Here is a 53,552-nt window from a genome sequence, read left to right on the forward strand (position 1 = left end):
GCTCGACGAGGGCGACCGCCAACACGCCGCCGACCACGTGGCCCGTGCGCTCGTCTGCGCCCCGACGCTGCCCGAGGCGCACGAGTTGCTCGCCACGCTCGGCGACCTGGACCTGTTTTCGACCGAGCAGCCGGCGTACCTCGGAACAGTGGTCGCCCGGGCGCATATGCTCGCCGCCCACGGCCAGGCCACCGAGGCGCTGAACCTGCTGGTTTCCGCGCAATGCCACGACCCGGATGGCCACTGGGCAGCCGTGCCGTGGGTTCTCGACCCGGCGCTGGCGGCTCACCTGGACCCGGACGACCTCAGCGGCTGGGTCGGCCGGCTGCTCGGCGTGATGGCCGACCCGGTCGGCGCCGACCGGCGGGCGCCCTTCCAGCCATACCTGCAGCTCATCACCGCCGCGCTCGGCGCCCATCCGAGCGCCGCAGCGCTGTTCGTCAGCGCGTCGATGTTCGTACGACGGATGGGCGATCCGGTACGTGCCGCTGACCTCGCGTTGCGCTCCGAGCAGCTGCGACCGTCGTTCCACGCGGCGCTGGCACTGGGCTACGCGTACCGGGCGCAGCAACGCATCGCGGACGCGGAACAGGCATGGCTGCGCGCGCTGTCGTACGACCCGGGCAACCTGGCGCTGTTCACCGACATCGGCGAGCTACTGGAAGGCGACGGCCGGGCCGAGGAGGGCCTCGCATGGGTGGAGCGCGCGCTTGAGCAGGATCCGGACGACGAGAGCGCGTTCCCGACCGCCTGCGGCATGCGCTTTCGGCGGGACGACGACCCAGCCCACCTGGTGGCGCTCGCCGACTACGTGGCCGCCCATCCGGACAACGGGCACGCGGACAACGTGCTTCAACAGGGCGCTCGTACGCGCTACTGGCTCGGCCCGATCCCAGCGGCCAGTGAGGCCGTGGTCGATGTTCTGGCTCAGGTGATCGAAAAGGAGGGCGCTGGCGACGACGGCGGATCGCTGACGTTGACGCTGTCGGCCCCTGAGCCGCCGAGCGCACTGCTTGCCTGCGAGCGCGCGCTTCCACACTTCACGATCACCATCACTGACCGCCCTGAGCCGGACGCGTGGTTGCCGGTGCCGCAGTTCCACCCGCAGGTGCCGCAGGCCGCGATGGACTATCTCGTGTGGCGTCCGGACGGGAAACCCGCGGTGCGGCCGCCGTCCGAGAACGCGCTGGAGGCGCTGGAATCGCTTGCCGGGTGGCGATGGCGGCATCTTCCGGCCGCGTTCGACGACGCCGTACGCCTCGCCAGCCTGCCGTTGACCGACCTCCTCGGCGTCCTCGTCCATCCGCCGACGGCACCGGATCCGACCCAGTGGCCGGAGTGGATTCGCGCCGTCCAGGCCTGGGCCTGCCTTGGCATCGCCCACCACGACGCCGACCAGCCTTGGCGTGAGTCGACCCGTCGCGCGGTCCTTATAGACCTCGCCTTCGGTCCTGAGGACTGGGTCACCGAGGCCGCTTTGTTCGCGCTGATCGCGACCGCGTGGGTCGACGCGGACGTACGCGAGGATGTCGCCAACCTGGTCGCCTGGCGGTTCATCGCGGCTCTGGACGCGTCGAAGACGCGCCCGGTGACCATTTCCGGGTCACTCGCTCAGCTCGTACTGATCACTCCGCTGGCCGAGCCGTCCATCGTCGATCTCGCCCGTACGCACCTCTCGGCCGACTAGGATGCCCACTACCCTCACTGTATGAGCGATTTGTCAATCAAAATCGTGCGTCGGCTGCGACGGGCCGCGGCTGCATCAGGAGATGGCGACGCGGCCGGACGCCGGATCAGCTGGTGATGGCGTTGAAAATCTTCGAATACGCGTAGCCGGTCTTTTTGTCGAAACTGTACATCTCCCAGAACGACAGCTCGGCAACACCATTGCTGGCAGCGAATGTTTCCAGTGTTTTCGCGTTGGCCTGGGTGAAATTCTCGTCGTCGTCATTCTTGCCGGCAATCGGAGTCAGACCAATCATCGCGTACGCGGCCGAAACCGAGATCCCGTAAAGGTTCGCCAACTGGCTCGCGGTTGCCTTGGCCGCCGAAATAGCGTTGTTGAGGGCGCTTTCCCCGTCGCCGAAGTCCATTGTCATCAAGTTGACTACGGAGACTTTCACCCCTTTGCTTTTGGCGTCCCGGAGCAGTCCCATTTCCTCGGACGGCAGGCCATTCGGGGCCACCGGGAGCGTGTATTCGACCTGTACGGCCGGATTTTGCGTCTGCAGCGCGGCCAACGCGGCATTGCGTCGAGAATTGGACGTGCTGTCGTCCAGGATCGGTCCTTCGATGTCGAAGTCCAGCCGTGGCACCGAATAGGTGTTGATGACGTTCGCGTACGCCGCGGTCAGGCTCGTGGTGTTCGTGCAAGTCTGCGCGACCTCGTGCCCCCCGCCGCCACCAAAGGACGGCATCACCTCGCCGCCGGCGGCCTGCAACGCGTTAATCTGCGACTTGAACCCCTCCGACGCCCTCGCTGTCGTCGGCCTCCCAGTAGGAACTGCAGCCGGAGTTCGCGCTCAGAAAGGCGAGTTTGAAGAACTTCGTACCGGTGGCCTTCATATTCCCCGCCATGTCGTCGGCGTTGTAGCTGCCGATCTCCAGGTATGGCGCCGCATAGTGGGCTGGGAAGGCCGGGCTCGCTGCTGCGGCACCACCGGCTGCCGGGACGGCACCGACCATCGCGGCACTGACAACTATGGGTAGCGCTGCGCGCAAAAGCGCCTTGGCGGGGGACGTACGCATGCTGGCTCTCCCTGAGACGACGGTCCTCACGACCGAAGACGGCTACCCGTCGCTCCCGCCCGAACGACAGTTAGTGCTAAATAGCGAAAGTTATACCCGTACGCGCCATCTGAGGGCAATGGTGAGGCCGTTGTCGGTCAGTCGTCAGGCCCTCGTACGCGTCGGCGCATCGAGCGGCTGATGTCTCGCCGCGACGATCAGTCGGCTCTTGCCCGGGTCCAGACCTGAGCTCGCTCCGCCACCAAGCTCTGCGGCGAACACCGCGACCAGAAAACTGTTGCGGAACCAGTATCGGACCAGCTGCCAAAAGCCGGCCCGCTCGCCGTACTCCGTCACGACCCGCAAGCCAACAATCAGCTTTCCGATGCTGGCGCGGAATATCCACTGCACCAGAATCCGATTGAAGACCGAGAACCCGACCACCGCTACCGGGACTTGCCAGGTGACGTGCACGCCGCCCTCGATCCGATGCCCGCCACCAACCAGATAAGCGGCCACCCCGACCACGACCGTCAGCACAAGGTCAATCCCCCCACCCCACTCGCCCGATGCCAGAACCCCGCCGGCTGAAGCACCTCGTTTCCCCCATTCCCAGACCTTTCACCCAGCATATCCAACCCCCATGCGCCAAAAAGTTAGGGTCTCGCACGCCCCCGTTCGGCCCCACCCCGTGCGGGACTGTCACCTCTAAACCAAAGTGGTCAACTTTGTACGGGACCCAGTCACCCACCCCCCCACGTACCCCCCCCCCCGCGCGAGACCGTCACCATTTCCATCAAGTTGGTCAACTTCGACGGGACCCAGCCCCGTCCGGCGCCATCGGCCGCCAGGCCGATGTTGTCGCCCCTCCGGCAGGGGCGTCGCTTTTCTAGGGCCCACCGCTTTTTTGGTAGGCCCTAGAAAAGCGACTCTCGTAGCCGTAGTCGACGGCGCCCGCGCCGAAGGCGCCAGAAACACAGGGCGGATCGGCAGTAACCATCGGAAAATCCCGCCCCCCGCCACCGGTCTTTGGTGGGCGGGGCGGGATTTTCCGATGGCTGGTAGACGAGACGCCGCACCCTCACAGACACCGCTCTTAACCAGGGCGCCCATCTCCCCAGCACACACCGCTTTCAACCGGGCCGTCATCTCCGCAGCACACACCGCTTTCAACCAAGGCGCTCATCTCCGCAGCACACACCGCTCTCAACCAAGGCCGCACCTCCCCAGCACACACCGCTCTCAACCGAGGAGGGCCCCTCGCCCCCGCAGTAGACATCGCTTTTAACCAAGGCCCTCGCCGCTAGACGTCCCGATGGGTTCGGCGGGGGGGGTAGGGATAGTGAAGGCGAGTACGGCGAGGGCACCCTGCGCCAGCGCGAAAAGGCCGGCGGTGGTGCCGAAGGAGAGTTGCGAGAGCAGGATGCCGGCGGCCAGCGGGCCGCACGGTTGCAGGATTTGGGCGAGGAAACTGCTCGACGCGGTGACTCGGCCGTAGATGTCTTCCGGCACCACTTTGGCCATGATGGTCGCGAGCACCGCCCCGATGACCGGAGTGAGCAGGCACAGTGCGGAAAACGCTGCGACGAACGGGATGACCCCGCCACCGGCCCAGGCGATCGCCAGCAGGACGGCACTCATGGTGGGGCCGGCGGCGAGCACCACCGAAAGCGGCAAACGGCGTTTCGCGTACGGGGCGATCAAAGAGCCGGTCAGGCCGGCTATTCCGGCGAAGCTGACCGCCCGCCACGGCGCGGCGGCACCGCCGGCCTGGCGGGCGGTGCCCAGAATCAGCGCATAGCCGAAGGCCGAGAAAATTACGTTGGCTAGCGCGAAATACCCCGAAGACCAGCGCAGGAACCGGTCTTTGACCAGATATCGCCAGCCGGCCGCGATTTGCGGTAAAAAAAAACCGCTCGCGGCGGACCTCGGCCGTACGCGCGACCAGCCGATTTCGGGCCAACATTGCCACGCACAGCGCGGAAACCCCGAAGGTGAACGCGTCGACGGTGAAAGGTGCCCAGGGCCAGAGAGCCATCAGCGGTCCGGCCACCGCCGGTGCGGCGATGCTCGCGCCGTACGCACGCGCCTGGTTGAGCGAAACCGCCGTCCCCAACTGCTCCCCCGGCACCGCTCGCCGGACGATTTTGCTCTGGCTTGGCTGGAAAATCTCCTGCGCGGTGATCGACACGACCACCAGCCCCAACGCCACCAGCAGCGGCAGTCCCCAAACGAAGACGCAGAACGCGACCGCCGCGCCGCGACCGCGACCAGCCGGGCAAGGTCACAGCCGAGCATCAGCCGGCGCTGATCCCAGCGATCGGCCAGATAGCCGGCTGGCACTCGGACCGCGAGGCCTACTATGAGCATGGCGGTGCCGATAATTCCAGCGGCGGAAGGAGAATAGCCAGCCGCCAACAATGCCAACGGTACGGCCAAAGATGTCATCGACGAGCCGAAATCCGACAGCGCCTGACCGATCCACAGCAACCGAAACTGCCGGTTGTTGCGCCGCAGCGGGACGGTGGTGGCCACCCGCCCCGCCGCCAGCGTCATGCGTCACGCTCCAGCAGGTCGTCCAGCACGAAGTTCGGGTTGGTCCGGGCACCCGGCCGGGCCCGCCGCAGACGATCGAGGAACAACGCGACGCCGGCGGATCCGGAAGCGAGGTCGCAGCTTTCCCGCATGACCTGTTCTCCCGGGAAGACAATGCCTTCCGGCCGCTCGGTGGCATTGCACAGGACGACCGCGGCGGACCGCTGCGCGTCACCGAGCAACTCCGGATCGCCGAGGAACTCGTACGCGTCCAGCAGCGCGTTGCCGATGCCGCTGGCACCGTGGAAAAGCTGCGGGAAGGCGACAAACTTGTGCCGTACGTCCGGCAAAATGTCCTCGATCCACTGCCGCAACGCCGGATCTCCTGTGACGTGGTGATAACGAAGGAGCGTGGTGAGGACGCCGGCGGTGCCCTTGTCCCAATACTGGCGCAGACTTTCCGACGGCTTGCCGTCGGTCGCGACCGCGGCCGGGAAAGACAAAAAGCCGCTAGGCGTCGGTTCAGCGCACGAGAGATCGAAGTCCAGCGCCGCCCGGCCGAGCGCTAGCACGTCCCGGTCACCGGTGGCCGCATGCAGGCCGAGCAGAAACATCGCGACACCTGAGGCACCTTGACCGTAACCGATGATAGTGGTGTCCTCGTCAACCGGCCAATGTGCGCGATCGTCCTCGCGGACCGCGGTTTTGGCAAGCTGCTGCTGTGCACCGATTTCTCGGGCGCGGTCGAGGAACTCGGTCAACCCGGTGTCTCGCCAGAGCCGCAGGCAGGCCATTGCGTGACCGGCCGATCCGGCCAGAATTCCTGGCTCGTCCAGTAAAAGCGGATGCTCACCAGCGGTACGCAGGGTCTGGACGGCCAGCTCCTGGTGGCCCATCGCGGACAGCGCCCAAGCGACTCCGGCGCTCCCGTAGTAGAGACCGGGTGGCATCGCATCGTGTCCGGTTGAGTGTCGTAGAGCCCACGACAGGAACGGATCCGAGACCTCCGCGCCCAGTACGTGCAAGGCATAGAGAGTCCCGTACGCGCCGTACGCCAACGAAAGCGGGTTGGTTTCGAAGACCAGCAGGTCGGAGGGGAACAAGCGGTCCTCGCGGCTGAGATCAGCCGTCGTACACATGTATTCCACCACGCCCTCGAGCGTCGCGTCGATCCGTTTGTGCAGGCTGTCACTGGAGATTGGATCCGGCACCAGCGGCTTCGCGCGAGTGGTGGAGCGGTTTGCCAGGCGGTGCCGAACGGAATGTCCGCGATGCGCTTGCGAATGACATCCGGGTCCGGCAGCGGCGCGTCCTCGTCCCGCAAGTCCTCGATCAACGAAGTCAGCTCGACCGGCAGGTTCAGGTCGGCGGCCACTTCTTTGAGCAACTGACGGGGAATATCCCGGTTGACGGCATCGACCTGGGCGCAGACCAACACACAGCTGAGCAGTACGCCACCGAGGGCGTAGTAGTCGGACCTGCGGTCGCCCGTCTGGCTGGTGGCGGCTTTCTTAGTCACCATCCCCCATGTGCACATCCGGGCGCCCTCGTCGACGCCCTCGTGGAAGGCGCATTCCAGGTCGATCACCTGAACTTTGTCGTCCGGTGTGACCATCACGTTGGTCGTGGAAAGGTCGCCCAGCACGATGCCCCGCTCGTGGGCGACCGCGACGGCCTCGGCGACCTGCAACCACAAACCACGGAATCGCTGGTAATACTCGGTGAGGCTTTCCGGACTCAGATCGAGGCTGTAGACAGGATTCTGGGTGATGCTGAGATACCCGATGTGGGATCCCTCAATGTATTCCTGGGCGACGAAGGCGTGCTCCCACTGGGTGAAGAAGGAAATCGGTCGTACGAACAGGCCGGTGTCAGCAAGGTCGCTCAGCAGGTCGTACTCGTGGCGCAGCAGATCAACGGCGTCACGTCCTTTCGGCCCCACCTGCACACCCGGCCGTGCCTCCCGCAACACCACCTCGGCACCTGCCTCGGTGTCGATGCCCTTGTAGATGCCACCGCGATTGCTGAAGCTGATCGCGCTCTCGACGGTGAACCGACCGCCCGCCAAGGCGGTGGTCTCGCTGTCGATCTCCCTACTGGGCGCGAATTTCCGGGCCACCGGGTCGTCGGCCCAGTCGGGCATCGACCAGTAGGGAGTGCGCAGGTCACGGACCAGGGTGCCGTCCGGCTCGGCGATCATCAGCTCACGCAGTCCGGTCGGGCGCAGCTTGGGCAGGCTTTTGAAGCCGCCATAACGATAGAAGACCACGCGTGACCCGGGATAGCGCCGGTCGGAGAGAATGTACGGCCCCTCAAAGCCCGCCAAGGCCTTGGTCAGATCTTCGGCAACAGCGTGGAACTGCTGCTCATCGGCTGGGTAGACGGCGATGAATTTCCCGCTCGAACCTCGGCCGTAGGACTTGCCGTTGGCCTCCATAAGCGCAGCCGGGTCCATCAGGAATTTGAAGCGTACGCCCGCATCGCGCAGCACCGGCAGGGCCAGCCGCAAGGTGTCGGCACCAGTGCCGGAGGTCGCGCTGACGTGCAGTTTCCAACCCTGGTCCGGCATCGGGGTGTCTGGCGGCTCCGCGATCATCCAGTAGCCGTGCCGACGCAGCGGCCAGCCGCCGGGCATGATTTCCCGATAGTGCCGAAGAAAGTCGCTGCTGGGAGATCGCCGGGTGAAGTTCTCGAACCATCGCGGATGGTGCGTCATATAGGACAACATCTGTTCCCAGTCGACCAGCATCGCGGCTCGCCCCATTCCTCGAGGTTCGGTTTTCAGATCGTCAGGTGGTCTTGCAGAGGCTCATGCCCATAGACGCGATGTGGGGAGCCGTGTCGAAAGACAGGCTCCCCACCCCGCGTGTCCTGTTTCGGTGCGTTAGCTGGCGGTGCAGACGGTCCCGGCCACACACGAGCTGCAGCTCATGGCCGGTTCGTTGAAGCCGGGCGCGCCACCCTTGTCGGTGTCGAGCTTCTGCAGGCCCAGCACGCCGTGCGCCTCGACCTCGTCGGCCTCGGTGGTCTCTTCGGGCTCCGGGGCGGTGTTCTTTTCGGACATGGCGAGTCCTCCTTGTTCTGGCGGGGCACCGGCCTGCTCTCACCGGTACTGGCCGCCAACCTAGGAACGTCCGGTGGAGATTCGGTATGCGCTCGGTGAAAACCCAGCTAGCCGCCTATCTCGATGCGTCGCAGGACTCGCGCTGGCCCGCCAAGTGGGCCGCTGATCTGCGGATATACCGAGCTTTAAGCGGCTGACAGCCGGCCACACGAGACTAGGACGTGTCTCCTCATCCACCTGGAATGAGGAGACACACCCTAGGCGCGGTGAGGGAGGTGGGCGATGCGGCTGGCTGAAATGATGGCCCTGCGTCAGGTGATCGGCGCCGGCGCGCTGGTGACGGTGACCGAGCGGTGTCCACTCAGCTGCGCCCACTGCGCATCGGCGGCGACTCTCGCCGGCCGACAGCTCGACGCGACCGCGCTCCTTCGCTTCTTGTCCACCTTCACCGCGAAATGCCGTCCCGAGGTGCTGATGTTGACCGGCGGCGAGCCGCTGACCCGGCCACGGCTGGTGGTCGAAGCCGCCCGGCTCGTACGGTCCGCCGGCACTCGTACGGCAGTGCTCTCCGGTGCGTTTTTCGCCCAGGGCAAAGGCATCCCGCCATCCATCCGGGAGGTCGCCCGCGCTGTCGACCATTTCTCGCTGAGCCTGGACGTTTTCCACGAACGCGAGGTAGCCCGCGAGAACGTCTTCGGTGCTTTGCATGACCTCCTTCGGTCGGGCGTAGCGACCAGTCTGCACGTGGTCGGGACTGGGCCCGACGACCCGTATCTGGCCGAGGTAAGCGAGGAAGTCGTCGCCCGTTTTTGGCGCGGCCGTACCGATGTTGGTCAGCGAGCTGCGCCCCATCGGCCGCGCGGCCGCCTGGGCGCGCCGGCCCGCGCTGCCGGATCCCACGCTGGTGGCGCCCTGCGCGATGGCGGCCTGGCCGGTGATCACGACAGACGGACGGGTGACCGCCTGTTGCAACCAGGCGGTGGTGGATGGTCGTACCCGCCCAGATCATCTGAGCCTGGGCCGAATCGACACCGCGACCTGGCCGGCTGTCCTGGAGAGAGCCAAAAACCTGCCGATGCTGCGGATGGTCCGGACGGTTGGGCCACTGCACATCGCCAGCCGTACGGCCGAACCTCCCGACGACTACTGCACAACCCCACCGGCTCAGCGACTCGCCGGCCGCGACGCAATGGGTGGCCAAGGCCGACGGCCCAGCCGGCGAACTGCTGGAGGCGGCCGCGATCCGCCGTGGACTGGCCGGTGGACCGGCGGCTTTGCTGCGCAGGCACGGAAGCGGACGATATTCCCACCTGGTCGGCAGCGCGGAGGCAGCGGATGAATGACCTGCGAGCGGTGCTGGAGTTGGTGACGCCGGCGATCCAGCGAAGTTCGGCGGCCCTCTGGCAACCAATGGGGTTACGGGAACGGTATTCGCGCTACCTGGCCGAAATGCACGCGGTCCTACGAGCATCGGTGCCGTTGATGGTGATGGCCGGCGCGCAGACCACCAACCCCGTGCTGCGCGACTATTTCGCCGAACATGTCGAAGAGGAACTCGGCCACGACGACTGGCTGCTCGACGATGTGGCCGCCGTCGGGCTCGACCCCGACGCGGTACGGGCCAGCCCACCGTCGGCGCTCGCGGCGCGGCTGGTCGGACCGCGCAGTATTACTGGATCCAGCACTACGACCCTGTCGCGTTGCTCGGCTATCTGGCCGTACTAGAGGCAAACGCCCCTTCCGCACTGCTGCCCGCCCTGCTTTTCGAGCGAACGGGTCTGCCGGCGCGAGCTTTTCGTACGCTGCGCCATCACGCCGAGGTCGACGGCGGACACAGTGACGCCGTCTTCGCGATCCTCGAACAGCTCGATCCGCCACCATCGCATCGATTCGCCATCCGCACCAGCGCCCTGCATACCGCGAGCGCGCTGATCGCCCTTTTCGACAGTTTGAGCCGTCCGACCGGAAAGGATCAGCACGATGACCGATCATGAGGCCAACCTACGTACGCTCGCGGATGCCGGTTTCCCGATGGACACGTTCACCGATGAGCAGCTGGCGGTTTTCGCTGAGCTCACGCCCGGAGAACTCGACCTCATCGTCGACATCAAGGCCCGGTTGGACGCCGTCGAGCCGGAGGTCCAGGCCCATGCCGCGGTGGCCGGCGCGGCGCTTTTCTAGGCAGGCAAAGAAATGCATTGCGTCGCCTGTGCCGCCGCGCTGCCGGCAGCTGCCCGGTTCTGCCCGTCCTGCGGCTCGCCGTGTCCACCTACGCCGGTTCCTCAGGTAGAGCGCCGAAAACTCGTCACCGCGTTGTTCTGCGATCTGGTCGGCTCCACCGAGCTTTCCGGCATCCTGGAGCCGGAAACCCTGAGATCGGTCGTGCTGCGCTATTTCGACGTGATGCGAGACCAGATCGAAGCACACGGTGGGCTGGTGGAGAAATTCATTGGGGACGCGGTGATGGCCGTTTTCGGGATCCCGACAGTGCATGAGAACGACGCGCACCGAGCTGCCGCGGCCGCGTTGGACATGGTGGCGGCCCTCGCCGAACTGAACGAGGATCTCAGCCGAACCCTGGGCTGCCAGCTGGCCGTACGAATCGGTATCAACACTGGAGAAGTCGTTGCCACCGCACAGGAGGGCACGAACGAGAACTGGTGTCCGGCGAGGTCGTCAATGTGGCCGCGCGACTGGAGCAGAACGCCGGCGTCGGCGAAGTGCTCATCGGTCCTATTACCCGCGAACTGCTCGGCACCGCCGCGACAGTCGACAAGCTCGGTCCGGTGACGTTGAAAGGAAAGCGGGACGCTGTCGCGGCTTTTCGTTTGACCAGCCTGCAACCGTACGCTGTCGATGGTCACCGAGCGGCTTTTGTTGGACGCGAAAGCGAACTCGGGCGACTGCGGGCGGCATGGGCGGGCGTACGCGACGGCCACGGCGGCCGGCTGGTGACGGTTTCCGGCGAGGCCGGCATCGGCAAGACCCGGTTGCTCCAGGAATGGCTGGCCGGTCTACCGGACGGCGAGGCGCTGGTCGGGGCCGGCCGCTGCCACCCGTACCGCGACGAAGCCAGCCTCACCCCACTCGGGCAGGCGTTGCGACAGATCTTGGAAAAGGCTGAGGACCGCAGCCCGCTGGAGCATTCGGATCACGTATGCTGCGGACCGGCCTGTTGCACGACGGCACTCCTGGACGGTCACCGGAAAGCACGTACGCGGCGACGGCCGCGATGCTGCGCGGGCTGGACCGGCCGGTCGCATTGCTGTTCGACGATCTTCAGTGGGCGGACCAGATGTTGCTCGACGGCATCGCACATGTGGCCACCGCGCTGGAAAAGGATCGCGTGCTATTGCTTTGTTCAGGGCGCGTCGAGACCACCGTTGATCTCGCTCTCGCTCCACTGTCCACAGTGGAGGCGCACGAGCTGGCCGCTGGGCTGCTCGAACTGCAGTTGCACGGGCCGGACCTGCTGACCCGGGTGATCGAACGGGCCGAGGGAAATCCGCTCTATCTTGAACAACTGCTGGCAATGCTGGAAGAGGGGGCCGATGCCGACGAACTGCCGGCCACGGTGAACGCCGTGCTGGCCGCGCGCATCGATGCCCTGCGGCCGGCAGAGCGTACGACATTGTGCGCGGCCGCGGTCATCGGCAGGCAGTTTGTCCCGGCCAGGGTCGAGGCGCTCAGCGACACGGTGGCGCCGCTGGCCGAACTGGTACGACGCGGCCTCATCGAGCCGGTACGCGGGCAGGACGGGTGCTATCGATTCAGCAGCGGGCTGCTTCGGGAGGTGACCTATCGCGGCATCAGCAAGAGGCGCCGGGCCGACTGGCACGAGCGGCTGGCGGACACCCCGGGGACCGGCATCGCCACCGAAGGCCACCATTTCGAGCAGGCCTATCTGCACCGCCACGAGCTGGGGTTACGTGACGAGCGGACGGAAATCCTGCGGAGCCGGGCCGCGCTGGCCCTCACCGAGGCAGCCCGCACCGCACTCGCCCGCGCCGACCTCTCCTGGTCGGCGGACCTCGGCCAACGTGCGCTGCGACTGTCCACAAAGGACGACTTGTGGTGGAAGGCGGCCGCACAAAGCCTGGGCGAGACGTGGCTCGCGACCGGCCGGACCGTCGACGGCGACCAACTGCTGAGGGAAGTCATGGCCGCGGCCGGCGACGATCAACGAGCGTACGCACATGCCAAATTGCAACTGGCGGCGCTGCACCCGGAGTCGGGCGTCGGTTCGGCCGCTGAGATCGCGACCGAGGCACTTCCGGTTTTCCAGGCAGCACAGGACAATCTCGGACTGGCGCGAGCGTATGTCCGACTGGGCCAGGAACAGCAGACTCTGGGCTCGTACCGAAAGGCCGATGATCTACTGGAGGCTGCCTTGCAACATTCGGTCGTCGCGAAGGCTGCCCCAGAGCGGGCGACCGCGCTCGGCGCCATCGGAATTTCGCTGTGGCAAGGCCCCACTCCGGCCACCGAGGCGGTCCGACAGTGCCAGGACCTTCTCGTACGTTACGGCAGCGACCACGATATCGTCGTATTGACGCTCAACTATCCACTGGCCAACCTCTTCGCATTGCAGGGCCTCGACACCGAAGCACAAGAGTGCCTGAACACGGCAAATCGGTTCGCCCGCGACCTTGGTTACGCCGAAGCGGCGGCCTTTGTGCCGTTGTTCACCGCGGGAGTCGAGGCATTGGCCGGGCGGTGGGAAAAGGCCGAGATGCTTTTGCGAGAGGCGATCGCACAGTGCCAGGCCACCGGGAATGCGGGGCTGCTGATCAATGCCTCCCGCGACCTCGCGAGAGTGCTGGTACGCAACGGAAAGCGGCCCGACCCAACCCTGTTGGACGGCGGCGATGATTTCCCGCCCGCCGAGGCCGCCGATCATCTCGGCGCCCGGGCGATCACCGAGACCGACGCCCGGCTAGCCGTCCAGTTGGCCCGTGCCGCGGTTGCGGCAGCCGAAACGACCGACTCGCCCATCACCCGCGCCACCGCCTATCTCGACCTCGCTCAGGCCTGTCGCTCGGCCGGTGTGCCCAGCACCGCGGCGAAAAGGGCGGCCGAATGGTTTGGTCGCAAAGGCCATGTCGTTGGTTGCCAAGCTGCCGCAGCGATCGGAGCAGTATGACCCGCCAACTCAGCTGGGGCCTGCGCGGCAAAGGTCCGGCGGACATTCAACTCCCCGCGGTCGAGATTGACCGGGTCACGCCCGACTGGGCGTGGGGTGGTTCTCGCGGCGCGGGCATCCGAGTCTGCGTTATCGACAGCGGGATCGAAGGCGACCACCCGCTCGTCGGTCCGATCACTGCGTCGTACGAGGTTTTCAACAGCACTGACGGACCGCAAGTGCGTCCCACCGATCATGTCGACACCTGCGGGCACGGGACCGCCTGCGCGGGCCTCATCCGCGCCTTCGCGCCGGACTGCGAGCTTTACAGCGTACGAGTGCTGGGCGAGCGGTTCAGCGGCACCGGCAGTTTCATGCTGGCCGGGCTGCGCTGGGCCGTGGAGCAGGGCTATGACGTCATAAACATGAGCCTTTCTACTACGCGAACACAGTTCGCGCATGAGCTGCACGAGCTGGCAGACGAAGCGTATTTCCGTCGCACGGCGATCGTCGCGTCGGCTCACAACACGCCAGTCGTCAGCTTTCCGTGGCGGTTCTGCTCGGTGCTGTCGGTCGGCAGTCATCAGGAGCAAGATCCGAATCTGTATCTTTACAACCCGTCACCGCCGGTCGAGTTTTTCGCCCAGGGCCAGGATGTGCGAGTGGCGTGGCCCGGCGGCGGCACCACCCGTACCACCGGCAACAGTTTCGCCACCCCCCGAATCGCCGGACTTTGCGCACTCACCTTGGCAAAAAACACCCACAGCTGACGATTTTCCAGCTCAAGACCGTGCTCTACCTCGCCGCGGCGAACGTGCACGCCACCGAAGAAGGAGACCAGCCGTGACCCACAATCTCGCGCCAACGGCCGACGCCGGTACGCGCGCTCTCTTGCAGTCGGTGGTCGAGGTCGCGAAGGCCATCTTCGGCGCCGCCGCGAGCTCGGTCTTCCTACTCGACGAGCCGGCCGGCGAGCTGGTTTTCCAGGCTGTCGCGGGCGAAGGCGAGGACTTCCTGGTCGGCACCCGAATGCCGGCGAACCGTGGCATCGCCGGCTGGGTGGTCAGCTCCGGGCAGGCGATGATCGCCGACGACCTGGCCGCCAACCGATCTTTCGCCCGAGACCTCGCCGAGTCCACAAAATACGTTCCACAGGCACTGATGGCCGCACCCCTGCTCTCCGACGACGACGTGCTCGGGGTCCTGCAGGTGCTCGACCCGGCACAGCAGTGCCGTTCCGACCTCGGCGACCTGGATTTGCTGTCCCTGTTCGCAAATCAGGCCGCGACGGCGATCCGCGTCGCGCAGCCGTGCCCCCGCTGCACCGAACCGTCGGCCAGCTACGGCCCGCAACTGGTCGACGAGTTCCTCCAATTCCTCAGACAGAAATCGGCATAGCAGTGTGCTGTCGGTGTGGTCTCGGACGTTGAGTGCGGCACAATGTCCCACACTCGATGAGCTAAGCGAGTTTTCGGCAGAACCAGTAGGCGAAGGCGGGCATGTCGTAGCGGGCGTAGCCGAGGCCGACTTCACGGTCCGGCGCGGACAGCAGATGGCACTCGAAAAGCGACTCCAGTGCCCGTACGCCCGGAGCTGGCAGCGCGGCGATCACTTGGTCATGCTCGAAAGGCGGTGGTGGGAGCCAGGCGACAGCGTGGTACGCGGCTTTCTGCAGTTCGGTCAGATTGCGGTAGAAAGCCTCGTACCGGGGCCGCAGTTCCAACTCGCCCGCCGCCATCTCGTCGAGGACGCAAGGTGAATCCCGGAACCGAGCGGAGTAGTCCAACAGTCGCAGGTGCCGCAGGGCGGTCAGTTTCGCGCCGACGATGCGTACGGCCAAAGGCAAACCTTCGCAGCAGTCGAGGATTTCCGTCGCTGAGCGGCGATCCGCGAGCACTCGGCCGCGGCCGGCGATCCGGCCGAGGAGTTCGACCCCCTCGGTATCGGTGAGGGGCGGAAGGGTAACCCGCAGCACGGATTCGACACCGCTGAGCCGATGTCGGCTGGTCACGATGACCCCGCTGGTACGGCTGCCGGGGAGCACCGCCCGAACCACGTCTTCGCGTACGGCGTTGTCCAGCACCAAAAGCAGCCGCCGGCGAGCGATCCACGACCGCCATCGGGCCAGCGCCGACGACGGCGGGCAGACCTGCCCGCCGATTCCGATCAGGTCCAGCAGTTCGGCGGCTACCGCGGTCACACTTTTCGGACTACCGTCGGCCTCCGCGAGGTCGAGCATGACCTGACCGTCCGGAAAATTGTCTCGTACGAGGTGTCCTATGTGGACCGCGAACGCCGACTTGCCGGATCCGATGGGGCCGGATACGACGAGGACGTTCACCGCACCGAATCGCTCGGCTACCTGGTCGATTTCGGCTGCCCTGCCGACAAAGTCCGGCAGGTCGCGGGGCAGTTGGTTGCCCAGCGCCAACGGCCGAGTCGCCGGCGTACGACCGCTCCCGCTGATCACCTGGCTGTAGGTGAGCGCCAACTCCGGGCTGGGATCGATGCCCAGCTCGTCCGCCAACGCCCGCTCACCAGCCCGTAGTGCGCAAGCGCCTCATTCGCGCGACCGGCGCTGGCCAGCGCCCGCATCCACAGCCCACCCAGCCGTTCTCGCAACAACTGCGAGCGTACGTGCCCCGACAACACGTCCAGCACGGCCGCGCAGTCGCGATCCAGCTCCAGCTCGGCCCATTCCTCCAGGGTGGAAAGGAAAAGCTCGTACCGCTGGGTCACTTCGGCGGCAAGGCAGGGCTCGTCGCCGAAGCCGCCGAAGTCGCCGAACGGCTCGCGCCACAGCGCAATAGCCTGACCAAAAGTCTCGAGTGCCACCTCCACATCACCCTCCCGCAACGATTGCCGACCATGCTGCGCGAGCCGCTCGAAACGCAAAAGGTCACATTCGTCCGGCCCTATCTGGAGACGGTAGCCGCGGCCGACATATCCTAGTCTGTCGCCAAAAACCCGGCGCAGTTTGCAGATGTACACCTGCAGGTTCTTCCGGGCCGTACGAGGTGGGGTATCCGCCAGAGCGCGTCGATCAGCTCTCCCACCCCGACCACCGAGCCCGCCCGGCAGAGCAGCAAGGCCAGCAGCAGGCGCTGTTTCGGGCCACCGGTGTCGGCGGAGATTCCGCCGGAGATAACGGAAAAAGCACCAAACGTGCGGCATTCGATAACGGGCGGCACGGCTGGCGATCGCGAGTTTGGAGTACAGATGGTGGCAAGGGAGGTCCGCATGGTCGAAATCCCTCCGTATCCGCAGGCGGCACGAGCGTGGCCGGCCGGGATTGGAAAGGGATAGGACACCGATTGGATCAGTACGCGGCGAGTTCGGCGAGTTTGGCCTGCGAACGCTCCTGCCAGAGCAGGCAACCCATCTCGCCGTTATGTCGAACGGCCTTCTGCAGCAACGAAATCGCGAGTGTCATATCGCCCGCAGCGGCAGCGGACGCACCGAGAAAATGGTCGATGGAGCCCCAACACAGGATCGCCGAACCAGTGGTAACCGTGCGGCCGGAATAGGGCAGCAGCCGCTCCAACGCGTGCCGGCTCGACTCGGCATCACCGCATAACGCCCACGTGTACGCGCGTACGGCCATCTGCATCAGCCACAGCCAGTCCGGCGGCGGCTCCGGCAGCCGGCCGGCCGGCGGGCACTGCTCGCGGGCCTGCGCGAGCTTGCCCTGCAGCGCGGACACCAGACCGAGATGCTCAGCCGAAACCGGGCTGGCCAGGTCCTGATGGCCCCGCAGCGCGGCCTCTGCTTCCTGGTATCTGCCCTGGTCAAGCTGCCAGGACACGAGTTGCGCAGTGAGCGCCGGCTGGTCGCCCCAGACGGTTTGGTGATGCAGGTCGTACGCCTTGCGGGAGAGCCGGACGGCCGTCTGCGTACGCCCCGCGAGCCCTTCACGCATGGCCGTCCACCAGCTCAGATGCACCTCGACCTCGACCAGCTGGGTGCGCTCGTTCGCCACCGCGCAAGCGTCGATGTCGGCCTGCGCCGCGGCCATGTCACCGGCCTCCAGCCAAGTCAACGCCCGGCGCAGCAAAACTCGCGGCGCCCAGTCCGACGTGACGCCGGCGGTGGCCGCCAGCTCGACCTGCTCTCGTACGATCTCGTGCCGTTCGGTCAGCGTGTCGGGATGCCGAATCGCCTGGTGACGCAGGTGCAGCGCGCGCAGCAGCAGGTCGGGATCGGCGATCCGGCGAGCCATCGCGACCGCTGCCGCGGACGGCCGATCCGGCTCCCGGCCGTCCGGTCCGACCTCGAAGTACTGCTCGGCCGCGACCGCCGCGAGGCACAGGCAGCGCAGTGCCGAGTCGTCCGGCGGCAACTGACGCAGGGCCTCCCGCAACGCGTCGACGACCGCGCGGTCGGTGGCCCGGTATTCCCGCATCGACCAGAACGACTCGGCGCTGTAGGTGGTGGCCGCGACCGCGAGAGTTTGTACGTCGTCCAGCTCGCGGGCCAGCCGGATCGCCCGCCCGAGCGCGGCGGTGGCCTGCTCGTGCAATCCGGCCCGGCAGCTCGTGCGCCCCAGTCGTACGAGCAAGTCCAGCAGCCGGGCGGTGTCGGCGGCGGACCGCGGCACGGCGTACCGGTCGATGGTGTCGATCACGGCGGCGAGCAGGGTGGCCGCGTGCGCGTGGGCGTGCATCCGGACGGCCCGGTCGGCCGCCAGCCGGCCCGCGTCGATCGCCTCCTCGGCGTGCCCGACCCGCGGCCGCGGCCAGCCAGTGGAACGCCACCGCCGACAGCACGTCGTCCGCGCCATCGGGGGCGTGTGCGGCACGTATTTCGCCAGCGCGGCGGCGATTCTGGCGTGCCACCGGGCCAGCCGGAGCTGCGAGACCGCGGCCCGGAGGGTGTCGCGTACGAGCGCGTGGCTGAAGCGATAGCGCCCGACCGCGCGTCCCTCCGTCACCAGCCCCCACTGCAGCGCCGCCTCCATCGCCTCCCACAGCGCATCCTCGGACAGGCCACAGACATCCGCCAACACGGCGGCCTCGAACTCCTCCCCGATCACCGCCGCGGCCAGCAGGATGTGCTCGACCTTGCCCGGCAGCCGGCCCAGCCGGTGCTGGATCAGGTCGCGGGTGCCGTGTGGCAGCGCCTCGGCCAGCGACACCGGCCCGACCTTGGGCAGCAACCGGGCCAGCTCCACCACATGGAACGGATTTCCGCCCGAACGCCGGTGAATCACTCGGGCCGCGTCCGGGTGCTCGGCAGCGCCCGGCTGGCCGGCCAACACCAGCTCGACCTCGTGCTCGGTGAGCCGGCGCAGCGGCCAGCGGGTCGCCCACCAGCCGGTCAGCTGCGCGACCAGGCCGGCGACCGGGCCGGCAAGATCGGCGCCGTCGCGGCTGGCGGCGACCACCAGCAGCGGCAGCTCCGGCAACATCGTGGTCAGCACGCGCAGCACTCGTACGGTGTCCAGGTCTGCCCAGTGCAGGTCGTCCAGGACCACCAGCAGCGGCCGGAGTCGAGCGGCTGCCGCTACGACCTCAGCGATGGCGGTGTGCAACTGCTGCGCGCGGTCCGCCACCCGACCCACGTCCAGCAGCGCGCCAAGGCCGGATTTCGCGGCCAGCTCACGTAAAGTCGGGCCGCCCTTGTCCAGCAGCGTACGCAACACGGACACCCACGGCCATAACGCGGAGGTGCCTTCGCCGTCCGGGCAGCGGCCTAGTACGACGGTGAAGCCGCGCTCCGCGGCCGTGCTGGCCGCCGCCTCGGTCACCCCGGTCTTGCCGATGCCGGGCTCGCCGGTGACCAGGAACAGCCGGCCACGACCTGCGCTGGCCGACGACAGCGACTGCTGCAGCGCGCGCAGCACGTCCTCGCGGCCGGCGAGGCTGACCGCCGGACCCGGATCGGCCGACTCCGGCCCGGTTCGGGCCAGGTCCAGGTCCACGTCCTGGTTGAGGATCGCCTGCTCCAGCCGGCGCAGCGTGGGCCGCGGCTCGATGCCCAGGTCGGCGACCAGAATCCGACGCGCCTCCCGCAGCGCGGCCAGCGCCTCGGCCTGCCGACCGCTCCGGTAAAGCGCCAGCGCCAGCATTTCCCACCGGCGCTCGCGCAGCGGCTCGGCCGCGACCAGCAACCGAAGGCCGGCGGCGGCTCTGGCCGTACGCCCCGCGGCCAGCTCGGCCTCGGCCCGTTCTTCCTGCGCGGCGAGCCGCAACTCCTCCAGCTCGGCCGCCGCGGTGGCCGCGAACGACGCATCCGCGAACTCCCCGAAAGCCGGCCCGGTCCACAGCTCAAGCGCCCGGTCGAGATCGTTGAGCGCGTCCAGATGACGGCCGTGCGCCCGCGCCGACGCGGCCGACGCCACCAGTTGGCGGAATCGCAGCGCGTCCAGCTGGCCGCTCTCCACCCGCAGCCGGTATCCCAGCGGCGAGCTGGTGAGAACGGTTTCGGCTCGGGGCGTACGCCCCGGCTCCAGCGCTCTTCGGAGATTTGCCACGTACGCACGCAAAGTCCCAATCGCACTGGCCGGCGCGTCAGCGCCCCACACGGCCTCCACCAACGCGCGGCACCGGCACCGCCGCGCCTGGTTCGACAAGCAGCGCGGCCAGCACCCGCCGCTGCTTGGCGCCGCCAAGATCGACAGCGTGGCCCTCGGACCGCGCTCCCACCGAACCGAGCACGGTCAGCCACACGCTGGCAATCCTAAAGCGCGGGGCCCGACAAAGTGGTCAGCTCTCTGGCCAAACTGGGCCGCCAACCGGCCGTCGGAGCGAGATCCCCGGCCAGCGCCTGCTCGAGCTTGGCCCCTTCACGCGGTCTTGGACGAATTCATAGCGTGCGGTGGTCGAAGGCGGCTGGCACGACGTCGATCTCGCACATTTTCGTGACGTACGCCCGATAGCGCTGGCGGGCTTGACCGTGCCGGCCGGCGGCGCTGAGAGCACGTACCAGGGTGAGGTGTGCCTGCTCGTCGAAGGCGTCGCGTTCAAGCGCCCGCAATGCGTACGTTTCAGCGGAGTCATAGTCGCCGGTGTGAACAGCGGCGCGGGCCAGGACCCGGACCAGCGAGAGGTATTTCGCCTTCAGCTGCTCGCGAACCGCCACCGCCCAGTCCTCGTAGCGGTCCTCCGCCAAGAAATCGCCGGTGTAAAGAGTCTCGGCCAGCACCAGCATGCGGACGGCGTCCGGGTCGTTGCGGTGGTACGCGGCCTGCGCGTCCCGTGCGGCGGCGAGGAAAACCTCAAAGTCGAGGGTGATATTTCTCAGCACGAAAGAGAACTTGTCGGCAGCCACGAAATGGCCGGGCGGAAAGTGCCGCTCCGGGTCGAAAACCGCGCGTACGGTGGAAAGTGCCACGGACAGCCGGTTCGCACATTTCGCTGGTGGTTCGTCCGGCCAGAGCTGGTCGATCAGCGTCTCCCTTGCGGCCGGCGCCCCGCGCCGGGCGAGCAGGATTTTCACCAGGTCGCGGGCCTTCCTGGACTGCCAGGCGTCAGCCGGCACAGGCTCGCCGGCGCGCAGCACCTGGAAGCCACCGAGCGTACGAATATGCAAACGGCCCGGCCGGCGGTGCCGGCACGAATGCCAACAGGCCACCGGCGTCTGCCGTCTCTTTCACGCCATAGCCACGTAAAGCGGCGGTCGCCGCGGCCAGCACCGGCGGCGCGGCGCCGGTCGCCCTGGCCAGCGCCAGCGCTACCCGGGCGGCACCGATGCGGTGACCGGCGGCGGCCCAACAGTTCGCCGCCTGGCCGAGCAGGCGTACGCGCTCGTCCGCGTCGACGGCCGCGGCGGCCCGAAGCTCCAACACCTCAGCCAGTCCGCCACGGTCGACACCCATTCCGACCGCCGCCGCGGCGGCGGTCACCGCGACGGCCAGCCGGTGGGCGTCCCTTCCCACCAACGCGACCCAACCGGCGGCCAGCTGGGCACGCAGCCGGATCGGCCCCTCGGATTCGGCGAGGGCCTGGGTGACCAGGTCAGCGGCGATATCTGGTTCGGCCGTGGCCCGTACCCTCGCGAGCCCGCACAGCGCCAGCGCGGAGGTCTCGCGGTCACCGGAGTCGGCGGCGATCTGGGCCGTCTCTCGGTACGCGGCCGCGGCGAGCTCGAGGTCGCCGCGCTCGCGGTGCACCTCGGCGATGCCCAGCAGCGGTCGGGCCGTCGCCCGGCTGCCGCTGCGCTGATAGCTGTGCAGCGAGGCGCGGAAATCCTCGGCCGCGCCATCGAGCTGACCGAGACCGAGTTTGGCGAACCCCCGGTGATAAAGCGACGCGGTCAGCGCGCCATTCACCGTCCCGGCCCGGGACGTGAGACTGACCAGGTCGTCCAGTCGGGCGAGGCCAGCCGCGTACTGACCTCGCACGATGAGACTGCGGGCGTGATTCGCCTGTACGAACACGACATGCACGAGGTCACCCCAGCAGTGGGCGGCCTCCACCGCGGCTTCATGATGCTGATCGCAGTCGACGTCGTTGAGCATCCCGATCGCACTGTGCGCGGACGCGAGCGCGCCCGGGTCGCCGCACTCCCGGGCCAGCTCCAGCGCCCGGGTCGCTGCCTCTCTCGCCTCGACCGGCTCTTCCCGTACGACGTGCGCGAGCGCGGTCCAGGCCCACACCGCCGCCGCGTCCACGGTTTCCGCGTCGGAGAGGTCCGTGCGCTGGCACACCTCCAGCGCTTTGTTGTGCTCGCCGAGAAAAAACGGTGGATAGCGGCGATCCGCCAGGCCATCCGGGGATGCAGGCGGCCCTCCCGCTCGACGGCCCGGTACATGTATCGCAGCGCGCCTGGCCAGTCCCCCTGCGCGAACCGCGTTCGCCCCTCGATGCGTTCAATCTCGGGCGTACGTACGCGCGGAGGCAAACCGTCCAAAGCGGCCGCGATCGCGTCCGCGACCGGGCCGCTGATCACCGGCTTCGGCGGATGTTCGGTGAAGAAAGCGGCGGTCGCATCCGGATCGTCGAGCGCCGCGACGCACTCGATCGCCGACTTGTAGTCGTGGTGGTCGAAAAAGTAGTCGGCGGCGCGCCGGTGCAGTGCCGGGTGCGGCCGCGGCGACAGTGCCCCGCACCACCAGACGGTGTACGAAGAGGCCGTCCGGACCTCGACGCAGGACGCCCAGGTCGGCCAGCGGGCGCAGTCGGCTGGCCAGCTCCGGCAGCCCGATCGCCGCACAGAGGGTCGGCGTGAGCCGCGGCAACCGCGCCACCTCGGCGAGCATCCGCCGGTCTGGACCGTCCAGAGCATCCACGACCTCGGCCTTGACCTGGTCCACCAGCGATTGTTGCGCTTCCATCGGATCGGCCTCGCGGTGCGCGAGCACCCATTCTCCGGCGGCGGCTGTCATCGCCGGCCAGCCCGCGGTGAGAAGGTGGAGGTCGGCGATCAGCGACTTCCCGGCAGCACCGAGTATCCACTCCAGCACCGCGGCGGTTTCGGCCTCGGTAAAGGCAAGGTCCACGGCTGTGACGCGGTGACAGCTGCCCAGCTGAAGGTCCCGGCGGGACGCGACCACCAGGCGCCAGTCAGGCGGCAGGTGCTCCCCGATCGCGCGCAGAAACGCCGTCGCGTCGGGTGACAGGTGATGGGCGTCGTCGACCACCAGCAACGCCGGCCCGCTCGCGCCGCACAAGGCACCGGCGACTTCCGACGCGCTCGTACGCTCCCAGTCCGCCGGCAGCAGCCGGCCGACGGCGTCGAACAGGCCGCGAACCAACGCCGGACGAACGGTCTCGGCCACCGGCCGGTATTCGTACGACGCAAACCAGAAAGGGACGCTGAGCATCGTCGCGAGCAGGCCCGACTTGCCGAACCCGGCGGCAGCTGTCACCGCCACCACCTGCTGGCCCGGGTCGTCCAACAGCCGCGCCACCAGCTCCGACCGGTCACAGGCCAACCGCGACCTCGATAACTCGGCGGTCACCGCCAGCGTCCCAGCGAACACATCGCGTCGATCTCCTGCCTGGGATCTTATGCACTTTTGTACTCAGATGACCTATTAGCATAGCGAACGAGTGGCCGACTCGGGCCCACTTCGGCGACCACCCAGGATCAGCAGCGCCGACAGCGGACAAGTTGTCTTGGACGGTGACCGTAGCGCGGTGAACTTGGCTCAGCTGGCGGCCGCTGCCGGACAAAGGTGATGAGGAATGTCACTTCCGACTGGCCCGAGCCAAATCTACGCTGAATCTCCCCCTGTGGCCGGATCCTGTTTCCAGTTACCGAAAGGGCCCTCTATCGCATTTCGATCGAAAGGATTTCCCTTGTTTCGTACGATAACAAGCCGGCTCGCGCTGGCTGGCGCGATCGCGGTCGGCACCCTGGCCATCGCCGCGGCGCCGGCGTCCGCCGCGACCGGCGCCGTCATTTTCATCAACAACAGCGGCGGATTCTCTGACGTCAACCCGACCGTGGGCTGCCATCAGGTGACCGGCAGCGGCGCCGACAGTGTGGTACGAGTTCTCAACAAAACCGGGTCGGAGATCGACCTGTTCTCCGACTCGGCCTGCTCGCCGGCGGCGGCCGGACCGGTGCTAGCCAAGACCGGCGACCAAGCCCGAATACACGCCACATAGCTACTACGTGAAATCCTGACCAACCAGCACGTCAGCTGGCCGCCGGAATCGATGTGCGATTTCGGCGGCCAGTCAGGAAAAGTCCAACCCGTGCGCGGCGCCAAGCCGGGCCATCGAAGCCCGTACGGCCGCCTGCGCGCGATCGTCCAATCCGGACAGTAGGCCGCGATCGGCCTTCGCCGCGGCTCGTACGGCATGCCGGTGCAGGGACCGACCCTTGGTGGTCAGCTCCACCACCCGCCGCCGCCGGTCCCCCGGGTCGGCCACTCGGCGTACCGCGCCAAGGTCTTCCAACTCGTCGAGCATGTCCACCACGACGCTCGGCGTCACCCCCACCCGGTGGGCGATGTCCAGCTGCGACAGCGCCTGCCCGCGGGCCAGCTCCAGCACCGCGCAATGCCGCGGTTTGATGCCGACGGCGGCGAGTTCCGCGGCGAAGCCCGCGGTGGCGATCACGCCCAGCTTGCCGAACAGGAAGTCAGGCTGGCGCCGACCGAGTCTGGTGTGGTCACGTACGCTATGCTAGCCTCACCATATGATTCGGCGACCGAATGATATGGCTCCCTCTTTAATGGTCCGGTTGTTCGTCTCGGTGGTCACCGTCGCCACCGTTGTGACCACCATGTTCCTGGTCATCGGCGGATTGCTGACAGCGGCTCGTACGACACTGGGCGACTACGACACGGTCCGGAACGTGGCGCTGTGCCTCGCGATGACCTGGCCGCTGCTGCGTCGCGCCTGGTATCCGCTCAGTCTCGTGCTGTGGATCGGCTTCGCGATCCAGCTCGGTGACACCGTGGTCGGTGCGCTGCACCACGAGGTCCCGGAGACTGTCGGCCCGCTCTGTTTCGCGGTCGCGCTGTTCCTGGCCGCGTACGGACTTTCGCGCTCAACCGCCGACGGCTCCGCTTCGATCTGAAACCTGCGCCATCGGTTGTTCTGCCGGCGAAATGACGCGGGCCAACGAAATTCTGGTCATCACCGTTGTCAGATAGCCCGGCTGGCCGTTGGCACTCGTTCGCGGACACTGAGATCGAGCCATTGAACTGACCGGAAACCTGAACGTACACACACTGGCCGGAACCGGCCAGTTTCACGCGGAGAACTGGTTTTGGGGAACCCCCCGCGTGGCTGGGGTAGCGCTGGGATCGCAGAATGTCTCCCATGTCGGGAACCAGCACACCATCGAGTAAGGAACCCACGGCCCAATGACGCAGCGCGCAGAAACCACGGGGGAAGAAGAATTCCAGTCCAGGACGGACCTCGCGGTCTTCGAGGATGAGGGATACAAGAAAGGCCTCGGCAACCGCCAGGTCCAGATGATCGCCATCGGCGGCGCGATCGGCAGCGGGCTCTTTCTCGGCGCCGGCGGTCGACTGCACAGCGCCGGCCCCGCCCTGATGATCGTGTACGCGGTTGCCGGTGCGATCGCGTTCCTGGTCGTCCGGGCCATGGGCGAGATGGTGATGCACCGGCCCACGTCGGGCTCCTTCGTCTCGTACTCCCGGGAATTCATCGGCGAGAAATCGGCCTACTTCGCCGGCTGGATGTATTTCCTGAACTGGGCCTGTAGCGGCATGGGCGACGTGACGGCGGCAGCCGTCTACGTGAGGTTCTTCGCGCCCGACGTTCCACAGTGGATTCCGGCGCTGATCGCGCTGGGCGTGGTGCTCGCGGTCAACCTGGTCTCGGTCAAGGTCTTCGGCGAGTTGGAGTTCTGGTTCGCCGCGATCAAGGTCGCGGCGCTGGTGATCTTCATGATCATCGCCATCGTGACGCTGGTCAGCCGTACGCACGTGGACGGCTACACCACCGGCCCGCAGCTGATTTTCCAGAACGGCGGCTTCTTCCCGGCCGGATTCCTCGCCGTCCTGATGATTCTGCAGGGCGTGGTCTTCGCGTACGCCGGCGTGGAAATGGTCGGCGTCGCGGCCGGCGAGACCGACAACCCGCGCAAGGTCATCCCGAAGGCCGTCAACTCGGTCGGTTGGCGGATCGCGGTCTTCTACGTCGGTTCGGTGCTGCTGCTGGTGATGCTGCTGCCGTCCTTCGTGTACCAGTCCGGGCAGAGCCCGTTCGTCACGCTGCTGTCCAAGATCGGCGTGCCCGGCGCCGCGGCGGTGATGAACCTGGTGGTGCTCACCGCCGCGCTGTCCAGCGTGAACTCCGGCCTCTACACCACCGGCCGGGTGCTGCGTTCGCTCGCGTTCAACGGCTCCGCGCCGCGCATGCTGTCCCGGATGAGCAAGTCCGGCGTGCCGTACGCGGGCATCCTGCTGACCGCTTCGATCTACCTGATCGGCGTCGCCCTCAACGCGTTTTTTTCTTCCGCACGACGCCTTCGAAATCGTCACCGAGCTCTCCGCGGTGGGCACCATCGGCATGTGGTCGATGATCATGATCTCGCACTTGGCGATGCAGCGGGCGGTGGCCGATGGCCGGATCGTACGACAGGAATTCCGGCTGCCCGGCGCGCCCTACACGAACTACATCACCCTCGCGTTCCTCGCGCTCGTCCTCGCGATGACGTGGTTCAACGGGTCCACCGGCAAGATCGTCATCTACTGCATCCCACTGATCGTGGTGGCGCTGATCGTCGGCTGGTACGCGGCGCGCGGCAACGTGGCGCGCATCAAGGAACACGGGTTCGGCAAGCTCCCGCACTAAAACCACCCGGTCGGGGCCACGTTTTGGTGGCCTCGACCGGTTTTTCTTTCTCGACCCGGTCGGTGATCTGCGGGGTGGCGATCGTACGCAGGGTGACTTCGGTGAAGTGTGGGTGTCGACAGCCGGCAGTCCACAGTGGACAGACACGGACGGCCACAATTCCGCTGGTGAAACTGCTCAAGATTCACAACAGCAACACCCGCGTCCCATCTGGTGGGATCGCAGGCCCATCAATCGGGAAGCTGCCGCCGGGTACGGGCCACTCCAGCCCCTAAAGTCCCAGAAACCTCAGGAGTCACAAAGTTTTCGTCTACGCGCGTCCTCAAACCCACCCCCCACCCGATCTGGGGGGGGGCTAATTTAGACAGGGGGGTACGACAGTTTCGCGCCGTAGCAGGTATTCGGTGGGGTCCAGGTTCAGGCGTACGAGACTCGGCCGCCGACGGCTACCCAGCCGTCCGGCTGGGCCTGGGTCAGGATCTGCGATCCGACACCTTGCCACACGTCCAACGCGCGCCCAAGGTGATGGGTGAGGACCACCGCGGCCGCTCCGGTGGCCTCGTCCTCGACGATGCCGTCGCCGCGGCGCGGGAACGCCCGGGTCCGGACCGTACCGGCCGCCTCATCCCGCCAAGCCCACGCGTACAACCATCCGGTGCACTCCGGCGGCGCCGGCAGCGCCTCGACAGCGGCCCCCGAGTCGTACTGCTCCGGATGCCGTCCAGCGGCCCAGTCAACGTGCCCGCGAATCCAGGTGAAGTCACCTTCCACCCAAGTCGGCACCGGACCGGCCGGCGGATACAGCGCCGCCGGGGCGACTCCTGCGCGGGCGAGCAACCACGCCGCACCCACCAGTGGGTGCCCGGCGAATGGCAGCCGGACGCTCGGCGTGTAGATGTCTACCGCACCTTTTTCGGCATCATCCACGAAAACTGTCTCGCTGTAGCCGAGTTCCTTAGCCATCGCCTGCCGATCGTGCTGCCCAGGAACCGATGCGCCGTCCTGGACAACGCCCAACTTGTTGCCACCACCGCCGTCTGGACCGCAAAACACTTTTAAGCACCACGACCTGCGTCATGATCCCATCGTACGATTGGACAGTTCCATAAGCAGTCCTCACAAGGTGGTTACAGTGAGGCGGTGACGATCAGCCGCGGCGAGCCAGGTGAGCGCCGCTTGGTGGGGCGCCACGCGGAGCGGGCGGCACTGTTGGAATCTCTCGACGCGGCCCAGGCCAGTAGCGGGCGGACCGTGCTGCTGCGCGGCGAAGCGGGCATCGGCAAGTCCCGGCTGGCCGCCGACGCGCTCGCGGTCGCCGCGAAGCGCGGGTTCGCGGTGCTCCAGGCCCGGGCGCATCCGCTGCGGGCAGGGCTCGCGTACGCACCGATCGTCGAGGCGGTACGCCCGCGGCTCGGCGCGATGGCGCGCGCCGAGGCCGCGCAGTTGCTGGCCGGACTCGATGACCTCGGGCGGCTGCTCGTCCATCCCGCGCTCACCGTCCCGGAGCCGGCCACCGACCCGGAGATGGCCAGGGCGCGGATGTTCGAAGCGGTTGCCCAGCTGGTCGAGCGGATCGCCGATCGGCGGCCAACCGTGCTTTTCGTTGACGACCTGCACTGGGCCGACCGCGGCTCGGTGGAGTTGCTGCACTACCTCGGGCGCAAGACGGCCGGCCTGCGGCTGCTGGTGCTGGGCAGCTATCGCGGCGACGAGATGAGCGACGGGCTTCGGGAGCTGGCCACCGGCGTACGCGACAACGGCCACGAGCTCGCGTTGGCGCCATTGGCCGACGCCGCGGTCGCCGCCGAACTGACCACCGACCTGCTCGGCGCCACTCCGCCCGCCGAGCTGCTCCAAGCGGTCACCGAACGCGCCAAGGGAGTGCCGCTTTTCGTTGCCGCACTGGTGAAAACCGGCGGTGACGCGGCGCTGGAATCCGGTCAGCTGCCTGTCATCGTACGAGACGTGGTGCTCGATCGGTTGCGTCGATTGCGGGCACCTGAGCGTCGACTGCTGGAGGTCATCGCGGTCGCCGGTGACGACGGCACCGCTGGGGTGATCGAGAAGGCCTGGGCATCGACCGGAAATTTCCAGGCAACACTGGGAAACCTACTGACCGATGGCTTGGTGGTGCAGGACGCGCAGTCCTATCGGGCGGCTCATCCGCTCTACGCCGAGGTGGCCTACGCGGAACTGACCGTACGGGAGCGGCGCGCCATGCACGCGGCTCTGGCCGCGGCCCTGGACGCCGTACGGCCCGACGATGTGCTCGCGCTGGCGCCGCATTACCTGGGCGCGGGTGACCTGACCTGATCGCGTCCGACCGGGCCACCGAGGTGCTCGCCGCGGCCGGCTGGCGAGCCATTCACGTGCAGGCCTTCGAAGAGGCGATCCGCTATCTGACGATCGCCGTCGCCGAGGCGCGTGAGCTCGGCCGCGACGACCTGGCGGCCGAGCAGTTGTACGGGCTGTGCTGGGCGAACCTCGGGCTGGGCCGGGTCGACGACACCATCGCGGCCAGCCTGGAAAGCATCGCGTTGATCGAGCGAGGCGCCCCGGACCACCGGTTGACGTGGCTGCGGGTGGTACGGGTGGTTTTGGAGTCGGAGCGCGGAAACCTTGCGGCGGCGGGCCAGTTTCTGCCCGCCGTCACGCAGCCTGGCGGGTCGATCGCCGACCTGTTGGCCCACCTGACCTTCACCATGCGGCTCGGCGACACCGCCGGCATGCGAAGGCTTTCCGGCCAGCTGATCGCCGCCGCCGAACGCGACCCGACCGCACCGACCGCACGCCACCTGGCCACGAGATCGCCTTGCTGCTCAAGGGCGATTTCGCCGCCGCGAGGGAGCAGGCGCAGCGTGCGGTGGACGCCCATCAACCCGGTGGGCCAGGCGCGGACATCATGCACAACCGGGCCCTGCGTGAACTCATCGGACTCTGCGCACTCGCTGGCGACACCGAGACCGCCATGAGTACGGCCCTCCTGCATCGCCGATACGTCTCCGAATACGGGATGTTGTTGGGGCGTCTGCGGTTCCGACCATTCGATCGGCATCGTGCGCTACCTGACCGGCGACCTGGCGGCCGCGCTGGCCGCGGTCGAGACCGGGCTCGGCATCGCCCGGCCGGCCGGTGCGCCCCGGTCACTGGCCCGTTTGTTGCTATGTAAGGCTTTCCTGCTGGCCGAGCGGAGCAGGCTGCGGGAAGCCACCAGGTGCACGGCCGAGGCGGCCGGCGCGACTTCCGGGGATTTCACGGACGATGTCGGACTGCGGGCGCTCACCGAATTGGCGAACCTCGCGATCGCGGTGAACGGCGCGAGCGTACGGCGGACGACTTCCCCAGTCGCGGCGGTCGTGGCGTACGAACCCATCGCATCCTGCTTGATGTTGCTGTTCCAGGGAAGAGCCGCGATCCTTGCCGGCAATCGCGAGCAGGCCAGCGAAGTGATCTCGCAGCTACGGGATATCGGCCGTACGGCACCATTTTCGATCGCCCTCGCCGACCGGGTCGAAGGACTGACACTCGGCTCCGGACGACTGCTCGAGTCGGCCGCCACCCAGCTGGAAAGCATGGGCATGGCCGTACTGGCAGCCCAGACTCGGCTGGAGTTCCTCGAGCAGGACGGCGACGCCGAGCCTGACCACGTGTCCACCTGCCTGGCCATCTTCGAAAAAGCCGAGATGACCGGCTGGGCGGACCGAGCCCGGCGACTGGCTCGGTCGTCCGGCGTCGCGCTGTCGGCGGGCCGCAAATCTGGGCCGCTCACCAAACGCGAACACCAGGTGGTCGAGCTGGTGAGCGAGGGACTGTCCAATGCGGACATCGCGGCCCGGCTTTTTCTCAGCGAACGCACTGTCGAAGCGCACCTCCGCAGCTGCTATGCACGCCTCGGCCTGTCTTCGCGGGTCGCGCTGGCAAAATGGGCGGACGATCAGACCATGCGAGCGTAGCCAGGCTTGTCCGTGTGGTCCTGCGCGTCCTGATCGCTGGTGCTGTAAAGCCGGATCTCGGTGCCGTCCGGGTCCCGGAAAATCACCCGCCAACCTCTCGTCCCGTCGATCACCCCGGAGTGCTCGACGCCAAGCTCAGTCAACCTGGCCGCCCACTCGTCAGCCGCGGCCCGATCGGCGATCGAGAAGCACACCGGGTCGAAGCCGGCCGCCGCCCCCCCGCCGCCGCGGCCGGGTTCTCCTGCAGGGAAATCGGCACCGCGAGCCCTTCAACGAACCCACCGACGCCTTTGACCACCCCGTGCTCATCCGGAAAGTCGAACGCCACCCGGTAGCCGAGCACCCGCTCGTACCATTCACGACTGATGGCCAGGTCGCTGACCGGATATTTGACGTGGTGGATCCCGGTAAGCACGGGCATGGTTCGGACCTCCTGGAGTTTCCCGCCACCGTACGAGAACCTCGGCCGGCTTGCCAGCGGAGCTGCGCGATGGTGAATCCACCGCGCCCCTTTCAGGCGCCAGCCGAGCAGGCGGCGGCGATCGCGGCCGTGTCCCAGTAGAACGGCCGAACTCCGGCGATGCGCTCATCCCGGACCGTGATCGTCTGCAAGATCGGAAATTCCAACTCCCGCCCGGTGGCACGCGCCCGGGCCTGGACCTGGGTCAGCACCACAAGGGGATCCGCGGTGGCCAGATACGCCTGCTCCACCATCTCGAACGCCTCCCACGCCTGGCTCATCGCGACGAAGAACCGCTCCATTCCATCGTGACCACGCCACGTGCCGCCGTACGGAAGCGCCGCCGCTTGGTGCAACACCACATCGGGCGCGAAGTACGGCGCGAGCGGGGCAAAACTCGCCTTGCCCGGACCGCCAGCCGCCAAGTACTCCCCTTCCGCCGCGTACATGCTTTCCAGTACGGACAGATCAGTTTTCGTTCTCATGACCCCAGCATCGCCGTCCACAGTGGACAAAGCTGGCGGGAATCCGACTTGCAGTTCGCTCGTACAGCCGACGGGTGACTCAGTCCACAGCCAGCTGAGCGCTCGCGCCATTGACCCGCCTGACCCGCGGGCACAGAATCGGCCGTACAGATGGTTGCGCGACCAGCCCGCTGGAGGACAGCTCGTGAGCACGCTGAGCCCGGAAGAGCAACAGATTGTCGACGTCGTCCGCGATTTCGTCGACCGGGAGGTGCGCCCGGTCGCCCGCGAGCTCGAGCACGCCAACGAATACCCGGAAAAACTCATCGAACAAATGAAGTCGTTGGGCATTTTCGGGCTCGCGATCCCGGGTCCGTACGGCGAGGCCGCTGTCTCCACGCCGTGTTACGTACGAGTCACCGAACAACTCGCTCGCGGCTGGATGAGCCTCGCCGGTGCCATGGGCGGGCACACCGTGGTCGCCAAGTTGATTCTCACTTTCGGTACGGAGGAACAGAAGCAACGATGGCTGCCGCGGATGGCGACCGGGCAGGTACGAGCCACCATGGCACTGACCGAGCCGGGCGGCGGCTCCGACCTGCAGGCACTGACCACGGTGGCCCGCAAGGAGACCGGCAGTTATGTCATCAATGGCGCCAAAACGTGGATCACCAACGCCCGGCGCTCCGGTCTTGTCGCGCTGCTGGTGAAAACAGACCCGGCGGCGGAACCAGCACACCGCGGGATCAGCATCCTGCTGGTCGAACACGGCCCGGGGCTCACTGTTTCCCGCGATCTTCCCAAGCTGGGCTACAAAGGCGTGGAGAGCTGTGAACTCGCCTTCACCGACTTCCGGACGCCGCTGGACAGCCTGCTGGGCGAGGGCGAGGGCGAGGGTTTCGCGCAAATGATGAAAGGCCTGGAAATCGGCCGCATCCAGGTGGCTTCCCGCGCCCTGGGCGTCGGGCACGCGGCGCTCGACGACGCGCTGCGGTACGCGCAGGAAAGGGAGACTTTCGGCAAACCGATCTGGCGCCACCAGTCCATCGGCAACTACCTCGCCGACATGGCCACCAGCCTCACCGCCGCCCGCCAGCTCGTCCTGATGGCCGCCGAACGGTACGACTCCGGGCAACGCTGCGACCTGGAGGCCGGCATGGCCAAACTGTTCGCGTCCGAAACCGCCATGTCGATCGCGCTCAACGCCGTACGCATCCATGGCGGCTACGGCTATTCCACCGAGTTCGACGTCGAGCGCTACCTGCTGCGCGACGCGCCGCTGATGATCGTCGGCGAAGGCACCAACGAAATCCAGCGCAACGTCATCGCCGCGCAGCTCATCGCCCGCGGTGGCCCACCAGAGTGATCGGACAGGCGATGTGACGCTGCTCGGCCGCCGAGCAACTCATTTCCCCATAATTGATCAGCGACTCAGCGCGGCAAGGTCAGCAATGCGAAGACACCGCCAATCACTGGCCGGGCCTGGAATCCTTGCTGGCGACCGGAAAGCGTGTCGTACCAGTCGGTGAAGGGCACTCTGTTCGGGGTGGTGTTGGCGAAGTTGTAAACGTCCGTGATCAGCGCGTCCCGGATAGCGGCGTTGCGGTGCTGCCAGGCGGCGGTCCACAACTCCCAGTCGGTTTTGGTGTACGAATGCCGTAGATCCAGCGGCACGCCGTATTGGTTGCGGTGCGCCAAATACCAGGCGGCCTCGTGATCGGCGACCGTGGAGGAGATCAACCCGAGGCCCAGCAGTTGGTCTGGATAGCCGTTGTATTTCTGGCTCCAGGTGTTCGGCTGGTCGTACGCGAGCCGCAAATGCGCGCCGTCCTGCCCCATCGTCGCCCATTGTCCGATGTAGTCACGGGCGGTGCTGAGATAGTGCGTCGCATCGGCCGCGTTCTGAGCTGCGGTGCTGATGATCCGGCTCATCGCACCAACGCCGACAATGCCCTTCAGTGCCAGGTTCACGCTGTGCGCGATCCAGCCGGTGAAGTCGTCGGTTTGGTTCTGTAGGCCGGGATCCAGCGCGTTGCCGACCAGGTAATCGGCCCAGCGCTTGAGAATGGGATAGTGCGCGGCAGCGAACGTCTTCGCGTCCGCGGCAGTGAGTCGGGCGAGGTAGCCGGCGGTCATGATCAACATGTTCGCCGACTCCTCGACCGGCATGTCCTCCTCCTGCCCGTCGTTGTGGCCGGCCGCGTCGGGATAGTGCGAGCCGAGATCGTGCTCGGCGTAGTCCTTCGGCCAGCCGCCGTTCTCCGCGTAGTCCAGCAGCGGCGCGAGCAGCAGGCCGAGGCGTTGCGGGTCCAGATAAAGGAAAATCGGCATGCCGGGGTACGTGACGTCCACAGTGGACACGTTGCCGTCGCTGGAGATCTCCTTCAGGAAGGCCCACGGCTTCCCATCGCGTACGACCCAACTCGGTGCCGCCGTACGCCTGCCGAACCGCCAACGCGCACAGCGCCGCGTACTTGTCCCCGCCCACCGCCCGCGCGTCCGCGGTCACCTTGTTGTCCAATGTGGACGCTCGGCCGCTGGCGGCGACGAAGTCGGTGTGGAACGCGGCCACCATGTCCTGCCAGGAAGGCCAGTACGAGGTCCACAGCGGCTGCAGCGGCGCGCCGAGATAGCGCATCGCCGGCTGGCGTACGTGCCCGATGGACACCACGAACGGGTCGGTGGCGGCGCTTACCCGGCCGAAGTCGAGGTTGAGCCCGAGCACCGGCCAGTGGTCGCCAATCGCGCGCGGCTGGTTCGGGTCGGTAGTGCCGGCCAGCTTCCCGGCCTGCACCGCGGCCGCCCGCACCACTTGGTCCTCACCAATTTGCCAGGTCAGGCCGCTGCGCTCGGGCGTACTCCAGACGACGGTCCCCCAGGACGCCATGTCACCGTTCTCGGCCAGCACTGACGGAGCCCGAGGGCGTGACGGTCAACGACCGTACGCCGGAGGTGCTCGCCGACGCCCAGCCGACCTTGGTCCCGCTGTCGCCGTGCGCCCACTCCGCCGAGACATCGATGTAAACGCTCACCGCGTGCGCCTTGCCGTCCGCGCTGGACGCCCGCATCGACAGGTACGACAGCGGGGCGGACTGTCGCCGCAGGTCGCCCGGCTCGATCGGCGACAGGAACGTGACGACCAGCTCGACTCCGCCACCGGTCAGAGTGAAGGTGGACCGGGTCGCGGTGGTGACGAGTGAGATCTGTGACATGCCTTGCGACACCGGCGCGGCGTCCACCGCGGGCGCGCCCATAAAGACGTAGGGCACGCCGTCGATCCGGACGATGCCGGTCATCGCGGTGGTCCGGCCGGTCCAGAAGGACGGCCAGGTGCCGGGCAGCGAGTCCGAAGCGAGCCAGGTGCTCAGGTACGGCGACCGAACGGCCAGCGGGGTAGCCGGCGGGCGAATCGGCTCGACGTCGACAGCCGATTCTGTCCGCGACCAGGTTGCGCGAACGCCGTTCCGCCGAGCACCGGCACAGCCGCGGCGGACAGCCCCGCGATCGAACCGGCCCGCAGGATATTGCGCCTCGACATCCCACCAGAGGTCTTCCGATGCCGCCCCAACTCGCCCATGAGCGCCTCCCGTCCAGGTGCCACAACACGGCCGATTGCAGCCTATTGGCGCCCAAGGCGGGATTTGCCATCACAACTGTGACCAGGACCGGTCACCTTCGGTCACTCGCCAGCCCACCGGGCGGCCGCCTGGTCCAGGGCGCGTTCTAGGGCCTCGCGTACGGCGTCACCGGCCAGCGCCCGGAAGCGGGTCACCGCGGCGGTCAGCTCGGCTGGCCGATCTCCGGCCACATACCGCGCGAACAGGGCGACATACCGATCGGCGATCCGGGACACGTCGGCCGTGAGCGCTTCGAATTCGTCCAGCGCCACCGCTGGCGGGACGCCGTGTTCGGCGAGCGTGAGTCCGACCTCCTCGAGGAAGGTCGGGCTCGGGGCTCGTACGCTTGAACCGTCCGGCGCTACCTCCATAAGACCGAGGTCCACGGCCCGGGTAATCACCGCCGGGTCAATTTCTCCGTCCGGGAACAGCGCCAGGAACCGAGCTGGATCGAGCTCGGCCGCCGGCCGCCCCTGGGCGATGCCGAGGAGCTCGTCCAGATGGGCACCGCGCCGGTGGCCGTCGAAGAGCTCCTTGATCGCGGCCAGCGAGTATCCCCGCCGCTGCAACGATCCAATGGCCTGCAACCGCTCGACATGAGCGCTTGAGTAGTAGCCGACCCGGCCCCGCACCTCGGGCGGATCGAGCAGGCCTTTCGACTGGTAGAGCCGCAGGGTCGACGTTTTCGTACCGGTCTGGTGCGCCAGTTCGTCGATGGTCAGGTCAGGCACCCGGCTCACTCTATGCCGCCCGCCACTATTACACCAGTCAGAACCTCTCTAGTGTTTACTAGCTAGGTGACTACTACTAGTGCCGTACGCCTGATCGTCATCATCTTGACGCTGTACGTGGCCTGCAAGATTGCGGTCCTGTGGCGCGGTCCGCGCCCCACCGGCGGCTCGCTGTGCGTGTATCTGCTGTGGCCGGGCATGGACACCCGCCCGTTCCTGCGCCGATCGCCGCACCGCGGCTGGCCGTGGCTGGGGCGCGGACTGATCGGGCTGGGCCTCGGCGTCGCCGGCACGGTCGCCCTTCGCTGGGCGGCCCCGCACCTGGGCCGGTACGCCGTCGGCTGGCTGGGTGTCGCGCGGTCTTCCTCACCGCCGTCCATCTGGGGTTCGCCGACCTGCTGAGCGGCGGCCTGCGACGAGCCGGTTATCCGGTCCGGCGACTGTTCCGCGACCCGCTACGGAGCCGGTCACTGGCTGAGTTCTGGTCCCGCCGCTGGAATCTGGCGTACGTCGAACTCACCAGGATGCTGTGTTTCTCCCACCGCTGCGCCGCTGGCTGGGCCGCGTCGCCGTACCCAGCCGCGTTCCTGCTTTCCGGTGTCCTGCACGAACTCGCGATCAGCGTGCCGGTCAACGCCTGGTACGGCGGACCGCTCGCGTACTTCGGTTTGCACGCGGTCCTCACCACGGCCGAGTCCCGGCTGCGGATCCACCGCTGGCCGGTCGCGCTGGCCCGGCTGTGGACCTGGCTGGCGATCCTCGCGCCGCTGCCGCTGCTGTTCCACACGCCCTTTCGCGAAGCCCTCGTCACCCCACTTTTCTGGAGCGGATCATGAACCTGATCTTCGACATCGCCCTCTGGCTCGCCACCGCCGGCCAGATCGGCCTGCTGATCGTCAGCGTCAGCGTGCCTCGGGTACTGAACTGGCGTACCGAGTTGCCCAAACTTTCCCCGATCAACGGCAAACTCATGTGGATTTACGGCGGGTACGTGGTTTTCACGTACCTCGCGTTCAGCGTGCTCACCGTCGTGTTGCACAGCGACCTGCTGCGCGGCGACCGCTCGGCCACCGCGCTCGCGGTGTTCATCGGCCTTTACTGGCTGATCAGGTTGCTGGTCGACCCGTGGATGGGATCGGGGGGGCACTGGCCGACCGGCCGACTGTTCGGGCTCGCCCATGTCGCGCTCAACCTGGTGTTCGCGTTTTTCGCCGCCACTTACCTCATCCTGGCCGGCTGGCACCTTTTTGGTCTCTCGTAGGGCATCGGCGTCAAACAACCAGGGCGGTCGCCCCGTACACGGCGGTGATCACCAGCCCCACGACGACAAACCCGACACAGCCGGCGAGCCACTGAGCCGCCGTACGACCCATCCTTATCGCGCCGACCACTCCACACGCGGCTCCCAACACCATCGAGCCGATCCCGTACCAGAACAGTTCGGGCTGGCCGACGAAAAACGCGAGGTGTGCGCCTTCGCCAAGCAGGATGCCGGCTGGTACGGCGAGGCCGGCCAATCGCCACCACGGCGACTCACCGCGAAGCAATCCGGCGGCGAGGCCACCGATCGCGCCGAACACCACCGCCGCCACCAGCCAGAACCCGATAGCCGCAAAGGAGACATCGAACCCGCGCAACACGGTCGTCAGGTAATAGCCGGCCACCTCGCCGGCCAGGACAAACACGCCCAAGGCGACCGCCTCCCAGCCCGTACGGCGAAACAGGTAGGCAACCAGGATCCCGGCGAGCGCCCAGGGCGCGCCGGAGTTCGCCAGCGGGCTGACCGCGGCCGGCAGCACGGTCTGCAGGAGGGACGTCGCGATCCCCAGCAACAGCCCGATGACAACCGCGATCGCCGATCGCAACAGGATCTTCATGCCGCGAACGTAACGGTTCTGTCCTTTTCGTTACATTCGCGGCGGTGGCTTGTCGTGGTATGCTCGACCGTCTGACTGCCATCAAACAGGCAAGCAGGAGCTAGCCCCGATGATTCATACGGTAACTCGCAGGAGGCATGGGTGTCAAGTTTGTCAACTACCGACGACCTTGAAAATGAGCAGCAGTACGTGAGCATGCTCTACGGACGCCTCGACAACCTGCGCGAGCAGGCAGCCGAACGGCTCGCCAGTGAGCTGCGCGCGACCGGCGGCACGCCGCAGGACCGGACGCAACGGGACTCGCTCACCTCGCTGCACACCGAGCGGGTCGCACGGTACGACGCGGTGGAGCAGGGGCTGTGTTTCGGCCGGCTGGACCTGCAGGACGGCGGTCACCAGCACATCGGCCGCATCGGTCTCTTCGACGACGACGGCGACTTCGAGCCGTTGCTGCTGGACTGGCGGGCGCCGGCGGCCCGGCCGTTCTACGTGGCCACCGCCGCTACCCCGGACGGGGGTCGCCCGCCGCCGGCACATCCGCACCAGCCAGCGGACGGTCACCGGGCTGGACGACGAGCTGCTGGTCGCGGATCCGTCCGCTGATACCGAAACCCAGACACTGACCGGCGAGGCGGTGCTGCTCGCTGCGCTGACGGCGAACCGTACCGGCCGGATGCAGGACATCGTCGAGACCACCAGGCCGAGCAGGACGACGAGGCGATCCGTTCCGACCTCGCCGGGGTGCTGGTGGTGCAGGGCGGGCCGGGCACCGGCAAGACGGCCGTCGCCTTGCACCGCGCCGCTTACCTGCTCTACACGTACCACCGGCAGCTGAGCGGGCGAGGCGTGCTGATCGTCGGCCCCCGAACGACACCTTCCTGCGCTATATCTCGCAGGTGTTGCCGCCGTCGCTGGCCGAGACCGGCGTGCTGCTGGCCACTCTCGGCGACCTCTACCCCGGGGTCACCGCGCGGCGCCCGGAGTCGGCCGCCGCCGCCGCTGAGCTGAAGGGGCGTACGCAGCTGGTCGAGATCCTGGCCGCAGCCGTGAGCGACCGCCAGCAGGTGCCTGAAGAACCGATCCTGATCGACGTCGGCCGGCACACCCTCTCGCTGGACAAACAGGCGTGCTCGGTGGCGCGGGAGCAGGCTCGCGCTTCCCGCCTGCCGCACAACCTGGCCCGGCCGATCTTCGCCGCGGGGGTGCTGGCCACCCTGGTCGCACAGGTCGCCGAGCGGATTGGGACCGACCCGTACTGGGACGATCCGCTGGGCGGCAACGACGCGCCGGGTACGCCGAACGTGCTGGACACCGACGACCTGGCGGACATCCGGGCGGATCTGTCGACCGAGCCGGCCGTGCAGGCGGTCATCGACGACCTCTGGCCGCCGCTGGAGCCGGAGCGGTTTCTGGCTGATTTCTACGCCTCCGCGGACGCTCTGGAATCGGCCGCGCCGCAGTTCAGCGCCGCCGAGCGGGCCTTGCTGCTGCGTACAGCGGACGGTGGGTGGAGCCCGTCGGACGTGCCGCTGCTCGACGAGGCCGCCGAGCTGCTGGGCGTGGACGACACCGCCGAGCGGGCCCGCGCCGAGCGGGAGCGGCAGGCCCGGCTGGAGTACGCGCAGGGCGTACTCGATCTGGCGGCTGGATCGCAGTCCTTCGAGCTGGAGGGCTTCTCGGAGGCCGGGATCGCGGTCATCTCCGATCTTATGGACGCCGAGGCGGTGGCTGCTCGGTATGCCGAGGACGTACGGCAAAAACCGCCGCCGCGCACGCGGCCGCCGACCGCAACTGGGTGTTCGGCCACGTGATCGTGGACGAGGCGCAGGAGTTGTCGCCGATGGCGTGGCGGCTGTTGATGCGACGCTGCCCGAGCCGCTCCATGACCGTCGCCGGCGATCTCGCGCAGACCGGCTCGCTGGCCGGCCGCGGTTCGTGGGCGGAGATCTTTTCGCCGTACGTGGCCGATCGCTGGCGGCTGACCGAGCTGACCGTCAGCTACCGTACGCCGGCCGAGATCATGGCGCGGGCCGCGCTCGTCCTAGCCGACATCGACCCGGCCTTTCAGGCGCCCAAAGCGGTACGCAGCACCGGCGTCGAGCCGTGGGACGAGACCGGTTCCCCGGGCCGGCTCGCCGAAATCGTGGCGCAGGAAGCAAAAGAGGTCGGCGATGGCCGTCTGGGTGTCATCGCTCCAGCGGGCCTGGTCGCCCAGCTGACTCCGGCCCTGGCCGCGGCGATCCCGGAGCTGGCCATCGGGGCGGCCCCGGACCTCGAACGCCGAGTCGTCCTTTTGACCGTACCGCAAGCAAAAGGTCTCGAATTCGACACGGTGGTGACCGTCGACCCGGACGGCATCGTCGCCGAGTCGCCGCGCGGGCTGAGCGACCTTTACGTCGCCCTGACCCGGGCCACCCAGCGACTCGGCGTTTTCACGCTGTCCTGACGTGCGTCCCGTCGCCGGTTGAATTCTTTTGACCGGCGACGGTCGCGCCCAGTTCCGCCATGGCAGCCCCACCCATTCGGGCTTTCTGGCGACTCCGCCTTGACCGAGGGCTATTTTCCGGCGAGAGCGTTGACGGCTATGCCGACAAGGGCCGCGTTGTAGAAGAAAGAGAGAACGCCATGGGTCAGCGCCGCATAGCGCAGCGGCCGGGCCTGGATCTGCACGTCGGACACTGCGAACGATGTTCCGGGGGTGAAGGAGAAGTAGGCGAAGTCGAGGTGGTTCGGTCGGTTCGTGGCCGGAAATTCCAGGCCCCCGGCAGCTTCGGATCGATAGAACAAGTAGGCATACCAGCCGGCGTAGCCCAAATGCAGAAGGATCCAGGCCGCGATTACCGCTAGTGCGCCGCAAAGCTTGAGGAAGAACAACAATGTCGAGTCGAGGTCACCGTCCTGGGCGGCCGCGTCCGCGGCGACCACCAGGAGGCCTCCGGTGACGCCGGCGACGCTGGTGACCAAGGTGCCAGCGAGGCCGATCGTACGGCCGAGTTTGCCGCCGACCCAGTCCGGTACGCCGGTGTCGACCTCCTTGGACGTCCGCCTGCTGCGGTGGATACGCAGCCATTGCACCGCGATATAGCCGAACGCGATCACGTTCCAGCCAACCAGGACGGCCAAAGTCACCGACGCGTCCGGAACGGCGACCCACGCCACCGCGAGGACGACGCTGCCGACGGTGATCAGCAGGACCTCGGCAATCCGATCGACACGCTGACCAGCCATGGCGGAGAAAGTATCATAAATCGGACAGAGAGCCACGACACATCGCCTTCGTGCGGTGTGGCTTGCCGGAATATTCGTACGGACATTGATAAAAACAGGGGCCGCACCAACCCGAGCCAGAAGGACGCCCGATGCCCCGTACGACCCCGGCGGCGATGCCGCGATGATGGGTCACACCCACGCGCTCAGTGGCGCCGCCGTCTGGCTCGCCGCGGCGCCGTTGCTGGCTCAGGTCACGCCGATCGGGGTGCCGGAGCTGCTGGCCGGCGCGGTGGTCACCGCCGGAGCCGCGCTGCTGCCCGACTGCGATCACCCCTCAGCGACTGTCGCTCGTACGTTCGGCTGGCCCACCCGGCAGCTCGCCCGCGGCATCGCTTGGGTGTCCGGCGGGCACCGAAAGGGCACCCACGCGATCTGGGCCGTCCCCATCACCGGCGCACTCGCCCAGGCGACGGTCGTCGGCGGACACTGGATCCCTTACCTGCCAACGATCGCGGTCGTCCTCGCGATCGGGCTGGGGCTGCGCGGTCTCGGCTGGACTCACGGCGGCACCCTGGCGAACATCGGCACTTTTCTTTTCTGTGCGGGCGCCGCCGTGCTGGCCACGATCGCCGGAGTCCACTGGGCGTGGGTGGGCGCGAGCTATGCGCTCGGCGTCGCGGCGCACATCGCCGGAGACGTGATGACCAAGGAGGGCGTGCCGCTCTTCTACCCACTCAGCAAACACCGGTTCAGCGGCAGCCCGATGCCGACCGGAGGCCTGCGCGAAAAATGGCTGGTGGCCCTGCCGATCGCGATGGTGGCCGCCACGCTGGTGCTCTATCGCCTCGGCGCGATGCCCTATTTGTTCGCCATGCTGGCCACCGCCGGCGTACCGCGCTAACGGCCGGTGTGACTTTCGAGTTTCGCGCACGTCTCGCCTGGTGACCATGAAACCTCGTTGGGGAGGAGCACGAGATGCGTAACCGTGGCTGGCTGTTGGCCTGGGACTGGACCATGTTTGGCTTTGACTGGGGGTAAAAGATGCGAAACCAGAACTGGACCTGAGAGCCGGGCGTTCCCGGCGCGGACTCGCCGGGAACGCCTCCCCCAGCCTGTCAGCCACTCTCAGCGGCTGACAGACCATGGGCGGCGAGCAGCCGCCGCAGCGTGCTCGGGGTGTGGTCGAGGTGGTCTCGTACGGTCCGAGTGAGGTGCGCCTGGTCGGCGAAACCCAGATCGGCCGCCAAGGCGGCGAGGCTCGGTTCACCCGCCTCCAGCCGATCCAACGCGCGCGTTATGCGCACTCGGTTTCGGTAGTGAGTCAGGGAAACTCCCAGCTCTCGGGAAAAGGCGCGACTGAGCCGGTACGGGGAACAGTCCAGCAGTGCGGCGAGCGAGCTGAGCCGGCTCGCCGCCGGGTGGTCGGCCATGATCGCCGCTCGCGCGTTCTCCGCGAGCGCCCGGTCAGTCGGCGTCGGCCGGACGTGAACGGGCAGCGCGCGGGTCGACGCGCCAGAGACGACACCGCCCAGCAGGCCGAGCAGTCGTTCGGTGAGGGCATAACCGGGATCCGGCCGGGCGGCCAGAATGGCCCGGTGGGTGAGCTCGATCCGCGCGTCTGCGTAAACCCGGTAGCGGCTGATCGGCGTGTCGCCGGCCATCGAACGCCACAGTCGCGGGCTCACTGTGATCACCGTGGAGAGCTCGCCGGAAACCGGATGCGCGTACTGCCGCGGCTCGCCCGGAACCCCGAGGTAGCAGGTCGTCCTGTCCACCTCGAAAATCGCACCACAGCTGCGTACCCGGAATATTCCCTTACGTACCAACACGATCTGGTACGCGTGCTGATATCCCTCGAACCAGCCGGTGTGGTCATCCAGACAGCTGAACTTCTCGACGCTGAAGTCGGGGTCGCTGGCGATGACGGCGTCCTTGGCCTGATGCACGCTGGGAACGCTACGCCGGCGAAGTGACAGCGGCGCAACATCTTCAAGACCTCCGACGCACGGGCGGGCAGCCTCAGTGCTGCGAGTCCGTCGCGAAAACAGGAGGAATCATGGCCAAGGTCAGGAAGCACGCGATCGCCGCCGGCGTGGCGGTCGCCACCCTGCTCGCTACCCCGGCGATCGCCGCACACGCCGATGTTTCGCCCCAGCACCAGAAAAGTCCCGCCGAGATTGTCGCCGCGCTGGACGTGAAATACCAGGCCGCGGTGAAGAGGAACGACGCGGCCACGATGTCTCGGATCCTTACCGACGACTTCGTCATCGTCACCGGCCGGGGTTCGGTCTTCACCAAGGCGGACACAGTGAACGACGCGAAAACCCAGGCATGCGCGTACAAGCAACAGGACGAGATGCCCGGGACCCAGAAAGTCCGCGTCTTCGGGCACTCGACAGCGACGGTGACGGCCCTTTTGTGGCTCAAGGGCAGTTGCCTGGACGGGTCGACCTTCGACCAGAAACTTTGGTTCAGTGACACGTACGTTCTCAGGTACGGGTCGTGGGGCTATTCGTTCGGCCAGTCGTCCATTCACATTTAGCTGCTCCGCTTCTTCACATTGGTATGGGAGGTCGCTCGCGCGGTCCAGTCGTCATGGTTGAGCTGGTTGCTGTTCTCGTCCCAGAACCAGTGTTGGACATGACCGTTGGCGTCGGTCGCCCAGATGTGCTGCTGACGGTTGACAAACATGGCGGTCGGGTCGGTGGTGGCCGAACCGGCCGGCGCCCAGGCATTGTGCTGGATCGTGTTGTCGCTGGGCGTCCACCAGAAATGTTGCAGGCTGCCATCGCTGCCACGAACCGTGACGTGCTGGGCGCCGGTGTCATCGACCATGATCGCCGGCCGGCCGGTCAACCCGGCATTGCCCGCCCACGTGTCGTGCGACGGCGTGGCTTGCCCCTTGTCCACGAACCAGTGTTGCAGGCTGCCGGCCGCGTCGACCGCGAAGACATGTTCCTGGGAGCCGATGACCTTGGCTTGCGGGTCTGCCGCGATCGAACCGGCCGGCGCCCACGCCGCATGCTGGACCGTGCCGCTTGCCAGCGTTTCCCAGAAATGTTGGAGACTTCCGTCGGTGCCACGAGCGAACACGTGGACGGTTCCGCTGTCGTCCACCAAAACGGTCGGGCGGCCGGCCAGTTTCGGGTCGCCGGCCCAAGTGTCATGGGTGACTGCGGTCTGACTTTCGTCTTTCCACCAGTGCTGCAAAGTTCCGGTCGGATCGATCCCGAAAACGTGCAACTGGCTGCCGACGACCACGCTGGCCGGGTCGGCCGCGACCGCGACCGAGCCGGCCGGTGCCCAACTGTCCTGCCGGATCGTGTTGTCGGACGGCGTCCAGTACGTGTGTTGGACGCTGCCGTTCGCGCCGCGAGCCCACAACTGCTGTTGCCCGTTGTCAGCCAGCCCAACGGTTGGCTCACCGGCGGTGCCGGTCGTCCACACGTCGTGCAGGATCTGGTTCGTTGACGGCTCCCAGAACCAGTGCCCGACCGCGCCGGAGGCGTCCGTGCCGAAGAAATGCTGCTGCTGGTTGCCCAGCACCAGGCCCTGCGAACCTTCGGCCCCGCCACCGGGTTGCAGGATCGCGCGCAGGTAGTGCGCCTGTACGGTCGCCGGCGTCAAAGCGTGGTCATACAAGGCAACTTGCGCCATGCAGCCGTTCAGCCGGGCGCCGGCGTCATCCCCCCGGGCGCCGATTTTAAGACTGTTAGTGCCCAAAGTCGCCGGCGGGCTGGCGACCGAGCCGATCGGCTGGCCGTTGAGGTAGAGCGTCATCGTGGTGCCGTCGTACGTGACGGCCACGTGATACCACTGTCCATTTTGGACGGACCTGGTGCTGGTGATGGTCGGCGGCAACGTGTCATTGCGGTCCAGCATGAATGCCTGCAGTTTGTTACCCGGGACCAGCCGTACGCCAAAGCCGTTGTAGTGCGGGCTGTCGTATTTCTCGACTATTCCCTGCTGTTGGGTCGCATTGACCTTGATCCACGCCTCCCACGAGGTGGCCGCCGACGGCGAGACCGCCAGCGCGTGGGGGCACCGACACATATCCGCCGTTGAAGCAGACGGCGGTGTCCCCCACGATCGGGCCGGACTGGGTGGTGGTCGAGCCCGCCTGGTACGTCCCATTGGTGTGGTAGGGCGAGGAATCCACGGCCGTCGAGCCGGTGTCATCCAGCCGCCAGTACGCGGTCGGATGGTCGAGTTCCACCAGGCTCGCATAGTCCGATGTGGACGGTGTGGCGACCTGAATGGTCACATTGCTGGACGCGGGAGTGCCGTTGGCCGGTGTTGTGGTCACCGTCAGCTGGTACGAGCCGGCCGGCGTGTTTGCCGGCGGCTGCACCGAAGTGCTGAACTTCTGCCAGCCGATCGCGCCGGAGCTGGCGACCGAGAACGAACCCGCCGCCGGTACGGTCCAGCCCTTGGGCGCGGAAATCGAGACAGCGCCGGTCACGGTGCCACTGCCCAGGGCTTCCACGGTGCCGGTCACCGGGAGCGGTTGCCCGGGTCGTACGGCACCGGGAGCCACCGACAGCACGGTCGGGCTGGCCTGGTTGACGCCGGCCGCCGAGCCGGTCGCATAGTGCGCCACCACGGTGGCGGTGGCCGAAAGCGCGCCGAGGTCGACGGTTTGGGCGGTGGCGTCAAAACTGTGCGTCGCGCCGTTGACCGTGACCGAGGAGAGCTGATAGCCGGCTGGCGTACGCAGGTGCAGCAGCACGTCCGTCGGTCGGAACCGACCCGCCCGCCGCCGCCGGAGGTGTCACCGTCGCGGTCACGTTTGCGTGTGACAACTGCGAAACGATGCTGTACGTGAGCGGGCCGAAGTCGGTCGGCAGGTTGCCGACCGAGACGTTCTGTCCGTCCGACAGCCACTGCTGCGGAGTCGCCGGCGCGAGGTTCAACGTCTGCGGGGTGCCGTCGGCGGCCAGGCCCTCGGACACCAGCATACTGCGCATCGCCTGCAGCGGGACGGCATTTTGCGCGCCGCGAGCGGCGGGAAGAACATGCTGCGGTAATACTCGCCGGGACAGGGCGCCAGAGTTGCCCCTTCGCCGCTGACAAAGGTGTTCGGTGTCAGCTCCTGGCCAACCTGGCCGTAGAACTGCATGTCGAGATCGCCCGCGTCACCCTGGTCGGACAGGTATTTCGCCCAGCCGTAGCCATACTGCTGATCGACGCCGGTCGTCTTGTAGCCGGGCGAGCCGGCCGGGAAGTTCAGCGGGCCATCGGTCTCGCAGGTGCCGGCCTCTCCGCCGTACAGGTTGAATCTGGTCATGCCCAGGAAAAGACCGCCGTGCTTGCGGATGTACGTGGCAATGCCGGTCGACTCGGGGCTGTCCGGCCCGAAAATACCGGTCTTGAGGACGTACGGAATGGTGATGTTCCAGTAACTGCCCAAAGTCGTGGATGTGATCGGTTCGAACGGCTGCTTCCAAGCCGGGTCCAGCAGTTGGATCGGCACGTAGATCGAGCCGTCGGACAGCTTGGTTTCGGACTGCGTCACCGCCGACAGGATCGCCGTACGCAACGTGGTCGCCTGGCTGGTGAACTGATTGCCCAACGACGCGTTTCCCAGCTGCCGCAACGCCAGCCCGAAGTCGCGCATGCCACGCCACGACTGTGCCTGGTGGTTCAAACCGTAGACCGGCGTCTGGATGTCGGTGCCGTAGTTTTCCTTCTCCACCAGGCCGTTGTTCGCGGCCATCTGTTGCTGGTAACCACCCGAACCGCTCAGCCAACTGGTGAAGGTGCCCAGATTCTGGTTGATGTAAGAGGCATCGTTGGTCAGGAAATAGTACGAGGCGGCTTCCTCCAGTTTGAATCCCTTTTCCCAGTCCGGGAAAACGCCGCCCTGGCCGCGGACGAGCAGCGCGGAGATATCCTGCCGGTAGTCGGTGTTGTAACCGAACTCGCCCAGGGTGTTGATCGAGCTGTCCAGCTCTGGCACGAAGGCGAAGGTGCTGTCCGCTGCTCGTAACCGTCGCCGATGCTCTGCTGGAACGCCATCACCAGGTCCTGCAGCAGCAGGTTCCGCATCGCGTTTTGCGCGTACGCCTCAGGAACATTGATGGTCGAACCGCCAGAAAGCACGGTTTGCCAGTACGACGAGACCTGCTGACGGGAAGCGTTGTAACCGGTCGCGTCAGAGTTCACCGAACTCAGGTCAGCCGGTGTGTTCGCGACGATCAGGTAAATGTCCTGGGTGCCGCTGGCCGGGTTGATGGCGTAGTTCAGGTTGGGCGAGGTCCAGGACGGTGAGCCGCTGAACTTCACGTACGACTTTCCGTTGGCGGACAACGTGTTGCCGCTGACCCCCATGCTGCCAATCTGCGCGTTGTTGAGGCCGAGCCGGAGTGTGGTGGCCGAAGTTCCAGGATGTACGGTGAATTTCACGTAACTGACCAGCGGCCCGGTGTCCGACCCGACCCGGACCGCGTACGACTCCCGGTCGAAGCGGGCGCCGGTGCCGTCCGTGTAGCTGTTGACCAGGATCGGCAAGTAGCCGCTGGCCAACTGCGGATCGGCAAGGCGTGCCTGCTGGCTGCCGTAAGCCTCACCGCCGTCGGCACCGACACCGAAGGTCACCGTCTGAGTCGGAGCTGCGCCTTTGCCTTGGTCGGAAAGGATTTCACTGCCATCCGCGACCTGCATGGCGAAGGCGCGAGTGGCCTGCCAAGTCGCCGCGGTCGGCTTCGGGTAAGTCATCGGCAGGTAGTAGTAGCCGGAGTCCGAATGGCTCGCGCCGGCGGTCACCACTGGCGGCAACAGCGGTTTCACCGCCGCGAGGCTCGGCCCGTTCGGCGCCTTGACCAGCTCGTTTCCCCATTGGTCAGTGCCGTTGCCGAGGGCGTCGTCGATCCGCGCGACCGAGTCCGCCGGCACCGTGCCCGGCGGCGTGACATGCGGTTTGGCGACCGCTGGCGGTGCGGCGGCGGCCGACACGACCGGCACCGCCAACGCGGCGGCCAGCCCGACTACGGCGGCGATCAACAGACCGCGGGTGGGACGCTTCATCATGACTCCGGATGATCGGGCCAACTCCAAAACAGGTCCGTACCAGTATCGGAGTTTGGTTCGGCCCGTCAAGAGCCTTCGCGGCCACCGGCCCAAATACGCCTCAGGACGTGGAGAGCCGTTCGGGATCGGTGACGCTCTCCGCCAAGCCAGCTCTCCAGGCTCGCACGAGGATCACCGCGATCAGCAGGGCCGCGAGGTCGATCCCGGGCTGGAAAAGAAAATACTGCAGGAACATCCACAACGGCCGGCCGCCGGTGTCCGTCGCGCCCAACGCCGCCGGCAGCAGACCGATGCAGGCGAACGCGAACAGAACGCCCATCAGTGCGCGACTTCCGGCGCCAGTACGGCGAAGCCGACGCACCGCCCACGCACCGACGATCCATCCCATCCCCAAGCCGATCAGCACACCCACCAAGGAACAGACGACGATCGCTGTCTGACTGGGGCCAGCCATCGCCACCTCCACCTGCGTCGCGTAGGTCGGGCCGTAGTTGATGTCTGCCACCACCCCATCCCGGGTCGCCGCTATCCCATCCCGGGTCGACAGCGGCGACCCGCCACCATCAATCTGCCACCCGGCACGGCGGAGCCGGACGACGGCCGCCGCACTGAGTGCGCGCGTCTGCGTCAACGACAGGTTGTCAACCGACGGGAAGAAATAGTGGGCTGTCTGCGGACCGTCAAGGTCATTGGTGGTGCCGAAAACCCGCTCCGCCAGCGACACCCGCTCGTCAGCTCCCAGCCGGAATCCGTACGGATAGGGCTGATACCACACGTCACTTCCCGACAGCCCGGGAAAAGCCAACTGGGCGACTTCGGCGGGCACCTGGTCGGGAATCCGCGGCGCGCTCTGCCAACCGGCCCACGAGCCAAGACACATCCCGGCGAAACCGCCGATCAGTGCCGCGAAGACGGCCAGGAACACCGCGATTTTTCCGCCGCCACCGAAACGCACCTTTGTCGCACCTCGTACGATGTCGAACACCTCAGCGAACCGCAGGCGCTCACGACCTGGGTCCGCGCCATCGATGAGGGTCGTCAGGATCTCCTCGCCGCGCCGGCGCCGGTGGTGGCGGGGATACGCCAGCAAAAGAAGGCGATAGCGGCTTTCCAGCTTGCTGCTGATCATCGGGTCTCCGTTGTCCCTCAGAGGTCAGATGCTGCCAGTGGCGGGTCTCGCGATCGGGCGGCCGGGGCGCGTCTCGGTAGCCCTGGAGGCCAGCCGCTTCTCGGCCAGCGCCGCGGTCCGCTTCATCCGGTCCGCCGCCGCGGCGAGCGTGGCCGAGCCGTCCGAGGTGAGCCGGTAGTAGCGGCGCAGCCGCCCTTCCACCACCTCTTCCCGCTCGACCTCCACCAACCCGTCTTCCTGCAGCCGGTCGAGGGCGCCATAGACCGTGCCGGCCCGCAGTCGTACGCGATCCAGGGAAAGCGTCGCGACCTCCTGGATGAGCCCGTAACCGTGCAGCGACTCGGCAGCGAGCGCGGTCAGCATCAGGAATGTCGGCTCCTGCATACTCGCCATCTGTATATACCGCCTTCCGTTATATGCAGATGACCGTATCACCGACCCGCTGGCATGGTCAGCCGAGTACGACGTCTTTCACCGCGAGCGGCGAGTCACCCTTGCGGTAGGTGACCTCGCGGATGCCCAGGGCCTGCTTAAGCTTGCCCGCCGGCAGCACCATCGGAGTCGGTGCCGGCGCCTTGCCCGGAGCCGGCAGTGGATAGGCGGTGGTGGTCGCACTGTGAAAGGTCACATTCCCTTCGGTCTTGGTGAAAAGCTGATGCACATGGCCGTTCAGGCACGTCACGGACGAGAACCGCCGCAGGTAGCTGAGCGCCTGGGTGGCGTCATCGGTGGCCCACCCCCAGCCCGGGAACATCGCGAAAAGCGGGATGTGGCTGAACACCACGATCGGGGTGTCGGACGACAGCCCGGCCACATCCCGGCGAATGAATTCGAGCTGTGCCGTACCAAGATGGCCGAGCTTTTCCAAGCTCAACGTGTTCACCAACGACAGGAAATGCACGCCTTTCATGTCAAAGCTGTACCACCCGTCGCCGACCGTGCCGGCGCCGAAGAACTGCCGGTATTTCTGGCCGTGGTCGTCGATGGAGTCATGTTCGCCCGGTACGGTCAAAGTTTTCCCAGTGTGTAAACCCTTCATCATCTGGGCGACCTGGTCGAACTGCGCCGCGGTGGCCAGATGCGTCAGATCTCCGGTGTGCATCACGAAATCCGGCCGGTACGGCAGCGCGTTGATCTGCTGGATCGCTGCCGAGAAAGTCTCGGTGACGGCCAGGTTGGCGGGGCCGGTGAAGCCGAGATGACTGTCGCTGATCTGGACGAATTTCAACGCATGCGGATCGTCCACAATGGGCGGTGCCGGCTGCCCGGCAACATGGCTGATCACCTCGCCGCCGGCCACCACCAACACGACGGCCGACCCGAACCACGCCGAATGCCGCCGCATGAGCTGCCGGCGGGTCATGCCATGCGGACCGGGATTCTCTTGCTCGGCTGGGATTTCCGCGTCAGGCTTGGTCACCGCGTCACCACCACAGTGCCAGTCATGAACGGGTGAATGGTGCACAGGTACGCGTACGTGCCGGCCGCGGTGAAGGTGTGCCGATAGACCCCGCTCGTATTGAGCGCCGGCGACTGCAACTGGCTCGCCGGCGGCACCGAGGTGACCGTGTGCGAGTCCTGGTCGGCGTTCGTCCAGGTGACCACCGCGCCGACGTGCACCGTGATGGTCACGGGCTCGAAAGCGAAGTTCTTTATTGAGACCGAAGTGGTGGCGACCGGCGCGGTGGTGACCGGCGCGCTGGACGCCGGCATGGACATGCCGGGCATCGGCGCGGCGGCCGACGGCGACGCCGCCGGAAGGGTACCCGCCGCGCCGCAGGCGGCAAGCAGGCCCAGGCTGACCCCGGTCACCACCGCGACCGAGGCGCAGCGCAGCTGAGCAGCTGTTCTCATGATGGTTTTCCTTCTCCGGCCCCGATCATCGCGGGCCTCGGTGGCGGATCCGCGGTCCGCGGATCTCACCTACCGATAGCCAACCGGGTTACACGTGCGGCGCGAAAACCTGGACCAGCCCGTCGATTTCCCGTACCGCCAACCGCGGCAGCGGGGGCAGGGTGATGGGCAGCTGATGGCGCAAAACCTCGCCGGTGACCGCGAAAGACGCGCGATGACACGGACAGTTCAGTTGTTTCTGCGCATTGTCCAACACCAAGCGGCAGCCCAGGTGCGTACAAACACCCGAGACCGCGCGCAGCTTTCCGCTGGTACGCTCAACAAATCCGGTGACGACGCCCAGATCGAAGGGCTTCACCCCGCCGTCGCCGATTTCGTGGCTGCCAGCCACTGTTCGCCATTCCCCGACGTTCGGCGTCAGGGTCTGCGCGGCGATCGGCGCGTCGGCGAGCGTTGGTGGCCTGGTCAGGACGAATTCGGCTCCCGCACCCACCACGGCCGACCCGGCCGCCACCGCGGCGGCTTGGACGAACCGGCGCCGACCGGTCTTCGCCGCTGGCGCTGGAACCGGGTCAGGCTCGGCCATCGCCTTGCTCAGCCGGTCATGCAGAGACTCCACGAAATCCTCGCTCGGCCCGGCATCGGCCGAACCCGCCGCCCGCAGCTCGATCGCGGTCCGTACGTACGCCTCGTCGCCCGGCTCAACGCCGAACGTCCGCGGCCGCCGGCCCGCGCAACAGGTCGGCAACGAATCTCCGCAACCCGCGCGTACTCACGACTCGATCCTGCCAGCGACGACCGCGGCCTGCCGCAACGCGCGGTGTTGCAGCACTTTCACGTTGCCCACGGTCACTCCCAACTCGGCCGCGGCCTCCTTCAGCGTGCAGGCGGCAAGAAACCGCAACTCCAGCACGCGCCTGTACCGAGCTGGCAACGCGGCGAGGATCGCCTCGGCTCGCGCCTGCGACCGGGTGCCCGGCTCGGCCGGCGCGAACACCTCCGCCACCTGCTCGTCGTCCAGCGTAGTGACCGGTCGGCCGAGCGTACGCCGCCAATAGCCCGCCAGCACGGTCCGCGCGACCGTCAGCAAATACGCGCGCACCTCCCCCACGCTCGCGGACACCCGCAACGGTCGGAGCGCGGCCAGGAACACCTCCTCGGTCAGGTCCTCGGCGTCCGCCCGGTTGCCCACCTTGGCGAACATGATGCGATAGACGCGGTCCACGTTGTCGCGATAAATCGCGTCCCAGTCCTGGTAAACATCGTCACCCACCAAGTGCAGCCGCGCCGGCCGGACGACCGCACCGTCGCCGGCCCGGTCCGCCGGCTCCGGCACCTTGCGTCCCACCCGAAACTGGTACGGCAGCACCTTTCACCATCCCGCCCTCTTCGGTGGGAGCAGCGGAAAGCCACTCCACCTTGAGATACACGGCGGGGTTACACCACCGGTTCAGGCCCGCTCGTAGTAAAACCGTCGACCCGGCCGCGGGCCAACACCTCGGCGGCGGCGGCCACCACGTCACGTGGTTTGGCCGATTTCAGTGTGCTGCCACCAACTGCCCTGGTCACCGCGGTCGCGAGGGCGAAAAGCTGGAACACGTACCGGTGCGGGCCGTGGCCCTTGATCGGCGCCGGACCGAGGTAGCCGCGGCCCATCCCAGACCTCAGCACGTGTACGCCGTCGGCCGGACTGTCGGCGTCCAGCGCGCCCTGCGCGAGGGTCGTCACCGACGGCTCCAGCAACGCGACACAGTGGATGAACGGCGCCGGCGTCGGCGCGTCCGGATCCTCGATGACCAACAACAACTGTGCCGTACCAGCCGCGCGCGGGCGACCAGGTCAAGGCCGGCGACAGATCCTGACCACCCATCCGCTTACCCGCGTGCACCATCGGAATCGGGCCCTCGCTCGGGAAATCCGGACTGCTGAGCGAAAGCGCGTCCGGGCCGGCCAGGTTCGGCGAGTTCCAGCCGAGGCCGTCCTGGCCGGCGCGCCGGTTCTTCAGCATTTTTCCCAACACTGCCAACGTTTTTCTCCTGTTCGAAGGGCCTAAAGGCGGCGGGCGTCAGCGGGGATGAGCAGTGTTTGCGCGAAGCGGCAGATCTCCTTCGCCGCGTCGAATTCCTGGGTGGTCGGCTCGGACCACTCTGGCAGGACCGACGCACCCGGCCAGGTGTGGCCACCGCCCAGCACTGTCCAGGCGGCTACCCGCGACCCACCGACCCCACCTTTTGCCGTGGTACGGCTGGAAAACTCAGTCACGTACGGCTCGCCTGGCCCGGCTGGGCAGCGGTCCACGGCACGCCAGCGCTCGGTCGTCTCCCTGAGCGACAACATCCGGCCGCCGCGCAGCTCTCCGTTGGGCCCACGGTGGCGGGAATGGCCACCGTCGATGGGCGCCAGTTTGTCCGCCGTACCGTGAATGAGCAGGGCGGACACCGCGTGTGTCGGCTCGAAGTCTCGCCAGGTCGCGGGCATGCCACCCGCGACCGCCGCCAGCACCGCCACCTGGTCACTCGCCTGGAGCGCCAGCCGATGGGCCATGAAAGCGCCGTTGGAG

The 53,552-nt window shown here is 67.1% G+C and carries 66 protein-coding genes and 3 pseudogenes (2 of these 69 cut by a window edge); 28 read left to right on the plus strand and 41 right to left on the minus strand.

What is annotated here, in order from left to right; genetic code table 11:
* A protein-coding gene (locus GNX96_RS23495) for a hypothetical protein (RefSeq protein WP_163569732.1) crosses the window boundary here: on the plus strand, positions 1-1,687 show its 3' portion. 71 nt of this gene lie to the left of the window's left edge; 1,687 of the gene's 1,758 nt are visible here — the last part of the coding sequence; the start codon falls outside the window, past its left edge; it ends in the stop codon at positions 1,685-1,687.
* A 106-nt stretch (positions 1,688-1,793) separates the two neighbouring features.
* Here the strand turns inward: GNX96_RS23495 and GNX96_RS23500 are convergent, their stop codons facing one another.
* The 4 genes from GNX96_RS23500 to GNX96_RS23515 all read right to left on the minus strand — a co-directional run bounded on the left by GNX96_RS23500 (position 1,794) and on the right by GNX96_RS23515 (position 4,368).
* Positions 1,794-2,441, minus strand: coding sequence for a glycoside hydrolase family 18 protein (locus tag GNX96_RS23500; protein WP_163569733.1), 648 nt, complete (start codon positions 2,439-2,441; stop codon positions 1,794-1,796).
* Between the two features lie 4 nt (positions 2,442-2,445).
* A complete protein-coding gene (locus GNX96_RS23505) occupies positions 2,446-2,748 on the minus strand; it encodes a glycoside hydrolase family 18 protein (protein ID WP_163569734.1) in 303 nt (100 codons plus the stop codon).
* Between the two features lie 144 nt (positions 2,749-2,892).
* A complete protein-coding gene (locus GNX96_RS23510; protein WP_163569735.1) occupies positions 2,893-3,267 on the minus strand; it encodes an RDD family protein in 375 nt (124 codons plus the stop codon).
* A gap of 744 nt (positions 3,268-4,011) precedes the next feature.
* On the minus strand, positions 4,012-4,368 hold the full coding sequence (locus GNX96_RS23515; protein ID WP_163569736.1) for a hypothetical protein: 357 nt from the start codon (positions 4,366-4,368) through the stop codon (positions 4,012-4,014).
* On the opposite strand from GNX96_RS23515, the gene GNX96_RS23520 reads away from it, so the two are divergent.
* Positions 4,367-4,528: a hypothetical protein gene (locus GNX96_RS23520; RefSeq protein WP_163569737.1), complete on the plus strand. Its 162-nt coding sequence runs from the start codon at positions 4,367-4,369 to the stop codon at positions 4,526-4,528. The two genes, GNX96_RS23515 and GNX96_RS23520, sit on opposite strands and share 2 nt — an antisense overlap.
* Before the next feature lie 236 nt (positions 4,529-4,764).
* Here the strand turns inward: GNX96_RS23520 and GNX96_RS23525 are convergent, their stop codons facing one another.
* From GNX96_RS23525 to GNX96_RS23540, 4 genes and pseudogenes are all read right to left on the minus strand, one after another.
* The gene (locus GNX96_RS23525; protein WP_163569738.1) at positions 4,765-5,283 is read right to left on the minus strand and encodes an MFS transporter; all 519 of its coding nucleotides are present in this window, start codon (positions 5,281-5,283) and stop codon (positions 4,765-4,767) included.
* On the minus strand, positions 5,280-6,401 hold the full coding sequence (locus tag GNX96_RS23530) for a lanthionine synthetase C family protein (RefSeq protein WP_313885760.1): 1,122 nt from the start codon (positions 6,399-6,401) through the stop codon (positions 5,280-5,282). The genes GNX96_RS23525 and GNX96_RS23530 overlap by 4 nt, the downstream gene beginning before the upstream one ends.
* A gap of 983 nt (positions 6,402-7,384) precedes the next feature.
* Positions 7,385-8,026: pseudogene (locus tag GNX96_RS67330) on the minus strand (class III lanthionine synthetase LanKC N-terminal domain-containing protein); the annotation flags it as partial.
* Between the two features lie 120 nt (positions 8,027-8,146).
* Complete coding sequence (locus tag GNX96_RS23540) at positions 8,147-8,326, minus strand: hypothetical protein (protein WP_163569741.1); 180 nt, start codon at positions 8,324-8,326, stop codon at positions 8,147-8,149.
* A gap of 282 nt (positions 8,327-8,608) precedes the next feature.
* On the opposite strand from GNX96_RS23540, the gene GNX96_RS23545 reads away from it, so the two are divergent.
* From GNX96_RS23545 to GNX96_RS64650, 5 genes and pseudogenes are all read left to right on the plus strand, one after another.
* On the plus strand, positions 8,609-10,051 hold the full coding sequence (locus GNX96_RS23545) for a radical SAM protein (protein ID WP_279581257.1): 1,443 nt from the start codon (positions 8,609-8,611) through the stop codon (positions 10,049-10,051).
* On the plus strand, positions 10,027-10,320 hold the full coding sequence (locus GNX96_RS54540; RefSeq protein WP_279581258.1) for a heme oxygenase-like domain-containing protein: 294 nt from the start codon (positions 10,027-10,029) through the stop codon (positions 10,318-10,320). The genes GNX96_RS23545 and GNX96_RS54540 overlap by 25 nt, the downstream gene beginning before the upstream one ends.
* Positions 10,307-10,507 carry an aroma-sacti cluster domain-containing protein gene (locus GNX96_RS23555; protein WP_163569742.1) on the plus strand — a complete coding sequence of 67 codons (201 nt, stop codon included), beginning with the start codon at positions 10,307-10,309 and terminating at the stop codon, positions 10,505-10,507. Before GNX96_RS54540 ends, GNX96_RS23555 begins: the two co-directional genes overlap by 14 nt.
* 12 nt (positions 10,508-10,519) lie before the next feature.
* Positions 10,520-11,116 (plus strand): adenylate/guanylate cyclase domain-containing protein, encoded by a 597-nt coding sequence (locus tag GNX96_RS23560; protein ID WP_163569743.1) that lies wholly within the window; start codon positions 10,520-10,522, stop codon positions 11,114-11,116.
* A pseudogene (locus GNX96_RS64650) lies at positions 11,113-11,400 on the plus strand (ATP-binding protein); the annotation flags it as partial. The gene GNX96_RS23560 and the pseudogene GNX96_RS64650, both read left to right, overlap by 4 nt.
* Here the strand turns inward: GNX96_RS64650 and GNX96_RS54545 are convergent.
* On the minus strand, positions 11,341-11,472 hold the full coding sequence (locus GNX96_RS54545) for a hypothetical protein (RefSeq protein WP_279581259.1): 132 nt from the start codon (positions 11,470-11,472) through the stop codon (positions 11,341-11,343). The pseudogene GNX96_RS64650 and the gene GNX96_RS54545 overlap by 60 nt on opposite strands.
* Positions 11,473-11,483: 11 nt before the next feature.
* Here GNX96_RS54545 and GNX96_RS23570 point away from each other — a divergent pair, with 11 nt between their 5' ends.
* From GNX96_RS23570 to GNX96_RS23580, 3 genes are all read left to right on the plus strand, one after another.
* The gene (locus GNX96_RS23570) at positions 11,484-13,469 is read left to right on the plus strand and encodes an ATP-binding protein (RefSeq protein ID WP_279581260.1); all 1,986 of its coding nucleotides are present in this window, start codon (positions 11,484-11,486) and stop codon (positions 13,467-13,469) included.
* Positions 13,466-14,218 carry a S8 family serine peptidase gene (locus GNX96_RS23575; RefSeq protein ID WP_279581261.1) on the plus strand — a complete coding sequence of 251 codons (753 nt, stop codon included), beginning with the start codon at positions 13,466-13,468 and terminating at the stop codon, positions 14,216-14,218. Before GNX96_RS23570 ends, GNX96_RS23575 begins: the two co-directional genes overlap by 4 nt.
* A 73-nt stretch (positions 14,219-14,291) precedes the next feature.
* On the plus strand, positions 14,292-14,846 hold the full coding sequence (locus GNX96_RS23580) for a GAF domain-containing protein (protein ID WP_163569746.1): 555 nt from the start codon (positions 14,292-14,294) through the stop codon (positions 14,844-14,846).
* A gap of 61 nt (positions 14,847-14,907) precedes the next feature.
* Here the strand turns inward: GNX96_RS23580 and GNX96_RS23585 are convergent, their stop codons facing one another.
* The 7 genes from GNX96_RS23585 to GNX96_RS23615 form a co-directional block, all read right to left on the minus strand.
* Entirely contained in the window at positions 14,908-15,975 is a 1,068-nt protein-coding gene (locus GNX96_RS23585) for an NB-ARC domain-containing protein (protein ID WP_163569747.1), read from the minus strand.
* On the minus strand, positions 15,915-16,622 hold the full coding sequence (locus GNX96_RS23590) for an AfsR/SARP family transcriptional regulator (protein WP_279581262.1): 708 nt from the start codon (positions 16,620-16,622) through the stop codon (positions 15,915-15,917). Before GNX96_RS23590 ends, GNX96_RS23585 begins: the two co-directional genes overlap by 61 nt.
* Positions 16,623-16,767: 145 nt before the next feature.
* Positions 16,768-19,971: an ATP-binding protein gene (locus GNX96_RS23595; RefSeq protein ID WP_163569749.1), complete on the minus strand. Its 3,204-nt coding sequence runs from the start codon at positions 19,969-19,971 to the stop codon at positions 16,768-16,770.
* Positions 19,958-20,116 (minus strand): hypothetical protein, encoded by a 159-nt coding sequence (locus GNX96_RS23600; RefSeq protein WP_163569750.1) that lies wholly within the window; start codon positions 20,114-20,116, stop codon positions 19,958-19,960. The genes GNX96_RS23595 and GNX96_RS23600 overlap by 14 nt, the downstream gene beginning before the upstream one ends.
* A 136-nt stretch (positions 20,117-20,252) precedes the next feature.
* A complete protein-coding gene (locus tag GNX96_RS23605) occupies positions 20,253-20,927 on the minus strand; it encodes an AfsR/SARP family transcriptional regulator (protein WP_279581263.1) in 675 nt (224 codons plus the stop codon).
* Positions 20,917-22,095, minus strand: a complete 1,179-nt coding sequence (locus tag GNX96_RS23610) for a hypothetical protein (protein WP_163569752.1) — start codon at positions 22,093-22,095, stop codon at positions 20,917-20,919. The genes GNX96_RS23605 and GNX96_RS23610 overlap by 11 nt, the downstream gene beginning before the upstream one ends.
* A 162-nt stretch (positions 22,096-22,257) precedes the next feature.
* The gene (locus GNX96_RS23615; protein ID WP_279581264.1) at positions 22,258-23,349 is read right to left on the minus strand and encodes a hypothetical protein; all 1,092 of its coding nucleotides are present in this window, start codon (positions 23,347-23,349) and stop codon (positions 22,258-22,260) included.
* A 340-nt stretch (positions 23,350-23,689) separates the two neighbouring features.
* Between GNX96_RS23615 and GNX96_RS23620 the strand changes: the two genes are divergently transcribed.
* Positions 23,690-24,001, plus strand: a complete 312-nt coding sequence (locus GNX96_RS23620; RefSeq protein ID WP_163569754.1) for a hypothetical protein — start codon at positions 23,690-23,692, stop codon at positions 23,999-24,001.
* Positions 24,002-24,073: 72 nt separating this feature from the next.
* On the opposite strand, the gene GNX96_RS23625 is transcribed toward GNX96_RS23620, so the two are convergent.
* A complete protein-coding gene (locus GNX96_RS23625; protein WP_163569755.1) occupies positions 24,074-24,457 on the minus strand; it encodes a MarR family winged helix-turn-helix transcriptional regulator in 384 nt (127 codons plus the stop codon).
* Positions 24,458-24,572: 115 nt separating this feature from the next.
* Here GNX96_RS23625 and GNX96_RS23630 point away from each other — a divergent pair, with 115 nt between their 5' ends.
* Positions 24,573-24,920 carry a hypothetical protein gene (locus GNX96_RS23630; RefSeq protein ID WP_279581265.1) on the plus strand — a complete coding sequence of 116 codons (348 nt, stop codon included), beginning with the start codon at positions 24,573-24,575 and terminating at the stop codon, positions 24,918-24,920.
* A gap of 289 nt (positions 24,921-25,209) precedes the next feature.
* Entirely contained in the window at positions 25,210-26,943 is a 1,734-nt protein-coding gene (locus tag GNX96_RS67335; protein ID WP_452124488.1) for an amino acid permease, read from the plus strand.
* A gap of 142 nt (positions 26,944-27,085) precedes the next feature.
* Here GNX96_RS67335 and GNX96_RS23640 read toward each other — a convergent pair whose 3' ends face one another.
* Positions 27,086-27,721 (minus strand): PhzF family phenazine biosynthesis protein, encoded by a 636-nt coding sequence (locus GNX96_RS23640; RefSeq protein WP_163569757.1) that lies wholly within the window; start codon positions 27,719-27,721, stop codon positions 27,086-27,088.
* Between the two features lie 87 nt (positions 27,722-27,808).
* On the opposite strand from GNX96_RS23640, the gene GNX96_RS23645 reads away from it, so the two are divergent.
* The 3 genes from GNX96_RS23645 to GNX96_RS23655 all read left to right on the plus strand — a co-directional run bounded on the left by GNX96_RS23645 (position 27,809) and on the right by GNX96_RS23655 (position 30,621).
* Complete coding sequence (locus tag GNX96_RS23645; RefSeq protein WP_163569758.1) at positions 27,809-28,981, plus strand: ATP-binding protein; 1,173 nt, start codon at positions 27,809-27,811, stop codon at positions 28,979-28,981.
* Between the two features lie 23 nt (positions 28,982-29,004).
* On the plus strand, positions 29,005-29,640 hold the full coding sequence (locus GNX96_RS23650; protein WP_163569759.1) for a hypothetical protein: 636 nt from the start codon (positions 29,005-29,007) through the stop codon (positions 29,638-29,640).
* A gap of 84 nt (positions 29,641-29,724) precedes the next feature.
* Positions 29,725-30,621, plus strand: a complete 897-nt coding sequence (locus tag GNX96_RS23655) for a helix-turn-helix transcriptional regulator (RefSeq protein WP_163569760.1) — start codon at positions 29,725-29,727, stop codon at positions 30,619-30,621.
* On the opposite strand, the gene GNX96_RS54560 is transcribed toward GNX96_RS23655, so the two are convergent.
* The 3 genes from GNX96_RS54560 to GNX96_RS23665 form a co-directional block, all read right to left on the minus strand.
* Entirely contained in the window at positions 30,603-30,764 is a 162-nt protein-coding gene (locus GNX96_RS54560; RefSeq protein ID WP_279581266.1) for a hypothetical protein, read from the minus strand. The genes GNX96_RS23655 and GNX96_RS54560 overlap by 19 nt on opposite strands.
* Entirely contained in the window at positions 30,761-31,042 is a 282-nt protein-coding gene (locus GNX96_RS54565; RefSeq protein ID WP_279581267.1) for a VOC family protein, read from the minus strand. Before GNX96_RS54565 ends, GNX96_RS54560 begins: the two co-directional genes overlap by 4 nt.
* A 92-nt stretch (positions 31,043-31,134) precedes the next feature.
* On the minus strand, positions 31,135-31,566 hold the full coding sequence (locus GNX96_RS23665) for a nuclear transport factor 2 family protein (protein ID WP_279581268.1): 432 nt from the start codon (positions 31,564-31,566) through the stop codon (positions 31,135-31,137).
* Positions 31,567-31,750: 184 nt separating this feature from the next.
* Here GNX96_RS23665 and GNX96_RS23670 point away from each other — a divergent pair, with 184 nt between their 5' ends.
* Entirely contained in the window at positions 31,751-32,911 is a 1,161-nt protein-coding gene (locus tag GNX96_RS23670) for an acyl-CoA dehydrogenase family protein (RefSeq protein ID WP_163569761.1), read from the plus strand.
* Positions 32,912-32,976: 65 nt separating this feature from the next.
* Here GNX96_RS23670 and GNX96_RS54570 read toward each other — a convergent pair whose 3' ends face one another.
* From GNX96_RS54570 to GNX96_RS23680, 5 genes and pseudogenes are all read right to left on the minus strand, one after another.
* A complete protein-coding gene (locus GNX96_RS54570) occupies positions 32,977-33,933 on the minus strand; it encodes a glutaminase domain-containing protein (RefSeq protein ID WP_390624125.1) in 957 nt (318 codons plus the stop codon).
* 169 nt (positions 33,934-34,102) lie between these two features.
* A pseudogene (locus GNX96_RS64655) lies at positions 34,103-34,432 on the minus strand (DUF5127 domain-containing protein); the annotation flags it as partial.
* 1 nt (position 34,433) lies between these two features.
* Positions 34,434-34,955: a DUF5127 domain-containing protein gene (locus GNX96_RS54580; RefSeq protein WP_313885766.1), complete on the minus strand. Its 522-nt coding sequence runs from the start codon at positions 34,953-34,955 to the stop codon at positions 34,434-34,436.
* The gene (locus GNX96_RS54585; RefSeq protein ID WP_279581271.1) at positions 34,910-35,122 is read right to left on the minus strand and encodes a hypothetical protein; all 213 of its coding nucleotides are present in this window, start codon (positions 35,120-35,122) and stop codon (positions 34,910-34,912) included. The genes GNX96_RS54580 and GNX96_RS54585 overlap by 46 nt, the downstream gene beginning before the upstream one ends.
* A gap of 102 nt (positions 35,123-35,224) precedes the next feature.
* Entirely contained in the window at positions 35,225-35,893 is a 669-nt protein-coding gene (locus GNX96_RS23680; RefSeq protein ID WP_163569762.1) for a MerR family transcriptional regulator, read from the minus strand.
* Between the two features lie 66 nt (positions 35,894-35,959).
* Between GNX96_RS23680 and GNX96_RS54590 the strand changes: the two genes are divergently transcribed.
* The 3 genes from GNX96_RS54590 to GNX96_RS23690 all read left to right on the plus strand — a co-directional run bounded on the left by GNX96_RS54590 (position 35,960) and on the right by GNX96_RS23690 (position 37,154).
* A complete protein-coding gene (locus tag GNX96_RS54590) occupies positions 35,960-36,295 on the plus strand; it encodes a hypothetical protein (RefSeq protein WP_279581292.1) in 336 nt (111 codons plus the stop codon).
* A 122-nt stretch (positions 36,296-36,417) separates the two neighbouring features.
* Entirely contained in the window at positions 36,418-36,729 is a 312-nt protein-coding gene (locus tag GNX96_RS54595; RefSeq protein ID WP_390624122.1) for a hypothetical protein, read from the plus strand.
* Positions 36,726-37,154, plus strand: coding sequence for a hypothetical protein (locus GNX96_RS23690; protein WP_163569764.1), 429 nt, complete (start codon positions 36,726-36,728; stop codon positions 37,152-37,154). The genes GNX96_RS54595 and GNX96_RS23690 overlap by 4 nt, the downstream gene beginning before the upstream one ends.
* A gap of 10 nt (positions 37,155-37,164) precedes the next feature.
* Here the strand turns inward: GNX96_RS23690 and GNX96_RS23695 are convergent, their stop codons facing one another.
* Entirely contained in the window at positions 37,165-37,770 is a 606-nt protein-coding gene (locus tag GNX96_RS23695) for a DUF6518 family protein (protein WP_163569765.1), read from the minus strand.
* Positions 37,771-37,911: 141 nt separating this feature from the next.
* Here GNX96_RS23695 and GNX96_RS61395 point away from each other — a divergent pair, with 141 nt between their 5' ends.
* Genes GNX96_RS61395 through GNX96_RS61410 form a run of 5 tightly spaced genes read left to right on the plus strand, consistent with a single transcriptional unit; the run spans position 37,912 to position 40,216 of the window.
* Complete coding sequence (locus GNX96_RS61395; protein WP_313885761.1) at positions 37,912-38,373, plus strand: hypothetical protein; 462 nt, start codon at positions 37,912-37,914, stop codon at positions 38,371-38,373.
* Between the two features lie 31 nt (positions 38,374-38,404).
* The gene (locus GNX96_RS61400; RefSeq protein WP_313885762.1) at positions 38,405-38,605 is read left to right on the plus strand and encodes a hypothetical protein; all 201 of its coding nucleotides are present in this window, start codon (positions 38,405-38,407) and stop codon (positions 38,603-38,605) included.
* Positions 38,521-38,778 carry a hypothetical protein gene (locus GNX96_RS64660; RefSeq protein WP_390624123.1) on the plus strand — a complete coding sequence of 86 codons (258 nt, stop codon included), beginning with the start codon at positions 38,521-38,523 and terminating at the stop codon, positions 38,776-38,778. Before GNX96_RS61400 ends, GNX96_RS64660 begins: the two co-directional genes overlap by 85 nt.
* Positions 38,667-39,581, plus strand: a complete 915-nt coding sequence (locus tag GNX96_RS61405) for a helicase domain-containing protein (protein WP_313885763.1) — start codon at positions 38,667-38,669, stop codon at positions 39,579-39,581. The genes GNX96_RS64660 and GNX96_RS61405 overlap by 112 nt, the downstream gene beginning before the upstream one ends.
* Positions 39,566-40,216 (plus strand): ATP-binding domain-containing protein, encoded by a 651-nt coding sequence (locus GNX96_RS61410; protein WP_313885764.1) that lies wholly within the window; start codon positions 39,566-39,568, stop codon positions 40,214-40,216. Before GNX96_RS61405 ends, GNX96_RS61410 begins: the two co-directional genes overlap by 16 nt.
* 110 nt (positions 40,217-40,326) lie before the next feature.
* On the opposite strand, the gene GNX96_RS23705 is transcribed toward GNX96_RS61410, so the two are convergent.
* Positions 40,327-40,998 (minus strand): DUF1345 domain-containing protein, encoded by a 672-nt coding sequence (locus tag GNX96_RS23705; protein ID WP_163569766.1) that lies wholly within the window; start codon positions 40,996-40,998, stop codon positions 40,327-40,329.
* 163 nt (positions 40,999-41,161) lie between these two features.
* Here GNX96_RS23705 and GNX96_RS23710 point away from each other — a divergent pair, with 163 nt between their 5' ends.
* The gene (locus GNX96_RS23710; RefSeq protein ID WP_163569767.1) at positions 41,162-41,881 is read left to right on the plus strand and encodes a metal-dependent hydrolase; all 720 of its coding nucleotides are present in this window, start codon (positions 41,162-41,164) and stop codon (positions 41,879-41,881) included.
* 214 nt (positions 41,882-42,095) lie between these two features.
* Here GNX96_RS23710 and GNX96_RS23715 read toward each other — a convergent pair whose 3' ends face one another.
* Entirely contained in the window at positions 42,096-42,926 is an 831-nt protein-coding gene (locus GNX96_RS23715; RefSeq protein WP_279581272.1) for a helix-turn-helix domain-containing protein, read from the minus strand.
* 110 nt (positions 42,927-43,036) lie between these two features.
* On the opposite strand from GNX96_RS23715, the gene GNX96_RS23720 reads away from it, so the two are divergent.
* Entirely contained in the window at positions 43,037-43,522 is a 486-nt protein-coding gene (locus tag GNX96_RS23720) for a nuclear transport factor 2 family protein (RefSeq protein WP_163569768.1), read from the plus strand.
* Here GNX96_RS23720 and GNX96_RS23725 read toward each other — a convergent pair.
* The 8 genes from GNX96_RS23725 to GNX96_RS54600 form a co-directional block, all read right to left on the minus strand.
* The gene (locus tag GNX96_RS23725; RefSeq protein WP_279581288.1) at positions 43,519-44,970 is read right to left on the minus strand and encodes a LamG-like jellyroll fold domain-containing protein; all 1,452 of its coding nucleotides are present in this window, start codon (positions 44,968-44,970) and stop codon (positions 43,519-43,521) included. The two genes, GNX96_RS23720 and GNX96_RS23725, sit on opposite strands and share 4 nt — an antisense overlap.
* Complete coding sequence (locus GNX96_RS23730) at positions 44,879-45,709, minus strand: NEW3 domain-containing protein (protein WP_163569770.1); 831 nt, start codon at positions 45,707-45,709, stop codon at positions 44,879-44,881. The genes GNX96_RS23725 and GNX96_RS23730 overlap by 92 nt, the downstream gene beginning before the upstream one ends.
* Positions 45,633-45,938 (minus strand): hypothetical protein, encoded by a 306-nt coding sequence (locus GNX96_RS23735; RefSeq protein WP_163569771.1) that lies wholly within the window; start codon positions 45,936-45,938, stop codon positions 45,633-45,635. The genes GNX96_RS23730 and GNX96_RS23735 overlap by 77 nt, the downstream gene beginning before the upstream one ends.
* 838 nt (positions 45,939-46,776) lie before the next feature.
* Entirely contained in the window at positions 46,777-48,006 is a 1,230-nt protein-coding gene (locus GNX96_RS23740) for a hypothetical protein (protein ID WP_279581273.1), read from the minus strand.
* A gap of 103 nt (positions 48,007-48,109) precedes the next feature.
* Entirely contained in the window at positions 48,110-49,138 is a 1,029-nt protein-coding gene (locus GNX96_RS23745) for a hypothetical protein (protein WP_163569773.1), read from the minus strand.
* Positions 49,139-49,162: 24 nt separating this feature from the next.
* Positions 49,163-49,522, minus strand: coding sequence for a PadR family transcriptional regulator (locus tag GNX96_RS23750; RefSeq protein WP_163569787.1), 360 nt, complete (start codon positions 49,520-49,522; stop codon positions 49,163-49,165).
* A gap of 67 nt (positions 49,523-49,589) precedes the next feature.
* Entirely contained in the window at positions 49,590-50,501 is a 912-nt protein-coding gene (locus GNX96_RS23755) for a metallophosphoesterase family protein (protein WP_163569788.1), read from the minus strand.
* Positions 50,502-50,554: 53 nt separating this feature from the next.
* A complete protein-coding gene (locus GNX96_RS54600) occupies positions 50,555-50,770 on the minus strand; it encodes a cupredoxin domain-containing protein (RefSeq protein ID WP_279581274.1) in 216 nt (71 codons plus the stop codon).
* On the opposite strand from GNX96_RS54600, the gene GNX96_RS54605 reads away from it, so the two are divergent.
* Positions 50,763-50,978: a hypothetical protein gene (locus tag GNX96_RS54605; RefSeq protein ID WP_279581275.1), complete on the plus strand. Its 216-nt coding sequence runs from the start codon at positions 50,763-50,765 to the stop codon at positions 50,976-50,978. The two genes, GNX96_RS54600 and GNX96_RS54605, sit on opposite strands and share 8 nt — an antisense overlap.
* Before the next feature lie 102 nt (positions 50,979-51,080).
* Here the strand turns inward: GNX96_RS54605 and GNX96_RS23765 are convergent, their stop codons facing one another.
* From GNX96_RS23765 to GNX96_RS23780, 4 genes are all read right to left on the minus strand, one after another.
* On the minus strand, positions 51,081-51,740 hold the full coding sequence (locus GNX96_RS23765) for a Rieske (2Fe-2S) protein (protein WP_279581276.1): 660 nt from the start codon (positions 51,738-51,740) through the stop codon (positions 51,081-51,083).
* A gap of 24 nt (positions 51,741-51,764) precedes the next feature.
* Positions 51,765-52,274 (minus strand): RNA polymerase sigma factor, encoded by a 510-nt coding sequence (locus GNX96_RS23770; RefSeq protein ID WP_279581290.1) that lies wholly within the window; start codon positions 52,272-52,274, stop codon positions 51,765-51,767.
* A 155-nt stretch (positions 52,275-52,429) separates the two neighbouring features.
* Complete coding sequence (locus GNX96_RS54610; RefSeq protein ID WP_279581277.1) at positions 52,430-52,795, minus strand: YbhB/YbcL family Raf kinase inhibitor-like protein; 366 nt, start codon at positions 52,793-52,795, stop codon at positions 52,430-52,432.
* Positions 52,796-53,041: 246 nt separating this feature from the next.
* Positions 53,042-53,552, minus strand: the 3' portion of a protein-coding gene (locus GNX96_RS23780; RefSeq protein WP_163569775.1) for an alpha/beta hydrolase family esterase. The gene runs 134 nt beyond the window's last position; the window shows 511 of its 645 coding nt (coding positions 135-645); the start codon falls outside the window, past its right edge; its stop codon occupies positions 53,042-53,044.

Source organism: Fodinicola feengrottensis (genome assembly GCF_010993775.1).
GTDB lineage: Bacteria > Actinomycetota > Actinomycetes > Mycobacteriales > HKI-0501 > Fodinicola > Fodinicola feengrottensis.

Excerpts from the sequence above, each read along its gene's own strand:
- GNX96_RS23505 (WP_163569734.1), bottom strand. The coding sequence starts at position 2,748 with ATGCGTACGTCCCCCGCCAAGGCGCTTTTGCGCGCAGCGCTACCCATA.
- GNX96_RS23520 (WP_163569737.1), top strand. The coding sequence starts at position 4,367 with ATGGTGGGGCCGGCGGCGAGCACCACCGAAAGCGGCAAACGGCGTTTC.
- GNX96_RS23515 (WP_163569736.1), bottom strand. The coding sequence starts at position 4,368 with ATGAGTGCCGTCCTGCTGGCGATCGCCTGGGCCGGTGGCGGGGTCATC.
- GNX96_RS23525 (WP_163569738.1), bottom strand. The coding sequence starts at position 5,283 with ATGACGCTGGCGGCGGGGCGGGTGGCCACCACCGTCCCGCTGCGGCGC.
- GNX96_RS23530 (WP_313885760.1), bottom strand. The coding sequence starts at position 6,401 with ATGTGTACGACGGCTGATCTCAGCCGCGAGGACCGCTTGTTCCCCTCC.
- GNX96_RS23540 (WP_163569741.1), bottom strand. The coding sequence starts at position 8,326 with ATGTCCGAAAAGAACACCGCCCCGGAGCCCGAAGAGACCACCGAGGCC.
- GNX96_RS23545 (WP_279581257.1), top strand. The coding sequence starts at position 8,609 with ATGCGGCTGGCTGAAATGATGGCCCTGCGTCAGGTGATCGGCGCCGGC.
- GNX96_RS23555 (WP_163569742.1), top strand. The coding sequence starts at position 10,307 with ATGACCGATCATGAGGCCAACCTACGTACGCTCGCGGATGCCGGTTTC.
- GNX96_RS23560 (WP_163569743.1), top strand. The coding sequence starts at position 10,520 with ATGCATTGCGTCGCCTGTGCCGCCGCGCTGCCGGCAGCTGCCCGGTTC.
- GNX96_RS54545 (WP_279581259.1), bottom strand. The coding sequence starts at position 11,472 with ATGCTCCAGCGGGCTGCGGTCCTCAGCCTTTTCCAAGATCTGTCGCAA.
- GNX96_RS23570 (WP_279581260.1), top strand. The coding sequence starts at position 11,484 with ATGCTGCGGACCGGCCTGTTGCACGACGGCACTCCTGGACGGTCACCG.
- GNX96_RS23575 (WP_279581261.1), top strand. The coding sequence starts at position 13,466 with ATGACCCGCCAACTCAGCTGGGGCCTGCGCGGCAAAGGTCCGGCGGAC.
- GNX96_RS23590 (WP_279581262.1), bottom strand. The coding sequence starts at position 16,622 with ATGCCGCACGTTTGGTGCTTTTTCCGTTATCTCCGGCGGAATCTCCGC.
- GNX96_RS23630 (WP_279581265.1), top strand. The coding sequence starts at position 24,573 with ATGGTCCGGTTGTTCGTCTCGGTGGTCACCGTCGCCACCGTTGTGACC.
- GNX96_RS67335 (WP_452124488.1), top strand. The coding sequence starts at position 25,210 with ATGACGCAGCGCGCAGAAACCACGGGGGAAGAAGAATTCCAGTCCAGG.
- GNX96_RS54565 (WP_279581267.1), bottom strand. The coding sequence starts at position 31,042 with ATGCCCGTGCTTACCGGGATCCACCACGTCAAATATCCGGTCAGCGAC.
- GNX96_RS23665 (WP_279581268.1), bottom strand. The coding sequence starts at position 31,566 with ATGAGAACGAAAACTGATCTGTCCGTACTGGAAAGCATGTACGCGGCG.
- GNX96_RS54585 (WP_279581271.1), bottom strand. The coding sequence starts at position 35,122 with ATGGGCGAGTTGGGGCGGCATCGGAAGACCTCTGGTGGGATGTCGAGG.
- GNX96_RS54595 (WP_390624122.1), top strand. The coding sequence starts at position 36,418 with ATGCTGTGTTTCTCCCACCGCTGCGCCGCTGGCTGGGCCGCGTCGCCG.
- GNX96_RS23690 (WP_163569764.1), top strand. The coding sequence starts at position 36,726 with ATGAACCTGATCTTCGACATCGCCCTCTGGCTCGCCACCGCCGGCCAG.
- GNX96_RS23695 (WP_163569765.1), bottom strand. The coding sequence starts at position 37,770 with ATGAAGATCCTGTTGCGATCGGCGATCGCGGTTGTCATCGGGCTGTTG.
- GNX96_RS23705 (WP_163569766.1), bottom strand. The coding sequence starts at position 40,998 with ATGGCTGGTCAGCGTGTCGATCGGATTGCCGAGGTCCTGCTGATCACC.
- GNX96_RS23710 (WP_163569767.1), top strand. The coding sequence starts at position 41,162 with ATGATGGGTCACACCCACGCGCTCAGTGGCGCCGCCGTCTGGCTCGCC.
- GNX96_RS23720 (WP_163569768.1), top strand. The coding sequence starts at position 43,037 with ATGGCCAAGGTCAGGAAGCACGCGATCGCCGCCGGCGTGGCGGTCGCC.
- GNX96_RS23735 (WP_163569771.1), bottom strand. The coding sequence starts at position 45,938 with ATGCTGGTGTCCGAGGGCCTGGCCGCCGACGGCACCCCGCAGACGTTG.
- GNX96_RS23740 (WP_279581273.1), bottom strand. The coding sequence starts at position 48,006 with ATGAAGCGTCCCACCCGCGGTCTGTTGATCGCCGCCGTAGTCGGGCTG.
- GNX96_RS23745 (WP_163569773.1), bottom strand. The coding sequence starts at position 49,138 with ATGATCAGCAGCAAGCTGGAAAGCCGCTATCGCCTTCTTTTGCTGGCG.
- GNX96_RS23750 (WP_163569787.1), bottom strand. The coding sequence starts at position 49,522 with ATGCAGGAGCCGACATTCCTGATGCTGACCGCGCTCGCTGCCGAGTCG.
- GNX96_RS23755 (WP_163569788.1), bottom strand. The coding sequence starts at position 50,501 with ATGACCCGCCGGCAGCTCATGCGGCGGCATTCGGCGTGGTTCGGGTCG.
- GNX96_RS54605 (WP_279581275.1), top strand. The coding sequence starts at position 50,763 with ATGGTCACGGGCTCGAAAGCGAAGTTCTTTATTGAGACCGAAGTGGTG.